The sequence below is a fragment of the Tardiphaga sp. GW822-FHT04G09 genome (genome assembly GCF_058800725.1).
Window position 1 is genome coordinate 170200 of the sequence record NZ_JBXAMO010000004.1, and the last position, 54971, is coordinate 225170.

The 54971-nt window shown below is 60.0% G+C and carries 61 protein-coding genes and 1 pseudogene (2 of these 62 only partly in view); 50 read left to right on the forward strand and 12 right to left on the reverse strand.

Annotated features, from left to right (window positions below):
• From msrA to AC1RLZ_RS09935, 3 genes are all read left to right on the forward strand, one after another.
• A protein-coding gene (msrA, locus tag AC1RLZ_RS09925; RefSeq protein ID WP_493188508.1) for a peptide-methionine (S)-S-oxide reductase MsrA crosses the window boundary here: on the forward strand, positions 1–586 show its 3' portion. It extends 86 nt beyond the left edge of the window; 586 of the gene's 672 nt are visible here — the last part of the coding sequence; its start codon lies beyond the left edge, outside the window; its stop codon occupies positions 584–586.
• Positions 587–723: 137 nt separating this feature from the next.
• Positions 724–1380, forward strand: coding sequence for a polysaccharide biosynthesis/export family protein (locus tag AC1RLZ_RS09930; RefSeq protein WP_493188509.1), 657 nt, complete (start codon positions 724–726; stop codon positions 1378–1380).
• A gap of 222 nt (positions 1381–1602) precedes the next feature.
• Positions 1603–2604, forward strand: coding sequence for a Bug family tripartite tricarboxylate transporter substrate binding protein (locus AC1RLZ_RS09935; protein ID WP_493188510.1), 1002 nt, complete (start codon positions 1603–1605; stop codon positions 2602–2604).
• Positions 2605–2732: 128 nt separating this feature from the next.
• Here AC1RLZ_RS09935 and AC1RLZ_RS09940 read toward each other — a convergent pair whose 3' ends face one another.
• Together AC1RLZ_RS09940 and AC1RLZ_RS09945 are read right to left on the reverse strand one after the other, a co-directional pair.
• The gene (locus AC1RLZ_RS09940) at positions 2733–3407 is read right to left on the reverse strand and encodes a dienelactone hydrolase family protein (RefSeq protein WP_493188511.1); all 675 of its coding nucleotides are present in this window, start codon (positions 3405–3407) and stop codon (positions 2733–2735) included.
• A gap of 75 nt (positions 3408–3482) precedes the next feature.
• Positions 3483–3824 carry a hypothetical protein gene (locus tag AC1RLZ_RS09945; protein ID WP_493188512.1) on the reverse strand — a complete coding sequence of 114 codons (342 nt, stop codon included), beginning with the start codon at positions 3822–3824 and terminating at the stop codon, positions 3483–3485.
• Between the two features lie 215 nt (positions 3825–4039).
• Between AC1RLZ_RS09945 and AC1RLZ_RS09950 the strand changes: the two genes are divergently transcribed.
• A complete protein-coding gene (locus AC1RLZ_RS09950; RefSeq protein ID WP_493188513.1) occupies positions 4040–5134 on the forward strand; it encodes an HD-GYP domain-containing protein in 1095 nt (364 codons plus the stop codon).
• 12 nt (positions 5135–5146) lie between these two features.
• On the opposite strand, the gene AC1RLZ_RS09955 is transcribed toward AC1RLZ_RS09950, so the two are convergent.
• Both AC1RLZ_RS09955 and AC1RLZ_RS09960 read right to left on the reverse strand, forming a co-directional pair.
• Complete coding sequence (locus AC1RLZ_RS09955) at positions 5147–6742, reverse strand: AMP-binding protein (RefSeq protein WP_493188514.1); 1596 nt, start codon at positions 6740–6742, stop codon at positions 5147–5149.
• A gap of 121 nt (positions 6743–6863) precedes the next feature.
• Positions 6864–7065: pseudogene (locus tag AC1RLZ_RS09960) on the reverse strand (VOC family protein).
• A gap of 155 nt (positions 7066–7220) precedes the next feature.
• Between AC1RLZ_RS09960 and AC1RLZ_RS09965 the strand changes: the two are divergent.
• Both AC1RLZ_RS09965 and AC1RLZ_RS09970 read left to right on the forward strand, forming a co-directional pair.
• Positions 7221–8210 (forward strand): Bug family tripartite tricarboxylate transporter substrate binding protein, encoded by a 990-nt coding sequence (locus AC1RLZ_RS09965; protein ID WP_493188515.1) that lies wholly within the window; start codon positions 7221–7223, stop codon positions 8208–8210.
• A 154-nt stretch (positions 8211–8364) separates the two neighbouring features.
• A complete protein-coding gene (locus AC1RLZ_RS09970; protein WP_371420336.1) occupies positions 8365–8625 on the forward strand; it encodes a DUF3551 domain-containing protein in 261 nt (86 codons plus the stop codon).
• A gap of 24 nt (positions 8626–8649) precedes the next feature.
• Here the strand turns inward: AC1RLZ_RS09970 and AC1RLZ_RS09975 are convergent, their stop codons facing one another.
• Positions 8650–9330 carry a spermidine synthase gene (locus tag AC1RLZ_RS09975; protein WP_371420335.1) on the reverse strand — a complete coding sequence of 227 codons (681 nt, stop codon included), beginning with the start codon at positions 9328–9330 and terminating at the stop codon, positions 8650–8652.
• Positions 9331–9704: 374 nt separating this feature from the next.
• Between AC1RLZ_RS09975 and AC1RLZ_RS09980 the strand changes: the two genes are divergently transcribed.
• Positions 9705–10034 carry a GCG_CRPN prefix-to-repeats domain-containing protein gene (locus AC1RLZ_RS09980; protein ID WP_493188516.1) on the forward strand — a complete coding sequence of 110 codons (330 nt, stop codon included), beginning with the start codon at positions 9705–9707 and terminating at the stop codon, positions 10032–10034.
• A 161-nt stretch (positions 10035–10195) separates the two neighbouring features.
• Positions 10196–11722 carry a histidine ammonia-lyase gene (gene hutH / locus AC1RLZ_RS09985; RefSeq protein ID WP_493188517.1) on the forward strand — a complete coding sequence of 509 codons (1527 nt, stop codon included), beginning with the start codon at positions 10196–10198 and terminating at the stop codon, positions 11720–11722.
• 15 nt (positions 11723–11737) lie between these two features.
• Here the strand turns inward: hutH and fliI are convergent, their stop codons facing one another.
• Genes fliI through AC1RLZ_RS10000 form a run of 3 tightly spaced genes read right to left on the reverse strand, consistent with a single transcriptional unit; the run spans position 11738 to position 14652 of the window.
• Complete coding sequence (fliI, locus tag AC1RLZ_RS09990; protein WP_493188518.1) at positions 11738–13069, reverse strand: flagellar protein export ATPase FliI; 1332 nt, start codon at positions 13067–13069, stop codon at positions 11738–11740.
• Between the two features lie 28 nt (positions 13070–13097).
• Complete coding sequence (flgF, locus tag AC1RLZ_RS09995) at positions 13098–13868, reverse strand: flagellar basal-body rod protein FlgF (protein WP_493188519.1); 771 nt, start codon at positions 13866–13868, stop codon at positions 13098–13100.
• Between the two features lies 1 nt (position 13869).
• Entirely contained in the window at positions 13870–14652 is a 783-nt protein-coding gene (locus tag AC1RLZ_RS10000) for a DUF1217 domain-containing protein (RefSeq protein WP_493188520.1), read from the reverse strand.
• Positions 14653–14807: 155 nt separating this feature from the next.
• Between AC1RLZ_RS10000 and motA the strand changes: the two genes are divergently transcribed.
• From motA to AC1RLZ_RS10180, 36 genes are all read left to right on the forward strand, one after another.
• Entirely contained in the window at positions 14808–15713 is a 906-nt protein-coding gene (gene motA / locus AC1RLZ_RS10005) for a flagellar motor stator protein MotA (RefSeq protein ID WP_493188685.1), read from the forward strand.
• On the forward strand, positions 15713–16648 hold the full coding sequence (locus AC1RLZ_RS10010) for a FliM/FliN family flagellar motor switch protein (RefSeq protein ID WP_371420330.1): 936 nt from the start codon (positions 15713–15715) through the stop codon (positions 16646–16648). The genes motA and AC1RLZ_RS10010 overlap by 1 nt, the downstream gene beginning before the upstream one ends.
• On the forward strand, positions 16629–16913 hold the full coding sequence (locus AC1RLZ_RS10015) for a hypothetical protein (protein ID WP_371420329.1): 285 nt from the start codon (positions 16629–16631) through the stop codon (positions 16911–16913). The genes AC1RLZ_RS10010 and AC1RLZ_RS10015 overlap by 20 nt, the downstream gene beginning before the upstream one ends.
• Before the next feature lie 33 nt (positions 16914–16946).
• Entirely contained in the window at positions 16947–17339 is a 393-nt protein-coding gene (fliN, locus tag AC1RLZ_RS10020; protein WP_493188521.1) for a flagellar motor switch protein FliN, read from the forward strand.
• A 27-nt stretch (positions 17340–17366) separates the two neighbouring features.
• Positions 17367–18404: a flagellar motor switch protein FliG gene (locus AC1RLZ_RS10025; RefSeq protein ID WP_493188522.1), complete on the forward strand. Its 1038-nt coding sequence runs from the start codon at positions 17367–17369 to the stop codon at positions 18402–18404.
• Between the two features lie 12 nt (positions 18405–18416).
• On the forward strand, positions 18417–19493 hold the full coding sequence (gene flhB / locus AC1RLZ_RS10030; RefSeq protein WP_371420326.1) for a flagellar biosynthesis protein FlhB: 1077 nt from the start codon (positions 18417–18419) through the stop codon (positions 19491–19493).
• A 91-nt stretch (positions 19494–19584) separates the two neighbouring features.
• Positions 19585–19962 carry a flagellar basal body rod protein FlgB gene (gene flgB, locus AC1RLZ_RS10035; protein WP_493188523.1) on the forward strand — a complete coding sequence of 126 codons (378 nt, stop codon included), beginning with the start codon at positions 19585–19587 and terminating at the stop codon, positions 19960–19962.
• Positions 19963–19973: 11 nt separating this feature from the next.
• The gene (flgC, locus tag AC1RLZ_RS10040; protein WP_371420324.1) at positions 19974–20390 is read left to right on the forward strand and encodes a flagellar basal body rod protein FlgC; all 417 of its coding nucleotides are present in this window, start codon (positions 19974–19976) and stop codon (positions 20388–20390) included.
• 2 nt (positions 20391–20392) lie between these two features.
• On the forward strand, positions 20393–20713 hold the full coding sequence (gene fliE / locus AC1RLZ_RS10045; RefSeq protein WP_493188524.1) for a flagellar hook-basal body complex protein FliE: 321 nt from the start codon (positions 20393–20395) through the stop codon (positions 20711–20713).
• A 9-nt stretch (positions 20714–20722) separates the two neighbouring features.
• Positions 20723–21511: a flagellar basal-body rod protein FlgG gene (gene flgG / locus AC1RLZ_RS10050; RefSeq protein WP_493188525.1), complete on the forward strand. Its 789-nt coding sequence runs from the start codon at positions 20723–20725 to the stop codon at positions 21509–21511.
• A gap of 25 nt (positions 21512–21536) precedes the next feature.
• Positions 21537–22013 carry a flagellar basal body P-ring formation chaperone FlgA gene (gene flgA / locus AC1RLZ_RS10055; RefSeq protein ID WP_493188526.1) on the forward strand — a complete coding sequence of 159 codons (477 nt, stop codon included), beginning with the start codon at positions 21537–21539 and terminating at the stop codon, positions 22011–22013.
• A complete protein-coding gene (gene flgI, locus AC1RLZ_RS10060) occupies positions 22013–23113 on the forward strand; it encodes a flagellar basal body P-ring protein FlgI (RefSeq protein ID WP_371420415.1) in 1101 nt (366 codons plus the stop codon). Before flgA ends, flgI begins: the two co-directional genes overlap by 1 nt.
• 65 nt (positions 23114–23178) lie before the next feature.
• Positions 23179–23835 carry a MotE family protein gene (locus tag AC1RLZ_RS10065; RefSeq protein WP_371420320.1) on the forward strand — a complete coding sequence of 219 codons (657 nt, stop codon included), beginning with the start codon at positions 23179–23181 and terminating at the stop codon, positions 23833–23835.
• A gap of 5 nt (positions 23836–23840) precedes the next feature.
• On the forward strand, positions 23841–24536 hold the full coding sequence (gene flgH / locus AC1RLZ_RS10070; protein ID WP_493188686.1) for a flagellar basal body L-ring protein FlgH: 696 nt from the start codon (positions 23841–23843) through the stop codon (positions 24534–24536).
• A 12-nt stretch (positions 24537–24548) separates the two neighbouring features.
• Entirely contained in the window at positions 24549–25034 is a 486-nt protein-coding gene (locus AC1RLZ_RS10075) for a flagellar basal body-associated FliL family protein (RefSeq protein WP_493188527.1), read from the forward strand.
• On the forward strand, positions 25031–25765 hold the full coding sequence (gene fliP, locus AC1RLZ_RS10080) for a flagellar type III secretion system pore protein FliP (RefSeq protein ID WP_371420317.1): 735 nt from the start codon (positions 25031–25033) through the stop codon (positions 25763–25765). The genes AC1RLZ_RS10075 and fliP overlap by 4 nt, the downstream gene beginning before the upstream one ends.
• A 221-nt stretch (positions 25766–25986) precedes the next feature.
• Positions 25987–27240: a flagellin N-terminal helical domain-containing protein gene (locus AC1RLZ_RS10085; RefSeq protein WP_493188528.1), complete on the forward strand. Its 1254-nt coding sequence runs from the start codon at positions 25987–25989 to the stop codon at positions 27238–27240.
• 128 nt (positions 27241–27368) lie between these two features.
• On the forward strand, positions 27369–29012 hold the full coding sequence (gene fliF, locus AC1RLZ_RS10090) for a flagellar basal-body MS-ring/collar protein FliF (RefSeq protein WP_493188529.1): 1644 nt from the start codon (positions 27369–27371) through the stop codon (positions 29010–29012).
• On the forward strand, positions 29009–29704 hold the full coding sequence (locus AC1RLZ_RS10095; RefSeq protein WP_493188530.1) for a FliH/SctL family protein: 696 nt from the start codon (positions 29009–29011) through the stop codon (positions 29702–29704). Before fliF ends, AC1RLZ_RS10095 begins: the two co-directional genes overlap by 4 nt.
• Before the next feature lies 1 nt (position 29705).
• Complete coding sequence (locus tag AC1RLZ_RS10100; RefSeq protein WP_493188531.1) at positions 29706–31043, forward strand: MotB family protein; 1338 nt, start codon at positions 29706–29708, stop codon at positions 31041–31043.
• Complete coding sequence (locus tag AC1RLZ_RS10105) at positions 31040–32227, forward strand: chemotaxis protein (protein ID WP_493188532.1); 1188 nt, start codon at positions 31040–31042, stop codon at positions 32225–32227. The genes AC1RLZ_RS10100 and AC1RLZ_RS10105 overlap by 4 nt, the downstream gene beginning before the upstream one ends.
• Positions 32224–33447 (forward strand): flagellar hook-length control protein FliK, encoded by a 1224-nt coding sequence (gene fliK / locus AC1RLZ_RS10110; RefSeq protein WP_493188533.1) that lies wholly within the window; start codon positions 32224–32226, stop codon positions 33445–33447. The genes AC1RLZ_RS10105 and fliK overlap by 4 nt, the downstream gene beginning before the upstream one ends.
• A 43-nt stretch (positions 33448–33490) precedes the next feature.
• Entirely contained in the window at positions 33491–33976 is a 486-nt protein-coding gene (locus tag AC1RLZ_RS10115) for a transglycosylase SLT domain-containing protein (protein ID WP_493188534.1), read from the forward strand.
• A gap of 74 nt (positions 33977–34050) precedes the next feature.
• Complete coding sequence (locus AC1RLZ_RS10120; RefSeq protein WP_371420309.1) at positions 34051–35295, forward strand: flagellar hook protein FlgE; 1245 nt, start codon at positions 34051–34053, stop codon at positions 35293–35295.
• A 32-nt stretch (positions 35296–35327) separates the two neighbouring features.
• The gene (gene flgK, locus AC1RLZ_RS10125) at positions 35328–36797 is read left to right on the forward strand and encodes a flagellar hook-associated protein FlgK (RefSeq protein ID WP_493188535.1); all 1470 of its coding nucleotides are present in this window, start codon (positions 35328–35330) and stop codon (positions 36795–36797) included.
• Between the two features lie 5 nt (positions 36798–36802).
• Positions 36803–37846: a flagellar hook-associated family protein gene (locus AC1RLZ_RS10130; RefSeq protein WP_493188536.1), complete on the forward strand. Its 1044-nt coding sequence runs from the start codon at positions 36803–36805 to the stop codon at positions 37844–37846.
• 28 nt (positions 37847–37874) lie between these two features.
• Entirely contained in the window at positions 37875–38234 is a 360-nt protein-coding gene (flaF, locus tag AC1RLZ_RS10135) for a flagellar biosynthesis regulator FlaF (RefSeq protein WP_493188537.1), read from the forward strand.
• An 8-nt stretch (positions 38235–38242) separates the two neighbouring features.
• Entirely contained in the window at positions 38243–38650 is a 408-nt protein-coding gene (gene flbT, locus AC1RLZ_RS10140; protein ID WP_371420414.1) for a flagellar biosynthesis repressor FlbT, read from the forward strand.
• Between the two features lie 16 nt (positions 38651–38666).
• Positions 38667–39080, forward strand: a complete 414-nt coding sequence (gene flgD / locus AC1RLZ_RS10145; protein WP_371420305.1) for a flagellar hook assembly protein FlgD — start codon at positions 38667–38669, stop codon at positions 39078–39080.
• 3 nt (positions 39081–39083) lie between these two features.
• Positions 39084–39350 (forward strand): flagellar biosynthesis protein FliQ, encoded by a 267-nt coding sequence (fliQ, locus tag AC1RLZ_RS10150; protein WP_068729862.1) that lies wholly within the window; start codon positions 39084–39086, stop codon positions 39348–39350.
• A gap of 75 nt (positions 39351–39425) precedes the next feature.
• A complete protein-coding gene (gene flhA / locus AC1RLZ_RS10155) occupies positions 39426–41513 on the forward strand; it encodes a flagellar biosynthesis protein FlhA (protein WP_493188538.1) in 2088 nt (695 codons plus the stop codon).
• Positions 41510–42256 carry a flagellar biosynthesis protein FliR gene (gene fliR, locus AC1RLZ_RS10160; RefSeq protein ID WP_493188539.1) on the forward strand — a complete coding sequence of 249 codons (747 nt, stop codon included), beginning with the start codon at positions 41510–41512 and terminating at the stop codon, positions 42254–42256. The genes flhA and fliR overlap by 4 nt, the downstream gene beginning before the upstream one ends.
• Positions 42257–42262: 6 nt before the next feature.
• Positions 42263–42658, forward strand: a complete 396-nt coding sequence (locus tag AC1RLZ_RS10165) for a hypothetical protein (RefSeq protein ID WP_493188540.1) — start codon at positions 42263–42265, stop codon at positions 42656–42658.
• 36 nt (positions 42659–42694) lie between these two features.
• On the forward strand, positions 42695–43159 hold the full coding sequence (locus tag AC1RLZ_RS10170; protein ID WP_493188541.1) for a rod-binding protein: 465 nt from the start codon (positions 42695–42697) through the stop codon (positions 43157–43159).
• A 33-nt stretch (positions 43160–43192) separates the two neighbouring features.
• Positions 43193–43684, forward strand: coding sequence for a hypothetical protein (locus AC1RLZ_RS10175; RefSeq protein WP_493188542.1), 492 nt, complete (start codon positions 43193–43195; stop codon positions 43682–43684).
• Entirely contained in the window at positions 43684–44133 is a 450-nt protein-coding gene (locus tag AC1RLZ_RS10180) for a hypothetical protein (RefSeq protein WP_493188543.1), read from the forward strand. The genes AC1RLZ_RS10175 and AC1RLZ_RS10180 overlap by 1 nt, the downstream gene beginning before the upstream one ends.
• Positions 44134–44302: 169 nt before the next feature.
• On the opposite strand, the gene AC1RLZ_RS10185 is transcribed toward AC1RLZ_RS10180, so the two are convergent.
• Positions 44303–45016, reverse strand: a complete 714-nt coding sequence (locus AC1RLZ_RS10185; RefSeq protein WP_493188544.1) for a response regulator transcription factor — start codon at positions 45014–45016, stop codon at positions 44303–44305.
• An 888-nt stretch (positions 45017–45904) separates the two neighbouring features.
• Positions 45905–46789, reverse strand: a complete 885-nt coding sequence (locus AC1RLZ_RS10190) for a hypothetical protein (RefSeq protein WP_493188545.1) — start codon at positions 46787–46789, stop codon at positions 45905–45907.
• A 535-nt stretch (positions 46790–47324) separates the two neighbouring features.
• Between AC1RLZ_RS10190 and AC1RLZ_RS10195 the strand changes: the two genes are divergently transcribed.
• The 3 genes from AC1RLZ_RS10195 to AC1RLZ_RS10205 all read left to right on the forward strand — a co-directional run bounded on the left by AC1RLZ_RS10195 (position 47325) and on the right by AC1RLZ_RS10205 (position 50028).
• Positions 47325–47678 carry a hypothetical protein gene (locus AC1RLZ_RS10195; protein ID WP_493188546.1) on the forward strand — a complete coding sequence of 118 codons (354 nt, stop codon included), beginning with the start codon at positions 47325–47327 and terminating at the stop codon, positions 47676–47678.
• Positions 47679–48370: 692 nt separating this feature from the next.
• Positions 48371–49276, forward strand: coding sequence for a glycosyltransferase family 1 protein (locus AC1RLZ_RS10200; protein WP_493188547.1), 906 nt, complete (start codon positions 48371–48373; stop codon positions 49274–49276).
• 467 nt (positions 49277–49743) lie between these two features.
• Positions 49744–50028 (forward strand): integrase arm-type DNA-binding domain-containing protein, encoded by a 285-nt coding sequence (locus AC1RLZ_RS10205; protein WP_493188687.1) that lies wholly within the window; start codon positions 49744–49746, stop codon positions 50026–50028.
• Positions 50029–50311: 283 nt separating this feature from the next.
• Here the strand turns inward: AC1RLZ_RS10205 and AC1RLZ_RS10210 are convergent, their stop codons facing one another.
• Together AC1RLZ_RS10210 and AC1RLZ_RS10215 are read right to left on the reverse strand one after the other, a co-directional pair.
• Positions 50312–51289, reverse strand: a complete 978-nt coding sequence (locus AC1RLZ_RS10210) for a mechanosensitive ion channel family protein (RefSeq protein ID WP_493188548.1) — start codon at positions 51287–51289, stop codon at positions 50312–50314.
• A 75-nt stretch (positions 51290–51364) separates the two neighbouring features.
• On the reverse strand, positions 51365–52282 hold the full coding sequence (locus AC1RLZ_RS10215; protein ID WP_493188549.1) for an MBL fold metallo-hydrolase: 918 nt from the start codon (positions 52280–52282) through the stop codon (positions 51365–51367).
• Positions 52283–52715: 433 nt separating this feature from the next.
• Between AC1RLZ_RS10215 and AC1RLZ_RS10220 the strand changes: the two genes are divergently transcribed.
• The 3 genes from AC1RLZ_RS10220 to AC1RLZ_RS10230 all read left to right on the forward strand — a co-directional run.
• Positions 52716–53579 carry an alpha/beta fold hydrolase gene (locus AC1RLZ_RS10220; protein ID WP_493188688.1) on the forward strand — a complete coding sequence of 288 codons (864 nt, stop codon included), beginning with the start codon at positions 52716–52718 and terminating at the stop codon, positions 53577–53579.
• Positions 53580–53614: 35 nt separating this feature from the next.
• On the forward strand, positions 53615–54820 hold the full coding sequence (locus AC1RLZ_RS10225; protein WP_493188550.1) for an NAD(P)/FAD-dependent oxidoreductase: 1206 nt from the start codon (positions 53615–53617) through the stop codon (positions 54818–54820).
• A 72-nt stretch (positions 54821–54892) separates the two neighbouring features.
• On the forward strand, positions 54893–54971 hold the 5' end (the start) of the coding sequence (locus AC1RLZ_RS10230; protein WP_493188551.1) for an SDR family NAD(P)-dependent oxidoreductase. Its footprint extends 668 nt past the window's final position; the window shows 79 of its 747 coding nt (coding positions 1–79); its start codon is at positions 54893–54895; the stop codon falls past the right edge of the window.

The window sequence follows — 54971 nt, forward strand, 5'->3', positions numbered from 1 at the left end:
TCACTTCGTCAATGGCAGCAACATCCAGCCGCCCTATCCGGAAGGCCTTGAGCGTGCAGTGTTCGGGCTTGGTTGCTTCTGGGGCGCAGAGCGCAAGTTCTGGGAGCTCGGTGACGGCATCTACACGACGGCGGTTGGTTACGCCGGCGGCTTCACCTCGAACCCGACTTATGAAGAGACCTGCTCGGGCCGCACCGGTCACACCGAAGCGGTGCTGGTGGTGTTCGATCCGAAGAAGATTTCTTACGCGCAACTCCTGAAGACGTTCTGGGAAAGCCACGACCCGACCCAAGGCATGCGCCAGGGCAATGACGTCGGCTCGCAGTATCGTTCTGCGATCTACACCTTCAACGACGCGCAGCGCGATGCCGTTGCCGCGTCGAAGGCGGCGTATCAGAAGGCGCTGTCGGCGAAGGGCCTCGGCACCATCACCACCGAGATCGCGCCGGCCGGGAAGTTCTATTTCGCCGAGGACTATCACCAGCAGTATCTGGCGAAGAATCCTGGCGGTTATTGCGGTCTTGGCGGCACCGGCGTGTCGTGCCCGATCGGGGTCGGCGTCCCGGCCGGAGCTGACCACGGCTAAGTGTAGATAAACAACGTCAAAAGCCCGCTTTCGGATGTGCCCGGAGGCGGGCTTTTTGCTGGCTGATGGAAGGTAATGACAACGGAATTTTAACCATAAGAGGCCAAAACCGAAGCTGCCTCTATGAGGGATATCCAGTGTCGCTTGCCCGCGTGTTTCGTCTGCCCATGATTGTCGCGGTTGCCGCGCTGGTTCTATCCGGTTGCATGCGGAGACCGGGTCCTGTTGCAGTGGTCGCGCCGGCTGCCGATCTCGATACGCTCGCTTACGGTCGCCCGGGCTACGGTCCGGCAGCCGTGCCGGTTGCTTACGCTCCCCCCGTCTCGACCTATGATGCGCAGTACAAGCTCGATGCCGGCGACAAGCTGCGCGTGGTGGTTTACGGCCAGGAAGGTCTCACCAATTCCTATGCCATCGATGCCGGTGGCGCGATCACCATGCCGCTGATCGGCCGCGTGCCTGCGCGCGGCATGACGCCCGCTGCGCTCGCTGCGAGTATCACCGGCCGCCTGCGCAACGGCTTCATTCGCGAGCCGTCGGTGGCTGTCGAAATCGAAGCCTACCGTCCGTTCTTCATTCTCGGTGAAGTCGCCGCTCCCGGCCAGTATCCTTACGTACCCAATATGAGTGTCGAGAGCGCGATCGCCATTGCCGGCGGCTTCTCGCCGCGCGCCCAGCGCGACGAAGTCACGCTGACCCACACCACCGTTGAGGGCTCGTACCGCGCAGTGGTCCCGCTGGGCACGCCGATCAATCCCGGCGATACGGTGCTGGTCAGCGAGCGCTGGTTCTGATCGCGCGTCGACCGCAAGTATCATCCCAAGCGCGATGTTCTCCGCTTCGTGGAATAGGCGCTTTCCCGCGGTGAAACTGGCTGCGATGTATCGGCGCATTGGCGTCGGGATACGTGTTGCCCTGTATCAGAATCGCCTCCCGCCCTGTAAGCAATGATCAAGCGAGGCCAACTCGCTGAAACGCGCCGCCATGTCGGCACACATGGATCAGGGGGAGAAGAGATGAAGACGGGTCAGTCGATCAACGCGTTGCGCGGCGTCACTCTGGCAGCCATCGTGGCGTGGGGAACGGCGCTGTCTTCGCAAGCATTTGCGCAGACCGCGCAATCCTATCCCGATCGGCGCCTCACCTTCGTCGTGCCCTATGCTCCCGGTGGTGCCACCGATGTCGCCGCGCGCCTGCTGGCGCAGAAGCTGCAAGAGTCCTGGAAGCAGACCGTCACCGTCGAGAACAAACCGGGCGCCGGCGGTGTGATCGGCAACGACTTCGCCGCCAAGGCTCCGGGCGATGGCTACACCGTGCTGGTTGCGATCACGCAGATCATCCAGGCGCCGAGCCTGATGTCGAAACTGCCTTACGACGCGTTCATGGATCTCGCGCCGGTGACGCAGGTCGCGATCTCGCCGATCGTGCTCGTCGTCCCTGAAGCGCAGCCGATGAAATCCGTGAAGGAACTGGTCGATCTCGCCAAGGCGAATCCCGGAAAATATCCGTACGGCACCTTCGGTAATGCCACCACGTCGCATCTCTATGGCGAGCTCCTGAAGAAGAATGCCGGCATCGATATGACTCATGTGCCGTATCGGGGGGCTGCCCCGTTGCTGAATGATCTGCTCGGCAATCAGGTCACTGCCGCATTCCTTGACTTGACGACCGCCGGACCACAGCTCGAGGCCGGCAAGATCCGCCCGCTCGCGGTGGGCGGCGAGAAACGCAAACCCAAGCTGCCAAATGTGCAGACCATGGCTGAACTCGGCTATCCCGGTTTCGAGGCCGAAGGCTGGGTCGGCGTGTTCGTGCCGGCGGCGACGCCGAAGGACATCGTGAACAAATTGTCCGCCGCGCTTGGCCGCATCATCAGTTCACCGGAAGGCACCGCCGGCCTGCAAGCGGTCAATCTCGTTCCCGTTGGTGACAGCCCCGAGTCGTTCGAGAAGAGCCTGCGCCGCGACTTCGATCGTTGGGCGACGGTGGCAAGGACCGCTGGTGTGAAGGGCGAGTAAGTTTCGCTTACTCGCCTGGACGAAGCCGCGGGTGGGCAAGGGCGCACTTGCGCCGTGCCCGCCACCCCGCGCCCGGTCATGACTGTGGTGGGGACGCTTCGCTTTGCCCACCCTGCAAATTGCGATGCTTATTTCACAAGATGCCTGGCGAGAAAGCCCAGGCTGCGCTCCCTGGCGAGGTCGGCGCTGGCCTTGTTGTAGCTGGCGCGCTGATCGCAGTTGAAGCCGTGTTCGGCGCCGTCATAGACGAAGATTTCGACATCCGGTCGTTTGGCGCGGATGGTCTCGACATCCGACAGCGGAATGCCATGATCCTTTTCGCCGAAATGCAGCTGCGTCGGCACGGTCGGCTTGTCGTCGGCAAAGCGCACCACGGCGCCGCCGTAATAGCCGATGGCGGCGCTGAGGCCCGTTAGTTTAGTGGCGGCGGCGAAGGCAACGCTGCCGCCAAGGCAGAAGCCGATGATGCCGACATTGCCTATGTCCTTCACGGAATCGATCGCGGCCTGGGTATCGCGCAGCATCGCGGGCCAATCCGGATTAGCAACGAACTTGCGCGCGATGGCGATTTCCTCGGGCGAATAGCCGGACTGGAAATTGGGCTCGGTGCGATCGAAGATTGACGGCGCCACCGCCACGTAGCCCTGCACGGCGAAGCGGTCGCAGACCGTGCGGATGTGGTTGTTTACGCCGAAGATTTCCTGGATCACCACCACGGCGCCCTTGGGCCGGCCCTCAGGCTGGGTGCGGTAGGCGCCGAGCTTGAAGCCGTCAGATGCAGTCAGCGTGATGTCTTGTCCCACGAGGTGTTCCATATCGTTGTTGAGGGGTGAGGTCTGTTTGGCGCGGTCGGCAGCGCCGGTCTACTCACAAAGCGGCTATTGCCACATCCAGCTCCGGCCCCAGTCACCCTTCCAACCGGTCAGGCGTCCCTTGCGAAACTGGAGATAGAGGCGGTCGCGGCGGTCGAAGAAGCCGCTGCCGCCGAAGGTGCGGATCGCCAGATAGATCTCATGCCCCGGTCGGCCGCTGATATAGGTCAGTGGCGCGCCTAGTGCGTGGGCGGCATCATCCGCCGCCATGCCGAAGGCCAGCGGCGTGGTGTTCGAAAGGGTTGCCGTAAATGGCAGATCGGGCGTCATCCCGGTGGGCTGCCCGTGCGCTGGAGCGATGACGGCGAGCGCGCTCGCAAGGGCGACGATGAATTCGGGGATCTTCATGGCGCGATTGTTTTCCGGATCGGATACCGGCGCAAGGTGGGATTGCTTAAAGTTTTCACGAAATCCCTAACCCGCGGATAGTGCTATCCGCGGGAATGAAACCCTCCGGGGGCCAATCAGGAAGCATTAACAATACCCCTTAAGCTTCGGGAACCCTGTTCCGAAGTATGTATGTCCCTGCTTGCGGCCCGTTCGCCGCAATAGATCGAGGGCATATGACCGCTTCAGTCAAACAATCGCCGGCGCGCCGCCGACTGCTTCTGGCATCGGACCGCAGCGATAGCAGCAGCGAACTCGTCGATATCCTGCAGAAGGTCGGCGAAGTCGACGTTGTCCAAACGTCAGCCATTCCGGAGACGCCGCCCAGCGAGCTGTCGGGTATCGTGGTCGATATCAATCTGCGTTCGGCAGAGGCCGTGCAGCGCGTGCGCAACAAACTGCGCCATAAATCCTATGAAGCGATACCGCGCCTGTTTGTGCTGGCCGACTCGCTGCATCATGGATCGATGCAGGCTTGGGCGCTTGGCGCCACCGATACGATCGCGCGGCCGTTCGATGCGCGTGGTGTCATGCAGCGCATCCGGGCCGCATTCCCGAACCCGCATGACGAGGACTTCTCGACCCGCGGCAAGGCGCTGAATCGCGGCGTCGAGGCGGCGCATGCGGTAATGGTCAAGATCTTCGAGAAATTGCCCGCCGGTGTGCCGCTCACTTTCAACGACGTGATGCAGGCGGAGAACCAGATTCTGAAGGCCATCAAGCGCACGTCGCTGCGCGAATGGCTGGCCGCGGTCGGCCGTCATCACAATCACAGCTATCGCCACTGCCTGTTCGTGACTGGTTTCGCCGTGGCCTTTGCGCAGCATCTCGGCATGCGCGACGAAGACCAGCGCCGTCTCACGCGCGCCGCTCTCGTCCATGACGTGGGCAAGGCGTTTATACCGGTGTCGATCCTGGACAAGCCGGGCAAGCTCACCGAGGAAGAGACGCTCGAAATCCGCAAGCATCCGCGTCTCGGTTTCGAAGCGCTGGTTGCGCAGGGCAGCTTCCCGCGCGAGATGCTCGACGTCGTGCTGCATCACCACGAATTTCTGGATGGCAGCGGCTACCCCGATGCGCTGGCCGGCGATCAGATCAGCGACATCGTTCGCCTTATGACCATCGTCGACATCCACGCGGCTCTGGTGGAGCGGCGTGCCTATCGCATGGCCTTCACGCATGCCAAGGCGTTCGAGATCATGGAGCAGATGGGCGATAAGATCGACCAGCAACTGCTACAGGTGTTCCGCCCGGTGGCGCTCGGCGCATAAGCGCCGTTCGCCTCAGGCCAGCAGCTTGCGCAGCTCGGCCTTGGCGACCTTTTCCAGCGTCGAGCGCGGCATCTCGTCCACGAAGTGGATTTCGCGCGGCACCTTGAAATCCGCCAGCCCGCTCTTGCAGGCCGCCATGACATTCTCACGCAGTGCTGGTGGTGCCTGCGCCACGCCGCCATGTGGGATGATGAAAACCACAGGTACTTCATCCAGCATCGGATGTTTCTTGCCGACGACGGCAGCTTCGCGCACGCCCGGGACGGTGATGACGACCTGTTCGATCTCCGATGCAGCGACATTCTCGCCGCCAACTTTCAGCATGTCCTTGGCGCGGTCGCCGAACTTGATGTAGCCACGTTCCAGCAATGTGACGCGATCACCGGTGATGAAGAAGCCGTGGGGGTCGAAACTGTCTGTGGTCGCGGCCTCGTTGTGGAGATATTCTTTAAAGAGCGACAGGCCGGGGATGCCCTTGATGGTCAGGTTGCCGGTCTCGCCCACCGCAGTCGGCGTGCCGTCGTCATTGCTGACCCGAATGCCGTATTCGGTTGCGGCGCGGCCGATGGCCATAGGCGTATTGGGCTGATCGACCTCGCCGATGATGCCGTGGGTGATGGTCTCGGTCATGCCCCACCAGCCGATGATCTTGACGCCGAATTTGGCGAAGGCCGGCGGTTCGCAGAACGACGCGCCCCAGAGGCGGAACGTATGCTGTTTTGGTACCTCGTGTTCGAGCAGCGCCTTCATGCAGAACGGGATGGTCGAGAGCCAGGTCGCGCGATGCTCGGCGGCAACGGACCAGAACCGGCGCGCGGAGAAGCGCGGTTGGAGCACGATGGAAGCGCCGACCCACAGCGTTGCCAGCATCGAATAGGCCAGCGCATTGGTGTGGAACAGCGGCAGATAGGTCATATGCGTGTCGAACCCATGCAGGTCCTGATGCGCGGCGTTCACCTTGCCGCCCCACAGAGCGTTGGCGTGGGTCCACAGCACCGCCTTCGGCCGCGATGTGGTGCCCGACGTATATTGCACGCTGCAATGCGCCCAGGGATCGACGGGGCGGCGCGGTCGGTCGGCACTATCGGCGAACAGTGCCTCGAAACGCTCGGCTTTGCCGGCAGCATGGCCATCGGCCGGCGCGCCGGCATTGTTTGAGGTCACCGCCATCCAGCGTAGCTTGCGGCAATTGGCGGCGACGAGTTCGGCATAGGATGGCTGCGTGATCGCGGCGACGGCGCCGCAGTGATCGGCGAAATATTCGATCTCGGCGGCCGACGAGCGGGTATTGGTGGTCACTGCGATGGCACCGAGCTCGACGCAAGCGAACCAGGCCAGCAGCATCTCGACGCAATTATCGAGATGGATCAGCACATAGTCGCCCTGGACGATGCCGCGTTTGGCAAGGCCTGCGGAAAGTGCGCCGACGCGATCATGAAATTCGCCATAGGTCCATGGCCGCGCGGGCGCGTCGAATGGCGACCAGATAATGAAGGGGTGGTCGCGCCGCGTCTCGGCACGCATGCGCAGCAGCCACGGCACATCCATGCCGTCAAACGGACCGATCGAACCGGGAATCATGGCGGGATTCGTGGTGGGCTTGGGCATGCATCCTCCGCTGAAAGCCGCTGGAGGGACCGCTTGCGCGGGGCGGCCTTCTTATTTTTGTTTTTGCGGAGAATGTTGTGCCATCGACGCCGGCGCGGCGCAAACCTCCACGCGTAACGGGTCAGTCTATTTCGTAAGGCGAAATTTCAATCAGGCTGCCATCGGGATCCCGGCAATAGACCGAGCGCAAGGTGCAGCGCGCGCTGACCGGGATCGAACGCCTTCACCTCCATGCCCAGCACGCGTTGATACCAGGTGGCAGAACGCTGGACGTCAGCGACGTTGAGGACGAGATGATCGAGGGCCGTGACCGTGAGGGCCATCGAACGGTCCAGCGCTTTGCCTTGACGTTTCTTTGGGCCGGTGCCGCAGGTGTGTCGCACTGGTCGATAGTTGAATTGTTTGGTAGATACGGCCGTTGTCAATTCAACACACGCTGACCGCGCACAAAGTCGCGGCAGCCGGAGGGAATAAAATTATGGCTTCACGTCGTGCCGCGATCGGTCTGATTGCGCTTGGCTTTTCTGCTTTTGCTGCAACCGCTGTCGTTCCTGTCAGCTCGGCGCTGGCCTTGGACTATCCGACGCGGCCGGTTCGCTTTGTCGTCGGTTATCCTGCCGGCGGTGCAACCGATATTCTGGCCCGCCTGATCGGACAGAAGCTGTCCGAGCGAACCGGCCAACAATTCGTCGTCGAGAACAAGCCGGGCGCCGGCAACAATATCGGCACTGAATCCGTCGTGAATGCGGAGCCTGATGGCTACACGATCCTGCTGGTCAATCCGGCGAACTACATCAACGCCACGCTTTATGGGAAGCTGAGCTTCAACTTCGTGCGCGACATCGCGCCTGTCGCCGCCTTCCATCGCACCGCCAATGTGATGACCGTCAACAAGGACATCACGGCTAAGACCGTCGGAGAATTCATCGCCTATGTGAAGGCCAATCCGGGCAAGGTGAACATGGCGTCGTCGGGTAACGGCACCTCGGTGCATCTGTCCGGCGAGATGTTCATGATGCTGTCGGGCGCCAAGATGCAGCATGTTCCCTATCGCGGTGCTGCGCCAGCGATTACCGACATGCTTGGCGGTCAGGTCCAGGTGATCTTCGACAACATGCCGTCAATCATCCAGCATATCCGCTCGGGCAGCCTTCGTGCGCTGGCGGTGACGACCACCGAGAAGTCATCGTTGTTGCCCGATGTGCCGACCGTTGCGGAAACCGTGCCGGGCTATGAGGCCAGCGCTTTGTTCGGCATGGGTGCGCCGAAGAAGACTCCGCCGGAGATCATCGCCAAGCTCAACGCCGACGTAAATGCGGTGCTGGCTGATCCTGCGGTCAAGGCCAAGCTGATTGATCTCGGCGGCGAGCCGCTGATCGGGCCGCCGGAAGCCTTCGGCAAGATGATCGTCGCGGAAACCGAGAAATGGGAGAAAGTGGTCAAGGCCGCTGGCCTCAAGGTTGAATGAACCCATGCGATGCTATGGTGTCTAACCCTCGTGATTGCGCCAGTATAGGTGCGTGATCACGAGACCGGGATGTACCGGAGCCTGCGGGAACGATCATCCGCAGGCTCTGTTGCTTTCTGGAGAGTCATAGGACCGCTGTCGCGGAGGAGAGAACATGATGCGTAATCTGATGCTGGCTGCGCTGGCCGTTGGCTGTGTTTCGGGCACGGCTTCGAGCCCTGCAGCCGCCGCTCCGGCCTATCCCTATTGCATCCAGTCGCAGGCCTTCGGGACCGATTGCTCCTATCCGAGCTATGAGGCGTGCCAGGCGACCGCATCGGGCCGCGGGGTCGATTGCATCGTCAATCCGCGTCTGGCCTTCAGCCCTCAGCCTTATGGCGAACCGCGCCGCAGTCGGCGTTCGGTTGCCTATTAAGACCCATCTTCATCGCGACGACGGTTATGTTTTTGGCTTCGTCGCCAGCCAGATGACATGACGGGCGCCACCGCGTGTGCCCGTGGCGCGGATCTTGATTTCCTCGGCATTGAAGCCTGCCTTGCCGAGGAGTGCCGTGAATTTGTCATATGGAAATGACGACCAGACGGCCAACACCCCGCCCGGACTGAGCGCGGCCTGGGCCGCGCGCAACCCTTTCAGGTCATAGAGGGCATCATTCGATTTTCGCGTCAGGCCTTCGGGTCCGTTATCGACGTCGAGCAGGATCGCATCATACTTGCCGCGCGCGCCGGCGATGGCTTTAACGACATCGCCTTCGACAATCTCCACACGCGGATCATTCAGGCTGTCGCCAGACAGCTCGGCCATTGGGCCACGCGCCCAGGCGACGATCGCGGGCACCAGCTCGACCACGGTAATCTTCGCCTTCGGGCCAAGCACCTTTAGCGCAGCGCGCAATGTAAAGCCCATGCCATAACCGCCGATCAAAAGCCGCGGCGCTTTCATGTCCTTGAGGCGAAAGCAGGTGAGCGTCGCCAGCGCTTCTTCGGAGCCGAACAGCCGGCTGCTCATCAATTCGTTCTGGCCGAGCTTGATCGTGAACTCGTGCCCGCGCTGCATCAGGCGCAGCGGCACGCCGCCACCGGGTACTTCGGTCGTATCGATCAGTTTCCAGGGAAGCACGGGTATCTTTCATCAAGCGATTGCACGGCGGCCGGTGGTAGCGCGAGAATCGAGCTCCACGCAACCCGGCTCTCATGCGAAGGCCTTGCGGCAATTGAAATAGGTGGCACCGCAGGGCTTTCGATAGCAGCGCGCGATCAGACGTAGAGCTCCGGTCTCCGGGGCAAGCACTCCGCCCTAGCTCCGCTTGTCGCTTTTTAACGGGCGGATAACTAACCGAACGAGTTGTGCAGCCACATCGGGAGAACGGAATTGCAACCGGTATCCCGTGCTTCTAAGCAAAATGAAGACCAGCGCAGCGTCAGGTTGCGCATCGCGCGGCAACGCGAAGGGCTTTCGTCGGGGCCAATCTTCAATTCATCCAGAGGAATAGAATGGCTAAAATTCCGCACATGATGGCGGCAGGTCTCGTTGCCATGTTCATTGTCTCGACGCAGGCAAGTGCTGCGCCGATGATGGGCCAGAGCATCGTTGTCGACGTGCACGTGATCCCGGTTGCGGGTGGCTGTGGTCCGAATGGCTGGCGTGGTCCCTATGGTGGCTGCCGTTATACACCTTACTACGGCCCGCTCCCGGGCGGCTATTATCAGGAAGCTCCCGTGATGGGTAACGGCTGCCCTCCCGGTTACTGGCGCGGTCCGTGGGGGCACTGTCGCAACATGGCTTATCTCGGCAACCAGCCGGGCGGTGGCTGGAAGCCATAAGCCAAGCGTGGCACTGCGTCGCACGTCGCAGCGCACGATCCGACTGTCGATCTGCTGAAAGGCCAGTCGCAGGGCTGGCCGTTTTGTTGCGTGCAGACGTTGAAGCGCAGCGTTGAATGTGGTGCCTTGTGCCCATCAACTGATGGCCTGGAGGCACTTTTATGACAATGCGGTTCACACCGGGTGCGGTGACACTGGCGGACTGGCGGTCGATCTATCGGGGTGCAGTACCAGTCCTTGATGAGAGCTGTATTCCCCGCATCAATGCCAGCGTTGACGCCGTTGTCCGGATCGTCGCCAAGGGCGAACCCGTCTATGGCATCAATACGGGCTTCGGAAAGCTTGCACATGTCGGCATAGAGGCCGAAAGCATCACGGCTCTCCAGAAAAATATCGTGCTGTCGCATTGCGTGGGCGTCGGCGACCCGGCGCCAGCGCCGGTGGTGCGGCTGATGATGTGCCTCAAGCTTGCGAGTCTGGCGCAGGGTTTCTCTGGCGTCCGCATGGAGACCGTCCAGTTGCTCAGCGCCATGATTGCGCATGGCATCACGCCCATCGTGCCCGCGCAGGGATCGGTCGGCGCCTCCGGCGATCTGGCCCCGCTCGCGCATATGGCGTCGGTCATGATCGGTGTCGGCGAGGCGCTGACGAATTTCGGGCGATTGCCGGCAACGGAGGCGCTCGCCAGTGCCGGTCTGCAGCCGATCGAGCTGCAGGCCAAGGAAGGACTGGCGCTGCTGAACGGCACACAGTTCTCGACGGCCTATGCACTTGCGGGATTGTTCGAGGCTGAAATCCTCTTCAAGACCGCCATCGTCAGCGGCGCCCTCTCGACCGATGCCGCGCGAGGCTCGGATACGCCGTTCGATCCACGCATCCATCAACTGCGCAAGCATGAAGGGCAGATCGTATCGGCCCAGGCATTGAAGGAACTTCTTGCCGGCAGCGCGATTCGCGAATCGCACCGTACCGGCGACGTGCGCGTTCAGGATCCTTATTGCCTCCGCTGTCAGCCTCAGGTGATGGGCGCGGCGCTGGACGTTTTGCGGCAGGCGGCCACTACGCTGCTGACCGAGGCGAATGGCGTCTCTGACAATCCTCTGGTCTTTGCCGACGACGATGTCGCGATCTCCGGTGGCAATTTTCATGCTGCACCGGTTGCGTTTGCGGCGGATATGATGGCGCTTGCGATCTGTGAGATCGGATCGATTTCAGAGCGGCGGATCGCCATGCTGGTGGACCCGGCACTCTCCGGTGTGCCGGCGTTCCTGACACCGAAGCCGGGACTCAATTCCGGCTTCATGATCGCTCAGGTCACTGCCGCAGCGCTGGTGTCGGAGAACAAGCAGCGCGCCTATCCGGCCAGCGTCGATTCGATTCCGACATCGGCCAACCAGGAAGATCATGTCTCCATGGCTGCCCATGCGGCGCGCCGGCTGCTGCCGATGATCGAGAATGCAATGGCCGTCATTGCCATCGAGCTGCTGGCGGGCGCGCAAGGCTGCGATTTTCATGCGCCGCTCAAGTCCAGCGATCGCCTCGAAGGTGTTCGCGAACGTATCCGGGCCGAAGTCGCCCATCTCGACGAGGACCGATATTTTCACGACGATATCCAGAAATCGCTTCGACTCGTGCGATCCGGCGCAATCGTCGCGGCGGCGAATCTCGAATCGATCCCGGGTGTCTAGAGCGCGGGAGGGTGGTTACCCGATCGCAGTCTTGATCACGCTCAGCAATTCCTGGAACGGCTCGGCGCAGGACGGGTCGATCGGATGCTGTTGCAGCACGTCGTAGATCTTGGGCACCAGTTGAACGGCCTGGTCCAGCTCGCTGTCACGGCCGGGCTGATAGCCGCCCATCAGGCGAAGGTCGCGGGTGTCCTCGAAACGCGCGATCATGGCACGCAGCTTCCGGACTAGATTGGCTTCCTCCGGCGACCATACGTGCTGACCGAGGCGCGAGACTGATGAGAGCACATTGACGGCGGGATACCGGCCCTGATCGGCGACGTCGCGATCCAGCATGATGTGCCCATCCAGCGTACCGCGCACTGTATCGGCCACAGGCTCGTTGTGATCGTCACCATCAACCAGTACGGCGAAGACGCCGGTAATGGAGCCCTGGCCTTCGAGGCCCGGTCCCGAACGCTCGAGGAGGCGTGGGAGTTCGCTGAACACGCTCGGCGCATAGCCGCGTGCGATCGCCGGCTCGCCGGTGGCGAGTGCGACTTCGCGCAATGCATGGGCGAAGCGGGTCACCGAATCGACAATCAGCAGCACCGACTCGCCGCGATCGCGGAAATATTCGGCGATGGTCATCGCCGTCTTCGGCGCCAGCCGCCTCATCATCGGGCTCTCGTCACTGGTTGAGACCACAGTGATGGCGCGCGATTTGTGATGGACCAGCGATTCTTCGAGAAATTCACGGACTTCGCGGCCACGCTCGCCGACGAGTGCAGTGACGACAGCGTCGAAGCCGGACCCGCGTGCCAGCATCGAGAGCAGCGTGGTTTTGCCGACGCCGGAGCCGGCAAAGACGCCGATGCGCTGGCCGATGCAAAGCGGTGTGAAGAGGTCCACCACCCGCACGCCGGTGCGAAGTGGTTTGCTGACGCGCGAGCGGCTCATCGCCGGCGGAGGATTTGCATCGGTCTGCATCTCGCGCTCGCCGACCGGCATATCGCCGGCGCCGTCCAGTGGCTCGCCGAGCGCATTGATGACGCGGCCTTTCCAGGACGGATGCGGCGACAGTGTCTTGGGAGGCATTCGGAAAGCGGGAACGCCGAGGCCTGCGGCGAAGTGCGAGTCGAACGGCTTGGCCGTTACACCGTCATTGTCGATTCGCACGACCTCACCGAGATGAACCCGCTTGTCGATCTCCAGTCCGATCAGCTCGCCGAGCTTGACGTATCGCGACAGGCCCGACACACGGAAATGCGTCGGCGTGACCTCGGACACCATGCCGCCGACACGCACGGTCGGTACGTCCCTGCGCAGGGTTGCGATGGTCGATTCGAGTTTTTCAAGCGCGTTCATCGAGCTCTCCCGCCGGTCACATCAGGCATCAGGCCTTCGGGTCGCCCAGCGTACGAATGGCGTTTTGCATTGTGCCTTCCGAATTATCGATCAATGAGCTGACGCTCTGGAACGTGCGTTGCGCGGTCATCATCTGCGTGAGTTCTGTCAGAGGGTCCACATTCGATCCCTCGACATAGCCTTGCTGAAAGCCGACCGTGACGAAATCGAGCGCAGCGGTCGCCGGCCTGTTGGGGATCACGCCCGATGTTCCGAACCGCTCCAGCTTTGCGTCCGGTGCGATGTCGAACAGGCCAAGCTGACCGACCTGGATCCGGCCCTGCGAAATGGTGCCGTCGCGCACAATCGTGAGCGGGCCCGCATCGGGATCGACGATGATCGGCGTGCCGCCCGAATCCAGCACGGGATAGCCGGTGAGGGTCTGAAGCTGCCCATTGATGTCGATCTGCATGCGGCCGTCGCGCGTATAGACCGTGCCGTTCGGGCCAGCAAATGCCATCCACGTCGTGTGGCCGGGGTCGGTGCCGCCGGGATAGGCGGCCATGCTGTTTCCGGTGACCGCGACGTCCAGCGTATTCCCGGTCTGGGTAATGGCGCCTTCCTTGCGCGAGATGAAGTTCTCGCCCGGCGAGGAAAAAGCGACCGCCTGCGTCGCTGCGCGCGACATCGCAGTCTCGAATTTCACAGCGTCAGCACGAAATGCGGCCGTTTTCATATTCGCCATATTGTTCGCGATGGTTTCGAGCCGCTTTTCGAGCGAGACCTGGGCAGAGAGGCTGACATAGAGTGCTGATTGCATTTTATCGTCCGATTTTCAGATTCTGCAGGCTGGTCAGCACATCCGTGCTGAGACCCATTTCGAGCGGCTGTGTGATGAAGATGCTTGAAGCCGGCTGCGTGGTGGACGTTCCGTTCTCCATCTCCCACATCACCGAAAAACGCTGCAGGAATTTCTGCAATTTTTCCGGGGTCTGGAAATCCGTGATGTCGATTTTCGCGCCGAGCATGTTCGCCTGTTTGTCGACATCCGCCATCGAGGTCATCGATGACACACCAAGCGCGATCTGGGCGACCTTGAGTAGCGCTGGATCTGCCAGAATCTGATAGATGCTGGTGATCTTGGGTGCCTTGGGCTCGAAATAAAGTGCCAGGCGAACGCCTTCATTCTGCGATCCAGCGTCTTCCTCAAGCTGCTGTCGAACGTATTTCTCGACGACTCCGACTTGTGCGGCGGTCGTGCTTGTCGCCTGCTCACCCAGCTTGGCGAAGTCGAATGCGGTGGCGAATTCGCGGTAGCGGGCGTCGGAAAGCTTGTTGGCGAACGTGGTCGAGCTGGCGACACCTTCCGTGAGAACCTTGCGCATGAAGGCCTTGGCATAGGTCATGTCGCTCAGCCCATAGGCCTTCATGGCATAGCTGAACAGGCGATAGTCACCGATGAATTCGTCGATCGTCTTCACATCGCGGATGTGTGACAGGTAGTATTCCGTGTCCTTCGACACGTCCGGCTTCTCCATCGTCTGCTGCAACGATTTGACGATATTCTTGGAGATCAGCTGGTAGCTTGCGATTGTCGAGACCATCGGCAGTGGGTTCCCCAGTCTGCGGGCGCATGCGGCGAGACTGGCCTCAAACTCCCCGGACAAGCTTGCGCGGGGCTGGCCGCCGCAGGCCGATGTCAGCCTCGTGCAAGCATCGTTGCCTAAGTGAGTCGCATCCTCAATCTGGAGCGGTGCGCTTGAGTATTCTCTTTGGTGTCATCATCACACTCGCCAGTCTGATCGGCGGCTTCACCGCGATGGGCGGGCATCTCAGCGTGATATGGCAGCCCTGGGAGTTCGTCATCATTATGGGGATGTCGCTGGGTACCTATGTCATCGCGAATCCCTGGAAAACCGTGGTCGACACCGGTCGCGCTACCGTGCAGGCACTGACGGTAGCGGTGCCAAAGCAGCGTCACTACCTTGATCTGTTGGGGCTTTTGCATTCGTTGATGCGTGAAGTGCGGAACAAGGGCCGTAACGAGGTGGAGGCTCATATCGACGATCCTCCGTCGTCTGAAATTTTTACCGCTTTCCCGACAGTGCTCGCCAACGAGCCGCTCACCCACTTCATTTGCGACTACTTCCGTCTGATTATCATGGGGAGCGCTCGGCCGCACGAGATCGAAGCGCTGATGGACGAAGAGATCGAGACCATCATCCGCAGCAAGATGAAGCCGTATGGCTCGCTGATGATGGTGGCCGAAGGGCTGCCGGCGCTTGGCATCGTCGCTGCTGTGCTCGGCGTCATCAAGGCGATGGGTGCACTCGATCAGTCCCCGAAACTGCTCGGTGGCTTTATCGGTGCCGCGCTGGTTGGCACGTTTGCGGGCATCTTCCTGTCTTACGGACTCGTCGCGCCGCTGGCCCACAAGATCAAGATGGTGCGTGAGCAGCGCGCCCGGATGTATGTGATCGTCAAGCAGTCGCTGCTGGCCTTCATGAATGGGGCATTGCCACAGATCGCGATCGAACATGGTCGCAAGATGATCGGCCCTGGCGAGCGCCCGTCGATCGACGTCGTCGAAAGCGAAACTATCTCAGGCGGTGCTGCAAAAGCGGCACCTGCTGAACCCTCGGCGAAAGCGGGAGCGCGGGCCTGATGTCAGACGTTAAGTCAGGCCGTGTAGATCAAGGATCGGATCAACTTCTAGGGGCCGCCGGAATTTCCGTCGAACGCATGCCGATGCTGCATGTGATTTTCGACCAGATGACAAATCTTTGCGCCGAAAGCCTGCGATCCATGTCGCCGTCGCAGTCGTATTTCTCGCTGAGCAGCGTGGGCAGCGATCGCCTCTCCGATATCCTCGATCGCTATGAGGGCGAAGCAATTGCCGCTGTGTTCTACGCGCAAGCATGGGATGCGCGCATCCTCATCGGCTTCGATCGCGATTTCGTTTACACCATGATCGAGCTCCTGTTCGGCGCCGATGGTGCGGAGCCGCCGCTGGATATGCCGCGGGTATTCTCGAATGTGGAACTGCATGTCGCGCAGGCGCTGTTCGAGCGCTTCGGCAAAGCGTTGCAAGCGTCGTTCGACCGTGCCTCCGACGTGACGTTCAACCTGGAGCGCGTCGAGACGCGCATGGATTACCTCGCGATTGGCCGCCTCAACAATATGGCTGTATGCGCCAAGATCCTGTTGCAAGGTCTCGATCGCGGCGGCGAGATGTTCATCGTCATTCCGCATGCAGCGCTCAATCCGATCCGTCAGGCGCTGTCCCAGATCGTATCCGGTGAGTCGGCGTCCACCGATCCGAACTGGAGCCGTCAGCTGCATAGCGAGATCAAACGGACCGAAGTCGTTCTGAAGGCGGTTCTTGAAGAACGGCAGTTCACCCTTGGCGAAGTCGCCAAGTTTCATGTCGGCCAGGTGCTCAAGCTCAACGCCACGCCGGACACCATGGTTCGTCTCGAATGCAATGATCAACGCCTGTTCTGGTGTCAGCTCGGCCAGATGAACGGTGTCTATTCACTGCAGGTCAAGGAATCGGCCGACCAAAAACGGGAATTTATCGATGGTATCCTCGCTCGTTGACATCATCCTTTTCGCAGCCCTGCTCTTCACGAGCATTCGCGTCACCAAGATGCATCGCGAGCTCGTGAAGTTGCGCGCGCATCAGGGCGAGTTCACCACTGTGGTCGTCAAGACCAATGAAACGGTGGACGACATGGTGCTGATGGTACGCGAATTCAGTTCGGACGGAAGGCAGATGGTCCAGGCGCTCGGTGACAAGATCGACGAGGCGCGCAAGGCGATCGCGGAGATCGATACTCGCACAGCGGCGCAAAATCCGGCTTAGGCCAATATCTGAATTTTCAAGAAGGCAGGGGATATGAAGCAATCATTCGATATCGATCCGGTAAGCGCCGCTACGGCTACCGACGCGCTGAAGACTGACGGCGCGTCGTTCGGCAAACTGGCAGATCTCGCGGGTCGCGCTGCCGAGGAGACAAGTCGGCTGGCGAATCTCGAGCCGATCCTGCGCATTCCGGTTACGGTGCAGGTATTGCTCGGTTCGGCGACTATGCCGGTCGCGGATCTGATGAAGCTCGGCCGTGGCGCGGTGATCCCGCTCGATCACCGTGTTGGCGAGCCCGTCGAAGTGGTCGTCAACGGACGCATCGTCGCGCGCGGCGCGGTCGTGGTCGTGGAAGATGAAAATTCGCGTTTCGGTGTATCGCTGACGGAAATCGTCGGAGGAGCGTCCGGGGATTCGGACGCTTAAAGAGACTTTCCCAAAGAGATACTCCTCATGGCATTCAATGCACCTGCTAAGCGCGCCGGCACCAGCGTCAAACCGCTGGGTGGCACCGAGAAAGCGGCAGCTCTTCTGCTGGCCATGGGGCGCGAGCTCTCGGGCGGCCTGCTCCGGGAGTTCGATCCCGAAGAGATCAAACTGGTCACGCGCGCTGCGGCCGAGCTCAAACCCATCTCGGGACCGGAGCTCGAGACCATCATCGAGGAATTCGCCCAGAATTTCTCGGAAGGTCCGAATATCTTCGGCACCGTCGGTGAGTTGGAGAAGCTGCTGACCGGCGTGCTGCCGCCGGAACAGATTACTGACATCATCTCCGAAGTTCTGGGCAATAAGACGAAGTCGGTGTGGGAACGCATCTCGCTTGTTTCGGAAAGTCTGCTGGCCAACTATCTCCTCAAGGAGCACCCGCAAACGGCGGCATTGATTCTCTCGCGCGTAAAACCGGCTTGTGCTGCCCGCGTGATGAGCCATCTGCCATCGGATATCCGTCACGACCTGATGCGACGCATGCTCAGCCTCAAGCCCGTTGTCGAGGATGCCATGAGCATTATCGAGAAAACGATGCACGAAGACTTCATGATCAACTTCGCCCGCAACCTGGCGTCCGATACCTATCCGCGCATGGCTGATATCATCAACAAGATGGAGCGGACGCAAATGGAAGAGTCGCTGAAGAATCTCACCGAGTCGCGGCCGAAGTCGGCCGAGATTCTGAAGGGTATGCTGTTTACCTTCGACGACATCGTCAATCTCACGGCCAAGGCGCGCATGCTGATCTTCGATCAGGTGCCAACAGACCGTGTGGTGATGGCGCTCAAGGGATCGGATACGACATTCCGCGAGCTCATTCTGTCGTCGCTTGCCTCGCGCACCCGTCGTCTGGTGGACCACGAACTGGCAAACGGTATCCCCGCGAATCAGCGCGAAATCCTGGATGCGCGGCGCGCCATTACCGACCTTGCGCTCGATATGGCCGGACGCGGCGAAATTGAACTCAATCCCGATCAAGAAGATCAGCCGGTATTCACCTGAAGATAGAGCATTGTGTCTGACGAACCCGACAAGGACAGTAAAACCGAAGAGGCGACAGAGAAGAAGGTTCGTGATTCCGTCGAGAAGGGTCAGATCCCGGTCTCGCGCGAAGCGCCGATTTTCGCCTCCATGCTCGCGCTATTGATTATTCAAAGTTTTCTGACCACCGACAATGTCAGAAAACTGACGTTCACTTTAACCCGATTGATCGACGATCCGTCGGGTATCCGCATCCGCAATGGGACGGATGCTATTGGGTTGCTCTCCGCGGTCGGTATGAGTGCGGCGGGACTGGTTATTCCGATTGTTATCGTCCTGATGCTGGCCGGGCTGGCGTCATCTTTCCTGCAGAACGCGCCGCGCATTGTGTTCGATCGCATCCAGCCGGATGCTTCGCGCATTTCGATCGCGAAGGGGTGGGGCAGGATCTTCGGCGCGCAGGGACGTGTGGAATTCGGAAAGTCGGTCTTCAAGTTCGTCGCTATCAGTCTGGTCGTGATGATCGTCTTGCGGGCTGAGGAGGCCGTGGCCGTGAATGCATTGTTTAGCGATCCGGCGGCTGTTCCGGAATTGGTGTTGACGACGGCAATGCGACTTGTCTCCGCCATCAGCATTGCGACCATTGTCCTGGTGTCGCTCGATCTTGTCTGGGCCCGCTTCCATTGGCGGCGCGAGTTGCGCATGACAAAGCAGGAGATCAAGGACGAGTTCAAGCAGGCCGAAGGCGATCCGATCGTCAAATCGCGGCTGCGTTCGCTGGCGCGCGATCGCGCGCGCAAGTCGATGCTGGCGGCCGTGCCACGTGCCACGCTGGTGATCGCGAATCCGACGCATTACGCGATTGCGTTGAAGTACAAGCAGGGCGAAGACGCTGCGCCGACGGTGCTTGCAAAGGGACAGGATCTGATCGCGCTGAAAATCAGGGAAATTGCCGAGAAGAATGGTGTCCCAGTGGTGGAAGACAAGATGCTGGCGCGCTCAATGTATGATGTCGCGTATATCGACAAGATGATTCCATCGGAGTTCTTCCGCCCTGTCGCAGAAATCATCTATTTCCTGCATTCGCGCAAACAGAAGACGAATGCGTAAGTTCCGTGCATGTCGTGATGCGCATCTCCAGCCTCGGACAAGTTTCCATTCGTAAACCATGATGAAGGAATCATGTTTGTCTGGGGGATAAGTGGGACCCGTCTATCTCTTCGATGTTGCCTCGTCGCATGAGCGCTGGCTGTCGCTGCGGCAATCCGCAATCTCGTCGAATGTCGCCAATGCGAACACGCCGGGCTATCGCGCGCAGGACATTGAGCCATTCAACAAGATCATTGGATCCAAGGTTGTTCCCGTGACGGTGACCTCACCGGCGCACATTACGACCGGTTCATCGGTGGAGGCCCAGGGCATGCGCAAGGAAAAAAGCTGGGAAACCGTGCACTCCGGAAATTCCGTCAGCCTCGAGCAGGAAATGCTGAAGGCCGGCGATATCAATCGCGACTATTCGTTGAATACGGCGATCGTCAAATCGTTTCATCGCATGTTCATGACAAGCATGAAGACCTGAGGGAGGTGACAATGATCGACCCATTGCAGGCGTCCGTTCAGATCGCGAGCTCCGGCCTCGAGGCGCAGTCGACCCGCCTGCGAGTCGTGTCGGAAAACCTTGCCAATGCCAATTCGACGGGGCGTACGCCCGGCTCGGATCCGTATCGTCGCAAGACCACGACCTTCACGGCCGAGATGGATCGTGCTGCGGGCGTGCGGATGGTCAAGGTCAAGGATATCGGAACCGATCAGGCGCCCTTCCGCGTGGATTACGAACCAGGCCACCCGGCTGCCGACTCTACCGGCTATGTGAGGCTGCCCAATGTCAATTCGCTGATCGAAATGGGCGATATGCGGGAAACCAATCGATCCTTCGAGGCTAACCTTCAAGTCATCAAACAGGTGAGATCCATGGTGTCGATGACCATCGATCTCTTGAGGAGCTAACAATGCTTGAAGCGGTATCCTCAGTCATCAGCAGTGCTGGCGAGCTCGCCAAAACCAGCCAGGTCGTCAATTCAGCGACGCCCGCAACCCAGCCTGGTGCGTCCACCGTCGGGTTCAATAACGTTCTCGAACAAGTCGCAGCCGATGCCATAGGCTCGATGAAGGCCGGCGAAGCCGCGTCGATCCAGTCCATCCACGGCAAGCTCTCGGCACAGAAGGTGGTCGAGGCGGTCATGTCTGCTGAGCGGTCATTGCAGATGGCTGTCGCCGTCCGCGACAAGGTCGTTCAGGCGTATCAAGAAGTCAGCCGAATGGCGATTTGAGGTTCAATCATGAGAGCTCTGGCCATTGCTGCCACCGGTATGGGCGCGCAGCAACTCAATGTCGAAGTGATCGCGAACAATATCGCGAACATCAATACGACTTCGTATAAGCGCTCCCGCGCGGAGTTCACCGATCTGTTCTATCAGATCGACCGTGCGCAGGGCGTGCCCAACCGAAGCGGTGAAGGTGCAGTGCCCGAAGGAGCAAAGCTCGGTCTCGGCGTGCGTTCTGCTGCCGTGAGGAAGCTGCATCTGCAAGGTGCAATGGCGCAGACCGGCAATACCTATGACCTTGCCATCAATGGCCGCGGCTGGTTCCAGATCGCCGGCCCTAATGGTGAGACGCTTTACACCCGCGCCGGTGCATTCAATGTGAATGAAAACCGCCAGCTCGTGACGCCGGACGGCTATCTCGTAACGCCAGCGATCATCGTTCCCCAGAATGCGGTGGACGTCACTGTCAACGAGTCGGGCCAGGTCTTCGCGAAGGTCGACGGAAACGTTGCGCCTGTTCAGCTCGGCCAGCTGTCGCTCGCGAACTTCTCCAATGAATCCGGTCTGGATCCGCTGGGCGGCAATCTCTATCGCGAGACGGTCTCGTCCGGCGTGCCGGTTGTCGGCTTTGCGGGGGATGTCGGCTACGGCAAGCTGCATCAGCATTATCTCGAGAGCTCGAACGTTGACCCAGTGAAGGAAATTACCGAACTGATCTCGGCGCAGCGCTCCTATGAGATGAATTCGAAGGTCATCCAGGCAGCTGACGAGATGGCTTCGACCATCTCCAAGGGCTTGCGGTAAATCCACAGAACGGGATGTCGGCCTGATGCGCGCAGTCACCATCGTCATCCGCTGGCTCGCGAGCTTCGCGCTCGCGGCCGGCATCGCCGGCGTCGCAAATGCCGCGGAAGATGCCGTCCGCTATCCCGTGCCGGCGACGGCGATCTATCCCGGTGATGTCATCAGGGATGAGATGATCATGGATCGCAACTTCGCCCCCAATATCCAGGGGGCAAGTGCGTTCATCAATGACCGAGCGTCACTCGTTGGCCGAATCGCACGTCGTACGCTGTTGGCGGGGCACCTGATTCCGATCAACGGGCTCGAGGATCTGAAGGCCGTCACCCGCGGTGCTGTGGTGAAGGTGCTCGTCGAGGATGATGGGCTCATTATCGTCACCTATGCAACGTCCCTGCAGTCAGGCAATCCTGGCATGCTGGTACAGCTTCGCAATCTAGACACCGGCGTGACCATTCGGGGCATCGTCCAGCAGGACGGATCAGTACGGATTCAGAACGGATGATGCTGCGTATCTTTTGCGGTCTCCTGCTTGCGCTTTCCATCTCGGCGGCGGATGCCGCTGTGCGCGTGAAGGACATCGCCAATCTGAAGGGGGTGCGCGAGAATCAGATCCTGGGCTATGGCCTTGTGATCGGCCTTAAGGGGACCGGTGACACGTTGCGCAACGCGCCGTTCACCGAGCAGTCGTTGCAGTCGATGCTCGACAATATGGGCATCAATATCCGGGGAACCTCGTTGCGCACGCGCAATGTTGCAGCTGTCGTTGTGACGGCTGACCTGCCGCCGTTCGTCGCGGGTGGTTCGCGGATCGACGTCGCGATTTCGTCGCTTGGCGACGCGTCATCCCTGCTTGGCGGAACGCTGGTGATGACGCAATTGCGCGGTGCCGATGGCGAAACCTATGCCGTTGCGCAAGGCGCCATCGCTGTAGGTGGCTACAACGTCGAAGGCGCGGCTCAAACGCTCAGCCAGGGTGTGGCCACGGCTGGCCGTATCCCAAATGGCGCGTTGATCGAACGTGAGGTCAAAGGGCGTTTCAGCGAGATGGAATCGCTCATTCTTGAGTTAAAGAATCCGGATTTTGTTACCGCAACGCGCATCATGGATGCGATCAACGCCCATAGTAGCGGCCGTTACCAGAAGGTCGTGGCGTTCGAGCGCGATTATCGTACCATCGTGCTGTCACGACCACGTTCGACTGCGCCGGTGCGGTTTATCGCCGAAATCGAGGAGCTGCTGGTCGAGCCGGATACACCGGCCCGCGTGGTGGTCGATGAGCGTACGGGAACGGTGGTCATCGGTCGCAATGTGCAGATTTCGACGGTCGCGGTGACCCATGGCAATTTGTCAGTGAGAATTACCGAGGCTCCGATCGTGTCGCAACCATCGCCCTTTGCACGGCGCGGCGAGACTGTGGTGGTGCCGCAGACCTTCATCGAAGCGAATGAGCCGGGCGCCAAAATCGCCATTCTGCGTGGTGCGGACTTGCAGCGCCTGGTGCGTGGTCTCAATCAGATCGGCCTCAAACCGCAGGGAATCATCGCGATCCTGCAGGCGATCAAGGCCGCCGGTGCGCTGCAGGCGGAACTCGTCATCCAGTAAGCCCGGGTCAGCGTCACGCAAGCCAAAGCGTGCAACGCTCGCTCAGCTGAATCACGAGAACACGAATGGCGCGCGTCGTAAGTCGATCAATCAAGTCTCTTCTGCTGGTCGGCATGGTGATGTCGGCGCCGGCACTCGCCGTGCCCGAGCAGAAGCTGTCGAAGCCGCTCAATCTCGGCGAATTTGCAAAGACGCCGCAAGTTGCGCGCCCCCGCCCGGCGGTCAACAAGCAAGATCCAGTTGCGCGTCCGCCTGCCGATTCGGCGCTGGTCACGGGCGCAATCGACAAGAAGGATAGCGCAGCCGCGAGTTCCCAGGAATCCGACGTCGCGCGTTTCTGCAGCAACATCGCAGACCAGGCGCTCGATGCGCGTGTGGCGTGGCAGCAGAAAGAGTTGGAAGCGACGGAATCCAAGCTGAAGCTGCGTATTGCCGAACTTGAGGCCAAGCGCGCCGAGTATGAGGAATGGCTGAAGTTGCGCGAGGAGTTCCTCAAAAAGGCGGAAGACAGCGTCGTCGAGATCTACTCGCGCATGAATCCGGAAGCCGCGGCACAGCAGATCGCCAGCATGGCTGACGACACGGCAGCGGCTGTTCTCGCCAAGCTGCGCGTTCGCGTCGCCAGCGCGATTCTCAATGAAATGGAACCGGCTCGTGGCGCGCATCTCGCCGACACGCTCGCTGGGATGCGTCGCACCGACGACGGGAAAGCCAAGAAATGATCTGGTTGAGAGTGATTCTGATTCCGGTCGCATTGTCATGCCTGACCGGCTGCGCCAGCAATCTCGCCGAGGTTGGCCAGGCGCCCTATATGTCGCCGATCGGCAATGGCATGCAGGTCGATGCGCGCGCAATTCCGATCGAGAGGCGTGCCTATCGCGGCGCGGGCCCTCAGTCGGTCTGGAGCGACCGCAAGGATCTCTATCGCGATCCGCGAGCGACGCGGGTCGGGGATCTTCTGACCGTGAATATTCTGATGAACGACAAGGCGATCCTCGACAACAAGACCGATCGGTCGCGCGACTCGCAGATCAAGGTAGAGTCCGATTACTCGGCCAATATTGCCAAGTGGATCTCGGCAGGAAATTTCGACACCAACGTCAAATCCCAGTCATCGAACAAGGGCGCGGGCAAGATCGACCGCAATGAAGAAGTGCGTTTCTCGGTGGCTGCCGTTGTTGTGGACGTACTCCCGAACGGAAATCTCCTGGTCAGCGGCTCGCAGGAGATGCGCGTTAATTACGAGATGCGCGTCGTCAATGTCGGCGGCATCGTGCGCCCGATCGATATCAGCCGTAACAACACCATCGCCTATGAAAAAATCGCCGAGGCGCGAATTTCGTACGGCGGGCGTGGCCGGTCGATGGAAGTGCAACAGCCGAACTGGGGTCAACAGGTCTATGACCAGGTCGCGCCGTTCTGATGGAAATCGACCATGGCCGATAACACAGCGAATGAAGGCCAGCGCCCCGGGATCATGCAGTGGCTTGGCGCCCTGTTGCTGGTCACTGTGCTCTCGGTGGGAGCAGGAACGCTCGCCAGCCTGCACCTGATGTCGACATTTCAGCGCATCAGCGAAAGCCAGAAGGAGGTTCCCGAGAAGCCGATTTCGTCCGCCTTCAATGCCAATGATCGGCTGCGCAAGATCACACCGGTCGTAACCAATCTGGCGGCCCCGCCGAATGCCTGGATTCGCATGGAGGCGTCGATCGTGACCGATAAATTGACCGAGGAAGAGGCGAGTATCGTCGTCGCCCGCATCGGTGAGGACGTCGCAGCCTATCTGCGCACGCTCACACCGACGCAGATCGAGGGCGCCCGCGGTCTGCAGTATCTGCGCGAAGATCTGAACGAACGTGCGCTGACGCGGTCGAGCGGAAAGGTACGCGAACTGATCATCGAGACATTGGTGGTGCAATGAAGCGTATTATTCCGATCCTGCTCCTGGTGCTTCTGCCGACGGCTGCGGTGGCGCAGGTGCCGGATCTCTCGAGTCTGCTTCCGCAGGGCGAGGGGAGTGCCAGCGGCCGGATCATCCAGATGGTCGCGCTGCTGACGGTACTGTCACTGGCGCCGGGCCTGCTCATCATGGTGACGAGCTTCACGCGATTTGTCGTCGCGCTCTCGTTCCTGCGCACCGGTCTCGGTCTGCAGACAACGCCGGCTAATATTGTGATGATCAGCCTTGCGCTGTTCCTCACGTTCTATGTGATGGCACCGACCTTCGATCGGGCGTGGGTAAACGGCCTTCAGCCATTGATGAAGAATGAGATCACTGAGCAGGAAGCCTATTCGCGGGTCACAGATCCGTTCCGGGATTTCATGTTGCAGCACGTGCGTGAAAAGGATCTGCAGACCTTCGAGAACCTCGCTGCCGAGAGTATGAAGGTCAAACTCGATGGTCAGCGCGTCGATCTGCGAATCATCATTCCGGCATTCATGGTGTCGGAGCTTCGCCGCGCATTCGAGATCGGCTTTCTTGTCGTCATGCCGTTCCTGGTGATCGACATGATTGTTGCAACACTAACGATGTCGATGGGCATGATGATGATGCCGCCGACAGTATTTGCTCTGCCGTTCAAAGTACTCTTCTTCGTGCTGATCGATGGCTGGAACTTGCTCGCTGTCGGTCTCGTAAAGTCGTTTCTCTAGATCGACGATCCGTCACGGAATAAATGACGAATCAAATGACCGCTGTTAACTATACTGGTCGCTGCTGCCTTCAGCTTTAGGTAAGGTTTGGTGGCTAGCTTGCAATTCACGACAGGTTGGGTCGATCAGATATCGACATTCCAAAGGCATGATGCCGCCCTGCCGTACCGGTGAAAGTCCGGTATGTCCCCAGCAAATCAATCAAATTAAAGGGACATACGATGTCTAGCTTGATGACCAATTCCTCCGCCATGACCGCGCTGCAGACCCTGCGCACGGTCAGCTCCAACCTCGCGACCACCCAGAATCGCATCTCCACCGGCTATCGCGTGTCGACGGCTTCGGACAATGCCGCTTACTGGTCGATCGCCACCACGATGCGTTCGGACGTTCAGGCTCTGGGCGCCGTGCAGGACGCTCTCGGCCTCGGCGCCGCGACCATCGATACCATGTATACTGGCCTGACCGGCACCGTGGACGTCGTGTCGTCGATCAAGTCGAAGCTGGTTGCTGCCCGCACGCCGGGCGTGGATCGCGCCAAGATCCAGAGCGAAATCACCGAGCTGCAGAAGCAGCTGAAGAACACCGCCGACAGCGCCGTTTTCAACGGTGAAAACTGGATCTCGGGCGATTCGACCTCTGCCAGCTACAATGCGACCAAGAGCGTCGTATCGTCGTTCTCTCGTGCCGGTGGTGCCGTCAAGATCGATACGCTCTCGATCGATCTGGGCGCGATCAAACTCTACGACGCCAATCTGGACACTGCCTATAACGCCCAGACCTTTCCGACGGCGACCACTGCTGCATACGATGCCACCACCGACGTTGGCGGCAACATCACGGTGACGGTTGGCACTGCTCCGGCGATCAACATTGCCGTCGCTGCGAACACCTCTCTGTCGGATATCGCGACGTCGATCAACAAGCTCGGCATCGAGGGCCTGTCGGTTGGCGTTGCGGCGGATGGCACCACGCTGTCGTTCAAGAGCCGCAATGACTCCGATATTGCCATTGACGCGAGCGTTTCTGGTCTCGGTGCTGCTGTCACGCTGACCGCACTCGCGACCCCGGTCGACACCAAGAAGGGCGTTCTGGACCAGACCTACGACGCCTATACCGGTACCGCTTGGGAAACGTTCAGCGTTTCGTCGATGGACATCTCGAAGCTCACCGATAACGCTGCCGACCTGGCCAAGCTCGAGACCTACATTGCGGGTGTCGAAAATGCTTTCGCCAAGATCACCGATTCGGCCACCAACCTCGGTGCCATCAAGAACCGCATCGGCCTGCAGCAGAACTTCGTCAAAACCCTGACCGACTCGCTCGATCGCGGTATCGGCCAGCTCGTCGACGCGGATATGAACGCCGAATCGACCCGCCTCCAGGCTCTGCAGGTTCAGCAGCAGCTCGGCATCCAGGCGCTGTCGATCGCGAATTCGGGCAGCCAGAGCATCCTGTCGCTGTTCCGCGGCTAATCGCTCTCGCATCGTGAATAGAAATGGCCGCGACCATCATGGTCGCGGCCATTTTGCTTTCCGGCACTCCGTAACCCTCGGACAAGCTTCACAATCGATGATCGATTCGGAAGTGGGCAGGGGTTTTTATGGTCAATCGTGAGCACGCGCAGAAGCTCTGGAATAATCTACTTGAGCTGGGCACGAAGCGTCTCATTCTGCTCGCGGTGGTCGGCTTCGCTGTGTTCGGCGGCGTTGGCGGCGGCGCGTACTATATAAGCCGGCCAGAATATAACGTTCTCTATTCCGGTCTCAGCCGCGAGGATGTGACGCGTGTCAGCTCAGTACTGCGCGACGCGAACATCGCTTTCGATCTGAATACGGCGGGAGACACCGTCTATGTTCGCCCCGGACAGACGGCGCAGGCGCGTACGCTGCTGGCGGACAAGGGCCTGCCCAGCACGACCGGCGGCGGTTATGAGCTCTTCGACAAGATTGGCTCGCTCGGCCTGACATCGTTCATGCAGGAGATCACGCGCGTGCGTGCACTCGAGGGCGAGATTGCGCGGACGATCCAGGTTCTCAAAGGGGTCAAGGCTGCGCGCGTCCATATCGTGATGCCCGCGCGCGGATCTTTCCGGCGTGAGCAGTCACCGCCGTCGGCCTCAGTCGTATTGCGAACGGACGGTCCGGCGGATGCGCGCACGGCCCGCTCGGTGCGTCATCTCGTAGCTGCGGCCGTGCCGGGAATGACCGCGGACAAGGTCACCGTGCTCGACAGTGACGGTTCGCTGCTTTCGGACGATGACGGCAGCGGCGGTGTCGGAGCAACGCCGACCACAATGGCCAATTTGCAGAAGGTCGTCAGCCGCTCGATCCAGGAGAATGTGAGCCGGGCACTGACGCCCTATCTGGGGCTCGATAACTTCGAGGTCAGCGTTGCGACCCAGCTGTCCACCGACAAGAAACAGACCAACGAGACGGTCTACGATCCAGACTCGCGGGTACAGCGCTCTGTGCGTGCTGTACGCGAGAAGGAAACGTCGCAAAGCCTGGATCGCCAGCAACCGACCACGGTCCAGCAGAATCTGCCTGATCAGCAGGTCAACGCGACCGGTGCCAAGAACCAGAATGACGAGAAGCAGCGCCGCGAAGACATCACCAATTACGAAGTGTCGTCGAAGACGGTGACCACTACGAGCGACGGTTTCGTGGTGAACAAGATGTTCCTTGCTGTTCTGGTCAATCGGCCGCGTCTCATTGCGAGCCTCGGCGACAAGGTAAGCGATGCTGCGATCGAAGCCAAAGTCGCGGAGATCTCGCAGATTGCTGCGACCGCGGCCGGCATCGATCGTCCGCGCGGCGACCAGATTCAGGTTTCGGCGGTCGAATTCATGGAAGGCGCGCGCGATCTTGCGCCGGTGCCGTCGATCACCTTCACGGAGGTGATGATGCGTCAGGCGGGCAGTCTCGTAAGTGCCATCACCATCCTGGCCGTGGCCGGCATGCTGATCTGGTTCGGTCTGCGTCCGGCCATCAATACGATCCTGGCGAGCGCGAAGACCGACGAGACGACGCAGTTCCAGGCGGAGACGAATGCGCTGCTCAGTGGCAGCAGCACGATGGCGACCGCGGCTCTGTCAGGAGGCGAGGCTCCGCCCAATCTTATCCAGGATGTCTCGAGCAGTATGCAGAATACGCCGCAAAGACGGCTGGAACAGATCATCCAGCTCGATGAGAAGCAGGCGGCAGCGATTCTGAAACAATGGATCAGACAAGAGGAAGCGGTATGAGCGCAGAGCAAGTCGCACGTCTGATCGCCGATTTCGATCGACCGGAGCCGCCAAAAACGCGCAGCCGGGTCGTACCTTTCGACCATCTGCATCACTCCAGCGTGCAGCCGCAACATCAGCCGCTTCTGCAGAAGGCAAAGCAGCAACCGTCGTTTCAGCCGCAGGCGCAGATGCAGCCAAAGCCCCCTGTTGTGCAGGAGGATGATGGCTATGAGCGCGGTCGCGCCGAAGGCTATGCGAGTGCACTCGCCGAGTTCGAACGACGCATGGAGCAGGAAAAGCAGACGCTTGCGGCGCAGGCCGCCGAAGAACGGCAGCAACTGGTCAACGAGACTGCGGCCAAGCTCGCCGGCGATATCGCCGAAATGGGCGACCAGTTGCAGGGAAGAATCGCCGGCGTAGCCGCCCGACTTCTTGAGCCGCTTATCAGTAACGCTGTGCAGAAGCAGGCCGTCACGTCATTCATCGAGCATCTGTCGTCGATTACCACCGACAGCCGCCGCCCGGTCCTGCGCATCACCGGCCCATCGGAGCTGCTTGAACTGATCCGCAGCAAGCTCGGCGTCCGCGCCATTGCATCGGAATTGCGTGCAGGCCCCGAAGCGGAAGCGTCGATCATCGTTGATCAGATCGTGCTTGAGACTCAGCTCAAGGTCTGGACCGAGCGATTGAAGATGGCGGTCCAGAGCTGAGATGGCCGATCCGCTTCCAACTGAACTGGTCATCATTCGCCGCCGCAGTTCTCTCGAAAGCGGCGAGACGAAGAACAGTGTCTGGAAGATCGCCTATGCCGACTTCATGACGGCGATGATGGCGTTCTTCCTGGTGATGTGGTTGATCAATGCTACCAATCAGGAAACGCGTGAGAGCGTTGCCAACTATTTCAATCCGATCAAGCTGACGGATTCGACGCCGGATCGCAAAGGCATCAACGACGCCCGGCGGGTTGACCCCGGCAAGGCCGTGGAAGGCGAGAGCAAGTGGCCGCATCCGGAGCCGGGCCAGCCGACGGATGCGCTCGCGCGTCCGCAGCCTCCGCAGCCGCGCTATGGCGAGGCGACGTTGTTTCGCGATCCTTATGCGGTGCTATCGGAGATCGCCGGCGGTCCCCCGCGGCCTGGGCAGACCAGTGCGTCGCTGGATCCGAATCGCAAGGAAGGTTTGAAGGGCGGAGAGGCCTATCGAGACCCCTTCGATCCCATCAACTGGCCGATGGCGTCGATCTCGTCGCTCGAGAAGAAGCTGTCGGGACGCAAGGACGCCGGCAGCCTTCCATTCGGTGAGGATGTTGCTGCTGCAGCGAGCGAGGGCCAGGAGCCGCGCCCGCTCGATGCCAAGCCTGATGCCACGGGCACCCCGGGGCAGGAGATGTCCGGCTCGAATTCAACTCCCGCGAAATCCGACAAGCAGGAGGCGCCGAAGCCCGCCGGGTTGTTCGCTGACGATGGCGACAAGTCCAATCCGGCGGCGGGTCGCCCGCAATCGGCGCAGGCAGACAAGACAGCGGCGCTAGCTGACAAATCTCAGGCGCAGTCCGACAAGGCGCCCGCCCAGGCAGAAAAAGCCCAACCGATGGATGCCGCCAAACTCCAGGCCGCAATCTCGGCGGCACTGGCCGCCATTGGACCAGCGCGTCCGGTGGCGGAAGTAAGGGAAACCCCGGAAGGACTCCTGATCAATCTGACGGATGACGTGAATTACGGAATGTTTGCCAACGGCTCGGCCGAGCCTACGCCCGGTCTCGTTCGCGTGCTCGACAAGATCACGCCGATGATTGCGCAGAACCGCGGCCAGGTCATCGTGCGCGGTCACACTGACAGCCGCGTCTATCGCACGTCGGAATATGACAACTGGCGGCTGTCGACCGCACGTGCGCATATGGCCTATCACATGCTGGTGCGCGGCGGCCTCGACGCAGGGCGGGTCGAGCGCATCGAGGGTTATGCGGACCGCCGGCCGAAAATTCAGAATGATCCGCTCGCCGCGCAGAACCGGCGGATCGAGCTTCTGATCCGCGCTCCCGTGCTATGACGAGCGTCAGGATCATTGCAGCAACGCTTCTAGTCGGTCTTGGCGGCGCACATGCGCAGCCGGCCGACGACCAGATACGCGAGCCGTATCAGATGGTTCGTTCACTGCAGATGCTGCAGGATCAGATCGCACGCGGCGATCTCGATGCCCACAATTCCCAACCCGCCTTGTTGAAGCGCCTGGGTGAGAGCTTCCTGAAAGCCGATGCTGCCGTCTGGAAGGAGCCGCGTAATTCTCGCGCAGCTGTCACCTTCCTCTTGAGTGGCGGGTCTCCGCAAGTGGTCGCGAGCCTTCGCTCTCGCAATGTGCTGAATATCGACGAGTCGATTGTCGACGGCGCCATCGCCTATGTGGAAGGGCGCACAGACGAAGCGAAGTCGAAGCTCGCGAGTATCAAGCCACGCAGTCTGCCCGCGGCGCTCGGTGCCGAGATTGCGCTGGTGCAGTCGGCACTGGTTGCCCAGGACGACCTGAAGGCCGCGATCGCGTTGCTCGACGAGGTGCGGCTGATGATGCCGGGCACGCTGGTCGAGGAGGCGGCGCTGCGTCGGGAGATTTTCATCGTCGGGCAGGACGACGACTTCGACAAGTTCGAAGCTCTTGCGATACGTTATTTTCGCCGATATCGGCATTCCATCTATGCAGGCAATTTCCGCCAGCGCTTTGCGCTCTCTGTCGCGCGCTTCAGCTTCGTACAGCGTCCCGATCGTTTTCCGCGTCTTGTTGCCGTACTCGATCATCTCGATCGGGCGAGCCAGCGCGCGCTCTATCTCCTTATTGCAAGAACGGCATTGGTGCGGGGCAAGACTGAAATGACGGTGCTCGCCGCCGACCGTGTATTCGCATTGTCCGATGACGACAGCGCCGAGCGTGCGCGAGCGCGGCTGTATCGTGCCGCGGCGCGGGTCGCGACATCCGCGCACAGTACGGCAATCGCCGAGCTTGAGCAGATTGACAAGGCAAAACTATCCGAACGTGACGTCGAACTGCAAACCGCCGCGCTTGCCATTGGACTGAATGTTCGAAAGGCGCTCCCGGAGGCAAAAGCCAAGAGCGACGGAAGCAGCGAACCGAAGACGGCCATGCGGCCGCGCATTGATTTCAGCCGCTCTCTCGCAGCCGTCGATCGGGCGCAAAAGCTGCTCGATGCGTCGCAGGAGCAATTAAAGGAGAAAACCCGATGAACAATGCCGATCTCCTGACGGCAGCGCTTCGCCAGACGGCGGCCGGAAAGGCCGGGGCGAAAGGCGGATTGAACGGCAGCGCCCATAGCAAGGACGGCAAGGAAAAAGCCGATCACTTTCGCGAGCAGCTCCGCCTGGTCTCAAAGGAGCCCAAAATGGCTATGCCACATGCCGCCAGGACAGCTGATGACGCGAAGATCGTTGAAGCAAAGCCGGCGCTCGACGCGGCATCCGTTCTTGCGGAATTGACGGGGGACGTCGCGCAAAAGCCGAACGTCAGGGACGATCAAACCGATGATGACGATTCGAAGGCGACGAGGGGCGAGGAGGGAGCGACAAAACCTACCCCCTGGCACGGTCCGGATCCCGCGCTCAGTGCGGCGATGGCCAAATTCGATCACGCTCATTCGCCTCTGGCTGGTGATGACAAAGCAGCGCCTCGCACCTCGGCAACGGACGTGAAGGCAGATGCTGCTGTGCTCGATCCTGCGAAGCTCATTCACGTTGCAACGGGCGACGTGTCCGACGCCGATGCAGCCGCTACGCAGCGGTTCACGCTGACGGTCGAGACGACGGATACCAAGGCGCTTCCGGTCGCGAAAGCGGTCGTTCGCGAACAAGAAACGCATTTTGAACCCGTGCAACAGATCACGACGCTACAGAAGATCGTCGATCGGATGGCGACTGATCTGGCGGCCGTCGCATCACCTGAGGGGGCCCGCGCGGCCGACGCGCCGGGGCTCGAAACGAACAAGGCTGCGGATAGCCGGCCGGTGCGCATGATGACGCTCGAACTCGATCCGCCCAATCTCGGCTCCGTCACGGTCAAGATGCGGCTTGCCGGCGATTCCGTGGAGATTCACCTCACCGCGGATCGCTACGAGACCACGCAGATGCTGCGGCAGGAGCGCGGTGCGCTCACCGACGCCATGCAGTCGGCTGGTTACACGTTCGACATCGCGGCGATAGATCATACCCGCGCCCCCGATTCAAATCTGAACAATGGCCAACAGCAACAGCAGGGGCAGTCCGATCAGCGTTCCTCGCTGCCGTCGTCAGGCGGATCGCAGGCGGATGGTGGCTCTTCGGGGCGATCGTCCGGTGATGCGCAGAGCGGTGCACGGCATAACAGGCATGACCATGAACAATCGCCAAGGCCGGCGGAACGGCAGCAGGATCAAAACAGCAATCGGGTTCGCAGCAGCACTGTTTATATCTAGCGCCGCGACCGAAGCTCAGGCTGAGGGCTCGTGCGAACGGGAGATGGCACGCGCGGCCCGCCGTCACAATGTGCCGCTCGGCGTGCTGTATGCGGTCGGGCTCAGCGAGACCGGACGCAAGGGCATGCTGAATCCCTATGCACTCAATGTCGATGGCAGAACAGTGTTGGCCGCCGATCTGCGCAATGCCGTTGCGCGCTTTACGGAAGAAAAGGCCAAGGGCGCGAAGCTGGTCGACCTCGGCTGTATGCAGATCAATCATCGCTATCACGGCGGGAAATTTCCCAGCGTGGAAGCAATGTTCGATCCCGCGCGCAATGTCGATTACGCCGCGCGATTCCTGAAAGACCTGCGCGAGCGCGAGGGAAACTGGACGATGGCCGTCGCGCGCTACAATGCCGGGCCGACCAATGTCATCGGCCAGAAGCGCTATATCTGCAGTGTTATCGGCAGCCTTGTCGCAAGCGGGTTCGGCTCGTGGACAAGCAAGGCGCGCGACTTTTGCGCCGAACGCACTGCGTCACGATGACCCTGTGGATAACCGCCAGCCTCACGCAAGCAACTTCACTTCTAATACTTCACACGTGAAACGGAGGATAATCGATGAGTCTGTATGGGGTGATGCGCACAGGCGGCTCCGGCATGAACGCGCAGTCGAACAAGCTGGCAACGGTCGCTGACAATATCGCCAACGTGAACACGACAGGCTACAAGCGCGCCTCGACAGAATTCTCTTCTCTCATTCTTCGCAGCGGCACCGGAAACTACAATTCCGGCAGCGTCGAGACGCAGGTTCGTTACGCCATCTCCGATCCCGGAACGTTGAACTACACGACGTCGGCCACCGACCTGGCGATCCAGGGTAACGGCTTCTTCATCGTCAGCGATTCCGGCGGAACGCCCTATCTTACGCGTGCCGGATCCTTTGTGCCTGACGGTCAGGGTAATCTCTACAATACCGCTGGCTATTATCTGATGGGCTACAACATCAAGAACGGCGCGGCGCCGGATGTGGTCGCGAACGGTCTCGGAAATCTGGAGGTCGTCAACATCGCCCAGCAGACGCTGCTCGGAAATCCGACCACGACAGCGAAGCTCGATGGCGCCAACCTCGATTCCAATGCGGCGATCACCGCGGGCCCGCCAGCCTATACGTCGAAAACCTCACTGATCACCTACGACAATATTGGCAATCCGGTGAAGCTGGACATGTATATGTTCAAGACGGCCGCCAATACGTGGGATGTGGAGATTTACAACAACGCAGACGCGGCCGCCGGCGGCGGCTTCCCCTATGGTGGTCCGGCATTGTCGACCCAAACCTTCACTTTCGACGTCAGCGCGACCGGCAAAGGCAGGCTCGATGCGGCGAGCCCGACATCGATGGCTTTCACAATCCCGGGCGGTTCGCCATTCACGCTCGATATGTCGAACATGACACAGGTCGCAGCCGACTTTCAGTTCAAGGCAACCACCAATGGCAATGCACCGAGCGCGCTTGATCGCGTGGAAGTGAGTTCCGACGGCACGATGTATTCGATCTTCGACGACGGTACGCGCCTTGCGACCTACAAGATCCCGCTGGCAACGGTGCCGAGTCCCGACAATCTGTCGCCTGAGGTCGGGAATGTCTATTCGATCAGCATCAATTCCGGAAATATCCAGGTCGATTTCGCGGGCAATAGCGGTCTCGGCACGATCAAGCCGGAAGCTCTCGAAGCATCCAACGTCGATCTCGCCAACGAGCTCACGGCAATGATTGAGTCGCAGCGTAGCTACACCGCGAATTCCAAGGTGTTCCAGACCGGCGCTGATTTGCTCGACGTGCTCGTCAACCTGAAGCGCTAGCGCATAGCGTCGATCAATGACGGGAGTCTCCAATGTCACTTACGGTCGCACTTAGTTCGGCCCGCTCGTCGCTCATGGCGTCGGGCGTGCAGTCTTCCGTCATCTCGCGCAATGTGGCCGGCCTGCACCAGGACGGTTACTCGCGCAAGAATGCCCTGATCGTTTCCCAGCCGGGCAGCGGCGTCTATGTCAGCGGCATTCAGCGGGCCGCCAGCGCCGGCTTGTTCAACAATGTGGTCAAGGCCGTCTCAACCTCGGCGCAGCAGGATGCTCTCTACAACGGCCTGCAAAAAGTTGCGGCGGTCACGATCGACGATCCCGAGCTTGATCAATCGGCCGCGGCACAGCTCGCCAAGCTGAAAAGCGCCCTGCAGCAGTATGCCTCGGCGCCGAACAATGTCACCTTTGCACAGACTGCTGTGACCGCGGCAAAGGGCGTCGCCACAGCGCTGAACGATGCGACCAATACTGTACAAACAACTCGGGCCGATGCCGATGCTGAGATGGCGACTTCGGTTAACAATATCAATCAGCTGCTAGCCCAGTTCGAGACAGTCAATACGGCGATCATCAAGGGAACGATCTCCGGCTCCGACGTCACCGACTACCTTGATACACGCGACAATATTCTGTCGAAGCTGTCCCAGGAGGTCGGCATCACGTTTGCCACCCGCGCGAACAATGACATGGTTGTCTATACGGATTCCGGGGTCACGTTGTTCGAACGTACCGCTCGCTCCGTAACCTTCGATCCGACACATTCCTACACGGCCGGCACAACGGGGAACGCTGTTGTTATCGACGGCGTGCCCGTCACCGGCGCTAATGCGATCATGCCGATCAGCTCGGGCAAGCTCGCTGGCCTGGCAACGCTTCGCGACGACAAGATGGTGACATACCAGAACCAGCTTGACGAAATCGCGCGCGGCGTGATCGAGGTCTTTGCCGAAAAGGATCAGGCCGGTGCCGGCGGGCCGGATCAAACCGGCCTCTTCACTTATGCCGGTGGACCCGGGATGCCGACCACGGGCGCGATCAATGTCGGTCTCGCCGGCACGATCAAGGTGACCGATCTGGTCGATCAGGCGTTGGGAGGTAATCCGAGCCTGATTCGCGACGGCGGCATGAACGGCGCCAACTACGTCTACAATGCCGGAGGCGAAGCAGGTTTCTTCGCCCGCATTCAGGGTCTCGTTGATGGCATGGCAGCATCCAGAACCTACGATCCGGCTGCTCTCGGCAAACCCAGCGGCAGCCTGGTCGACTTTGCCGGCTCCTCGGTGAGTTGGCTGGAATCGCAGCGTAAGAGCGTGGGCGACGAAGCCACCTATAGCCAGACACTTCTGGAGCGCAGCGCCGACGCGCTGTCGAACGTCAATGGCGTCAATATGGATGATGAAATGTCCTTCATGTTGCAGGTCGAGCGTACCTTCTCAGCATCGTCGAAGCTAATTTCGACGATCGACGACATGCTGAAACAACTTCTGATGGCGGTGGGGTAATCGATATGGCAACAAACTTCATCTCGTCGAACTCGATCTCAACCACCCTGCGCATCTCCGCTTCGAAGAGCCAGGTGGCAATGTCGAAAGCGATCAAGGAAGCGACGACCGGCAGGCTGGCCGATGTCGGGGAGGGCCTTGGGGCACTCGCCGGCCGCGACGTCACGCTGCGGGCAGAGCTCCTCGATATGGGGAAACTCGTCGATACCAATGCGCTCGTGGGCGCCCGCCTCGACGTCGCACAGGAGCGCATCTCCCAGCTGATCGACACTGCGCAATCCTTCCAGAAGGATCTTCTGGCGGCGCGCAATTCGGCAAATGGCGGCGGCATCATTGCTCAGCCCGCGGCATCGAATCTCCAATCACTCCTCACGACGCTCAATGTCGCAATGGACGGGCAGTATCTCTTCGGCGGCATCAATACCGGGCAGGAGCCAATGACGTCATACGAGGCCGGCTCGCCCAGCAAGACGGCGATCGATGCAGCATTCACCGCCACTTTTGGTTTCGCGCCGGGAGCGGTGGGCTCCGAGAGCATCACACCCGCCGCCATGGAGAGCTTCCTCAACAATGCGTTTGCGACCGAATTCGACGATCCGGCCTGGGGAACAAACTGGTCTTCAGCATCCGATCAGGTCATGCGCAGTCGTATTTCCACGACACAAACCGTGGATTCATCGGTCAGTGCCAATGACAAGGCGTTCCGAAAACTGGCGATGGCTTACACGATGCTCAGTGGGCTCGATCTTCAGAGCCTCAACCAGGGTACTTTTCAGGCGGTCACCGATAAAGCGCTGCTGATGGTCGCTGACTCGATCTCTGACCTGGCCAGCGTCGGTGCGCGTCTGGGTACCGCACAGGAGCAGACGACAAATGCAACCAGCCGTCTCAAGGTCCAGGTCGATATCGTCAACAGGCAGGTCAATGCGATGGAAATTGTGGACCCCGAGGAAGCATCGGTGCGGGTCACGAGCCTGAAGAACCAGCTGGAGATGTCGCATGCGTTAACGGCGCAAATCCAGCGGCTCAGCATCCTCAATTATCTCTGATTGGCGGGCTGATCCATGAAGCAACAGATTGTCGATTGAAATGACGCTGGCAGGTTACGACACGGAAATCGAGGATAGCGGCCGCGAGGCGCGATCCAGGGAACAACAAGCACTCAACCACGGCATTGCACTCCTTCAGAAGATCCAGAGCGGTGCGCTTGCTTCAACCGAAGAAGCAGACGCTCTCCTCTATATTCGCAACCTCTGGACGTTCTTCATAGAAGATCTGTCGAGTCCGCGAAACGGTCTACCGGAACAGTTGCGAGCGCAGCTGATCTCGATTGGCCTCTGGGTCGTCAAGGAAGCCGAGCGCCTCCGGGAGGAGCAGCTGTCGGACGTGAGCGATCTCGTCGCCATCAATATCGTCATCCGGGATTCGCTGGCATGAAGAAGCCGATGTGCATATCGCTGCGATCAGGCGAGAAAATTTATATTAACGGCGCAGTTTTGCGGGTCGACCGCAAGGTGACGCTGGAGCTGATCAACGACGTGACATTCCTGCTGGAAAGTCAGGTCATGCAGGTCGCCGACGCGACAACACCGCTCCGGCAGCTCTATTTCGTTGTGCAGCTGATGTTGATGAGTCCGGGCGATATCGAACAGGCGCGTGCGGTCTTCGGGCATCAGCGTTGCGCGATTTACGCGGCCGCCGACAACAAGGAATTGCTGCAAGGTCTCGATGCGATCGACGAGCTGGTCGAGGCAAAGCGTTATTATGAGGCGTTACGGAAAATCCGGGTCCTGTTCGAGATCGAACAGGCGATCCTGGGCAGCGCCGACATGCTGCTGCCGGTTGTGGCCTGAATTCAAGGAGAGCGAGATGATCGTCAACGGCGTAGATACCGCGAAATCCGCGACCAACGGGACGTCGGGCACGTCGTCGCAGTCGGCCAACATGATCGACTACAACGGGTTCCTCCAGCTTCTGATCGCGCAGATGCGCAATCAGGATCCCACCAATCCGACCGATTCGACCCAGTATATGAGCCAGCTTGCACAGCTGTCGTCAGTCGAGCAGGCGGTTCAGACCAATGCAAAACTCGATACGCTGTTGTCGACCAGCGCGATGTCCCAGGCGGAAGGGCTGATCGGCCGTACTGCGTCATTCACGGACGAATCCGGCACGAGCACGACCGGCAAGATCAAGGAAGTCTATATCATCAAGGGTGGCGCGGTCGCGACGCTCGAGAACGGAGTCAAGGTTTCCCTTGGACCCGGCATCACGATCAGCTGAACCATGAACGAGCGCGACGCCCTCGATATCGCCCAACAAGCGATCTGGACCATCATCGTTGCCGCCGGCCCGGCAGTCGGCGCCGCGATGTTCGTCGGCATTGTCATTGCCCTCCTGCAGGCGCTGACCCAGGTGCAGGAAATGACGCTGACCTTCATCCCCAAGATCGTGGTGATGTTGATTGTGGTCGCTGTCACCGGCTCCTTCATGGGAGCCCACATCTTTGCCTTCACCGAAGTGCTTTACGGCCGGATCGAGCGCGGCTTCTAGCCGCCGTCGCATGCACCATCTTCACGCAAGGTCGGCGCTGCAAGGTGCGGATATGATATTCGCGCGAGAACTGCCATGGCCGACGTAACGATTTCAGCCCTGCCGGCCGAACGGCGGGCCGGCACAGACGTCGCCTTCGCATTCGGCATCGTCACCATTCTGGTGATGCTGGTGCTGCCGGTTCCGACGATCCTGATCGACCTCGGCCTGGCCTTCTCCATCGCGTTGTCCGCGCTGATCCTGATGGTGTCGCTGTGGATCCAGCGGCCGCTGGATTTCTCGGCATTTCCCACCGTGCTGCTGATCGCGACCATTCTGCGCCTGGCGCTCAACGTAGCGACCACACGTGTGATCCTGTCGCATGGCGGTGAGGGAGAACATGCCGCCGGCTATGTCGTCGCCGGCTTCGCCAAATTCGTGATGGGCGGCGATTTCGTCATCGGCCTGATCATCTTTGCAATTCTCGTTACCGTGAATTTCGTTGTGATCACCAAGGGTGCAACACGTATCGCCGAAGTCGGTGCTCGCTTTTCGCTCGACGCCATTCCCGGCAAGCAGATGGCGATCGACGCCGACCTGTCAGCGGGTCTGATCGACGACAAGGAAGCGCAGCGTCGGCGCCACGAGCTGGAGGAGGAGAGTTCGTTCTTCGGCGCCATGGACGGCGCCTCGAAATTCGTGCGCGGCGACGCTATTGCTGGCCTGATCATCACCGCCATCAATATCTTTGGCGGCATCATCATCGGTGTCACTCATCATGGCATGGAGCTGTCACGAGCCGCTGACGTCTTCACCAAGCTGTCGGTCGGCGACGGTCTGGTGTCGCAGATCCCGGCGCTGATCGTGTCTCTCTCGGCCGGCCTGCTCGTCTCCAAGGGCGGTACCCGCGGCTCTGCCGAGCAGATGGTGCTGAAGCAGCTCGGAAAATATCCGCGTGCCCAGTCGGTGGCTGCAATGATGATGTTTGCACTCGGCTTGCTCCCCGGCCTGCCGTTTCTGCCGTTTGCGCTGTTGGGTAGTGCGATGGCCTTCATGAGCTTCTCGCTGCCACGTCAGCAGGCGGCACGCGCCAAGTTGGAACAGGCACGTATCGCGCAGGTTCAGGAAAAAGCGCAGATCGAGAACAAGGATTCCGTCAAGGAATTGCTCAAGACCTCCGATGTCGAGCTCTGCGTCGGCAGTCAGCTTGCGATCCAGATGCTCAATGCCCATGGCGAACTTGCGCATCGTGTTGCCAAGGTTCGGCGGCGTTTCGCCGCCCAATACGGCTTTGTCGTTCCCGAAATCAAGCTGACCGACGATCTGTCGATCGGCCCGAAATCATATCGCATCAAGATCTACGGCACGGTCGTGGCTCATCACGAATTGCGCATCGGGGAAGCCCTGGTGCTGTTTGACGGCGATCGGAAGCCGGATGTGCCCGGCGACGAGACAATCGAACCCGCTTTCGGCATGAAGGCGATGTGGGTTCCCGAGACATTTATCGATGAGGTCAAGCAGGATGGCTTCAAGATCGCTGACAATATCTCCGTGCTGCTCACGCATCTCAGCGAGGTCGTCCGCAACAATCTGGCCCAGCTCCTCACCTATAAGGATACCCGCGCGCTGCTGGATCGGCTCGATCCCGAATACAAGCGGCTCATCGAGGATATGGTCCCGTCGCAGATCTCCTATTCCGGCCTGCAGGCGGTGTTCAAGCTGCTGCTCGCCGAACGCATCTCCATCCGCAATCTGCACCTCATTCTGGAAGCGATTGCCGAGATTGCGCCCCATGTCCGTCGCTCCGAACATGTGGCCGAGCATGTGCGGATGCGCATTGCGCAGCAGATTTGCGGTGATTTTGCAGATAACGGCGTGCTTAAGGTGCTTCGTCTCGGCAATCGCTGGGATCTTGTCTTCCATCAGAGCATTAAGCGCGACGCCAAGGGCGAGATCGTGGAATTTGATGCCGATCCCCGGCTGGTCGAGCAATTCGCGGACGACGTGTCTGTGGCGGTCCGCAAGGCAGCCGCAAATGGCGATACCGCGGTGCTGGTCGCACCACCTGATGTCCGCCCCTATGTGCGGATGATCACCGAACGCATGTTCCCCGCGCTCCCGGTGCTGTCGCATGTGGAGATTGCGCGCGGCGCCGAGGTGATGTCGCTCGGAGCTGTGTCTTGATCGCGAGCAGCTCGGTCTCCGTCCTGGCGACGTTCCTGATTTTCTGTCGCATCGGGATCTGCATGATGGTGGCACCCGGCTATTCCCGCGTGAATATCCCGATGCAGGTGCGGCTGTTTCTCGCCATCAGCGTCACCTTGATGCTGGCACCCTTGCTCGAGGCCATGGTCCGGCCGGCGGTGGAAGCGGCGACTGCGTCGGACCTCATCCGCCTGATCATGTCCGAGCTCATGGTCGGCCTCGTGATCGGGCTCACCGCTCGCGTGTTCTTCGCTGCTCTGGAGACAATGGCTACATTCGTCGCTTCGGGGATCGGTCTGACCCTCCCCGGTGTTGCCGACGATGGTGAGCATGTGCCGGCGCTGGTTCCGCTGATCACATTGACCGCCACCGTTGTTTTCTTTCTGACCGATCAGCATTGGGAACTGTTGCGTGGCCTGGTCGGATCCTACCAGATCTGGCTGCCGGCAACCGGGATCAGCGCTGAGGGTGGACTGACGCAACTTGTCGATCACCTCTCCCAGGCCTTCACGCTGGCGCTCCGGGTGGCCAGTCCCTTCGTCATCTATGCGGTCATTGTCAACTTCGCGGTCGGTCTTGCGAATAAACTGACGCCTAGCATTCCCGTCTACTTTATCTCGATTCCCTTTGTACTCACTGGCGGCCTGCTGCTGCTCTATCTCACGGGCCGCGAAATGGTGCTGCAATTCAGCATCGCCTTTGCGTCCTGGCTGTCCGGGTGACCAGCAATGCAGAAGCGCGACCGCAAGATCCGCCGTATCGCCGCCGTGCAGGCCAGGTTGCACAGGATTGCCGAGTGGCAGCTGATGGAATGCCAGGCGCGTGAAAATCAGCTCGAAGAGAAACAGCGCCTCATTCTCGAAGGGTTCAACGATGAGAGCAAGCTTCCGGACCTGGCTGTGCAGACGGCTAGCCAGAGTCTGCGCGCCGCGAGCATCGAACAGGGCGTCGTGGCCAAGACCAAGGAACGGCTTGCAGCGCATGCGCGCGATGAAGGCCGCAAGCTGAAACATGCGCTGAAGATGGTGAAGTCGGCGGTCGGACGCACGGTTCGGGCCGATGAAAAGCGGGTTCTGGAAGATGAAGTCGACAAAGCCGTGCGGCGCTCGATCGAGGGAGGATAGGCCGATGGAAGCTCTCACAACTACGCAGGGCGTAACATGACTGTCGCCGCGGTATCGAACGATCTGATCGCGGACGTCATGAAAGCGGCCGATCCGGCCGCCCAGCGCGTGGCGGCAACCAGGCTGGAGCGCATGGCGCCTGCAGGCAACGCGAATTTCGCATCAGCGATCGCGGACGAGTTCGCCGCGGGGCAGACGGCCCAGGGCGCGACGCCGGCCCCCATCAGCGGCGGGGAGGTCGCAGCGACGCCGATCATCCGGAAAGCGGAAGGAAGCAATCCGGTCTACCGCAAGTTTGAAGCCTTCGTGCTGCAGATGTTCGTGGAAACGATGCTGCCGAAGGATGCCGAGGATGTGTTCGGCAAGGGTACCGCCGGCAATGTCTGGCGCTCGATGCTGGCCGAGCAGATCGGAAATGAAATGGCCAAGGGCAATGGCGTCGGCATCGCCAAGCAACTGGCCAAATCGCGCCCGACATCGGGACCCGCTTCAGAAAGCTAACGGCCGATTTCGGCCATGACAGTAGAGATCGACATGGAACAGATCGAACAGCAGACCTCCGTTATCCCCGTCGAAGCGCAGGCTCTGACCTTGCCTGAAACCGACTTTCCTGAATCGCCTGCGCAGACGGCTCTCGCCTTTGACGAGGGGGACGAGGTGCACGGCCAATGGCTCGGTACCCAAAGCAGCACGCTGACCGCGATCGATCGGTTGAAGGCGACCATTGACGAAGAGACGGAGAAGCTCGAAGCCCGCGTCATGGTGGAATTCGACGCCTTCAGCCAGCGCAAGAATCGGGGTTTGCTTGAATTGACCCGCGCGATGCGGCTGATGCAGGACGTCAAGAGCGATCCGCGGATCACGCCGCAACTCACACAGTTGCGCGCCAGCCTGGTCCGCAATCAGGCCGCGCTGCAGATCCATCTGGATGCGGTGCGTGAAGTGTCGGCAATTATCGCACGGTCGATCCAGGAGGTTGAATCGGACGGTACCTACTCGTTGATGATCGCAGGCAGGCGCAAATGATGAAACTGCTCATCACAGGTATTTGGGCCTGTCTCGTCACTGTGGGCACCAGCTTCGGGATCTCCTACTGGAAGGAGACCGCCGCAGCATTGCCCGCCAAGCAGGATCAGCCCGAAGGGCTGGTTTATGAAAAAACCAAGGTGCTCAATGTGCCGATGATCGCTGACGGGAGCGTCCAGGGCTATATCGTCACCCAGATCGTCTTCACCGCCGATGCCCAGGTCCTGCGCCGGCTTCCGGTGCCGCCGGAGCCCTTCGTCGTCGATGAAGCCTTCCGCACGATCTATGGCGACCAGAAGCTCGATTTCAAGAATCTCGGCCGTTACGACCTCACGCAATTCGCACAGACGGTGCGTGCGCAGGTCAACAAGCGTCTGCAGACGGACGCGCTGCAGGAGGTCCTGGTGCAGGATTTCAACTATGTGTCGAAGGATCAGATCCGCCGCTGAGACTACAGCGAGTGGTCATCGATGTGGTACGGTGATACTCGATGATCTGGCGTGGTGGATGTGTGGTACTTCGTGTTACGCGAGAAGTTCTGTGTCTTGCACAGCGCTTCGAGGAGGCGGTGGACGCCAACGCCGTGATCGGCGTCCTCTTTCGCGTAAGGCGCGAGCCTTAGTTCGCCTTTGAAACAGGCGCCTCGTTAGCGGGGCGGGACTTCAGATCGTCCAGCCGGTAGCCCATGTAACGCTTCGATTCGACAGGATCGAAGCCAAGATGGTCGCGTAGCTTCTTGCGCAGCTTGCTTACGTGGCTTTCGATGACATTCTCATCGAAGCTAGCATCGAATAGACCATAGATGGCATTGAAGAGTTGCGTCTTCGTCAGCCACTTGCCCTGATGCTCGACCAGGTGTTCGAGAATGCGCAGTTCGCGCCGCGGCAAAATTAATGTCCGGCCGGCGACTTCGGGGTCGCGACCATCGAGAAATACGCGGATCACGCTTGTCTGCGCGGGCTCATGCTGATCGATGGTGCGGCGGCGAATGACGGCCGTTCGTGCCATGATCTCACGGACATGAACGGGAGCATGGACGACGTCATCGACACCGGCTTCGAACAATTCAATGGTCTGCTTGAGATGCTTCAGGCTGTTGAGCGCAATGATAGGCGCCCGTGACCTGTTGCGGATACTGGACGGGATGCTCGTCCGGTCTGGACAATCGCCGAGCAGAAATGCCCGAATGGCAGTCAAATCGTTACCAACGGCACATTCCAGCCAATCGCGAAAGTCTGTGGAAGTGAAGCCAATCGATACAACCCCTTCGCGATCAAACCCGGCCGCATAGCCTTGTGTGACGCCCTCTCGGTCATCGATTACAACAAACATTTTAATCCCCTGCGTGTTCGCCTTGATATCGTTATGGGGTCGAATTAGGCGCACTCGCCCCATTTTGGTCTTGAAGACGCAACACAACAGTTACTGAAGCGGATGGATGGGCTTTCGCGCGATGCGCTGACTTGCAATGGGGGCCCGGTCGCTTTTGCGGGATACCCAGTGCTGTGATGCGGTCAGCTCACGTTCTCTGGCTTGCATTCATCCGTAGTTCCAGAGAGCTCCCTCTCGCGATGTGAACACAACATGACATCTCATGGTCGTGCACGGCCGGTGGCAGAACCGAGGCTGCGTGAATGTCAAAATCGGGAAGTGGCTGATCGCGTGCCGTGTCGTCGATACTTGGCGCTTTGATCGGTTGAACTTGCCCGAATTGTCACACACACGAATCGGCGTACTGATCATCAAGATGATACCGCAACATCAAGTAATCGAGCTGCACAAATTTGCAAAGAGTCGTGCTTGCAAACCATGCAGTTGAAGCGAACTAACAAGTGGATAATTCATGCGAGGCGACGCGATCATCGGATCTTTCTCGCGTCGCACTATCCTGCGGCCTGCCATCGCAAACGTCGTTCCGACGTCGCCATACGGAACCAGTGAAGTACCACACGGTGAAACGCATCGATTATTGTGCGCAGATGTATGAAGAGAGAGTTGGTTCGTCATGAGCTGGGTAGCAACATGCGATGACGCGGGCGAGATGTCTGCTCGGATCGATCAATGCAGGCGCCCACTCTCAGGAGTGCGCCGTATGGGGCAATCGGATTGCGCGATGCGAATCCAAAGCTGCCGATCTTGTCGGCGTCGTCCTCAATAGTTATCCAGCGTGTCACGAGCGTCCTGCCTGTGCGTGGCCGTTAGCATCAGTCTGTCGAGGGTTCAGCGACCTGAGAGAATGACGCCTCTACTGGTCAGAACCTGCCAGCGGTTGTTTTCGTTCTTGATTTCCTGGATCCGCCCGAGGGCAGGGACATCCTGCCCCGGCACGACCTCAATCACGCCGGCTTTTCCTTCAAGCACGGCGACCCCGTCATAGGCGCGGCGCAGGTGCCAGCCGGGAATAACTTCACGTGACGTACTTGCCGGCCGTTGCGTCTGGGACTGCACGGTGCCGGTGATATCGGGATTATTCGCAAGCGTTGTGGCGGCCTGTATCGCTTGTGTTTTCTCGTCGGCAATGCGTGCAAATTTTGCAGCCAGAGCCGCCTGTTCGCGTTCAGAGCGATCCTGCGCGCGACTTGCCTGTTCGGCAGCCTGGGTACGCGCAGCTTCAGCAGCAGCGCGGCTGCTAGCCACATCACCGGTCACGTCTGCAACTTGCCGTCGCAGTTGCGCGACGGAATCGCGAAGGCTGCGAATATCCGCGTCAGATACGGTTGAGGAGGTGATCGGCCGCAGCAACAGATAGGCAATCGCGCCGGCAGAAACGAGTGTCGATATGCCGACGACTATGGCCAGAGAGAAAAAGGGAGCTCGCCATGCAGGTGATTGTAATGGCCTCGCGACAATGCGGGCTGGTGGCACGGTGATGCGAGCCTTCGCTTTGACTGGTTCTTCGCGCGTCGATGCCCGGGCGCGCTGCAGGTTTGCCCGCGCCTCGCTGGCCAGGAGCTCGTCGATTGCAGCAGCTGCTGCGACATGAGGTCCCGCTGTGCGATGTGAGTTTGGCAGTTGTTCGCGAAAGAGGCCGCGGTTTTCCACAGCGTTTGACCGTGAATCCGGCGTTGTCTTGGACATCGTCATGCTGATCTTTGCATTGGTCATGACTGTCTGCAGTGGCAATCAAATCGTGGGAGTGGCGTAGCAGGCGAAGCTTGCGCGAGGCCGTCGCTGCGCCTGTGTGGACTGCCGAGCAGTTGAAGCTCGAGCACATGTTGCACGAGGAGCGATCGTTTGACCGATTATGGTAGTTGGTCGACTGCCGAGGCGGCATGTCACCAACGTCGCATGCAGTGCACAAGCGCGCATGAGCGTCGTGTAGTTATTTGTGTGGTATTCGTGTGGTCTTTGACTTGTCTCGTATCGCTCGCGGCGGCACCGCAAAGGCGACTGACGAAAGTATCGCAAACCACGCCTGCATAATTGAGACAATGCGAGGCAATCAAATCAAAGCTGAGCCAAACGATACTGAATTTGATTCGTAAAAATGTAGATGAGTCGGGCTGTCTCGCTCCAAAGTCTATCAGATCGAATCGGTAAACCTGCGCATTGAGTTAAATGCCGTAAGTCTTGATAATAGATCGATAGGGGCTATTCATCAGTTGATGAAGTGGCGTTTTAAGAAACCGACACTATTGCCATGGCCATGGATATCGATCTCAAAAGCCTGCGCGATTACGTGAAATTGTTGAAAGCCGAGCGGCAGGATTCGCCGATCGGCAAGATCAAATCCGGCGCGACCGAAATTATTAGAAAGAACCTTCGGGAACTGGAGCGGATGCACCGTGAAGACGGCGCGACGTGGACCGAAATTGCTGCGGGTCTTGCTGCGCAGGGCGTTACCCAGGGGGGTGGTCAGCCCATCACGGGCCGTCGCCTGACAGCTCTGATGCACAATATTAGGGTACAGGAAGAGCGAAGTCTTGCCCGGGAGAAGGCGCTCGTTGATGCTCCTGATGAGGAGCCGCCCGAGCCACAAGGCGCTGGCGACTGAGGCGTCGCTGCGAATTATCAACCAGATCCGTTCAAATTGACACGTCTTGTCGACGGCGTTCTGTCAAGAATGCAGTTGAGGTGGATGGAGTTGACGGCGGCGCGCACCCCGCCTTTGGCACCCGCTCGACGTTAACTGGCTTGTGCACCGCCCCCGTGATTCCCGGGGATTCTTTCGGACGTGTTCGGCACGCGCATTGCGATACGGTGCGGCACCTGTCGCCAACTCCGGCTGTGCGGACTGTCATCTTGCGCACCGATGCGCCGAAGCCCGGCGCAGCAAGCGGATGAATGGCGATCCGATCGCAGGCGCGTTTTTGGGGGAGGCAAAGGTGCCTTGAGGTCAGTTCGTCAAAACGCTTGCAAGCGGAGTATGTTGCGCCTTCTTCGCTCTCGTCAGACGCGGTTTTTTGTTGCATTCATGTCGTGTCGCGCATCAATCGTTGATGGCGGTTACGGCTCTATTGCAACTCCTGTGAACTGGCCTCGTCTGAAGGAATCCCATTGGTGAGCGCGGCTGCTGAAAACCCAAATAGGACGAGACCGAGAATTCTCGAACTGGGCTCCTGGCACTACTGCAAGGACGTCTATCCTGAAGGGACCGATGTGCTTTGGACGGGGGAACGTCCGATCCCTCGCGGGCGAGCGGCCAGAGGCTTCGCCGACTGTACGCCCTGGCGATTCATCAAGGCGATGCATGAGGCACGACGCGGGAAATACGACCTGATCATCGTCTATATGCCGCTACGCCCGGCGTGGCATCCGCGCTATTGGCTGCGCGCCTTCTTTCGGCAACCGCTCCGCCCGCTCTCCGCGATGACAAGAGTGTTCGGCGTCTCCTGGTTAAGATTCGTGAAGCTTTCCGTGCCGATCGCCGTTCTGGATATGAACGACGCTTTCATCGTCGGCTCGCATAACTTCTTTCTGCTCGACAAGGCCACCGCGGCCTTTAAGCGCGAACTCCCCGTCGATCGGTGGCACATCCTCTGCCACTCGGCCCATCCGGCACTGCCGACGCGGCGCATACGGCGCAACCGGCGCTGGAACGAACGTCTGGCGAAGATCCGCCCCATTTCGCTTCCTGCGGCGAGGATCGATACCGAGGGCGAACATCCGGAAAAGACGTCTGATGTTTTTTTCGTCGGCGAAGTCGCCGAAAATTCGTGGGTGCGCCGTGTCGGCCTCTCAGAACTCGAGGCGTTGAGAAACAAGGGGCTCAAGATCGATATTCCGTCTGAGAGGCTACCGCATGACGAATTCCTGCGGCGGCTTTCGAGCGCGTGGCTGGCGTGGTCACCGTCGGGCTATAGCTGGGAGTGCTATCGGACCGCCGAGGCGGCGCAATGTCTGACCGTGCCGGTTCTCAACTATCCGACGGTCGAACGTCACGCGCCCGTTCGAGAACACGAGCATGTCCTGCTGTACGACGTAACCCCCGGCAGTCTGTCATCCGCAATCGAGCGCGGACTAAGCGACAAGCCGCGTCTGCGCCAGATGGCACTGGATCTGCGTGACCATGTTCGCAAATATCATCTGCAGGAGGCGATGGTCGACTATGTGATCGATGAGACGTTGCGCGCTGCAGACCGAAGGTCTTGACGCGTCAAGATTCGGTGCCGCCAGCGGCGGGGACACTCGAAGCAAAAGGGAGCGCGCTCAGAGCATCAAAGATCTGTTCGATTTGTATATCGAAGATGCAGAAGCCGGCCGACTTCTGATCCGGCGCAAGAACCCAGGAAGGCAAGTACGATCGTAACGGATCGCAGCCCGCATCGAACGACATATAAAGTAAAGCCTCTCCCTGAGGCGCGCGCGGTTACAAGTGGCGTTCCGAAAATGTCCGCCTCTAACGCATGCCCGAACGATCCTCCGATCAGCCGGCCGGAGGTCGCTGAAAGCTGATATGGTGCTCGGGCTGATGCTTCATCCCATGCAGGGATTTCGCGGAATACGCACAACCATAATGACGACTAGTGCTCCCGCTAGCCATTTGCTGGCTAGGCGAGGGTATCATGGCGGCGAATTGGCGTCAGGGAAATTGAGGGACTCGATCCGGAAAGCGTAATCTGGGATCGCGAAGTCTCAGGCTTCGGCGCACGGCGGCAGAAGTGATGGCTATCAGTTACGTTGTCATTTATCGCGCGACCGAAAATCGACAGCGATTCCACACGATAGGCAGACATGGCGCACCCTGGACGCCAGAGACAGCAAGAAAAGAGGCGAGGCGAATACTTGGCAGCGTTGTCGCCGGATATGATCCGGCCGCAGATAAAAAGCAAAAAAGACACGCCCAGACCGTCAAGGATTTCTGCGACTTGTACATCAAAGATGCCGAGGCCGGACGTCGCTAATCGCCGCCGCTGACATTGTAGCGAATTTCAAGGCAGGCCTGATGGATCGCTGCTCGCGCGCGAACGTAAGACCATTGCGGAAGGCCTGACAGCGGTGCACCGACCGTCGATGGCGTCGGCTATTTTGCGCAAAGCGTACATTAGGCGGTGGCTGACGCTATCGATACGGACGCGCTGATCAACCAGAAGCGGGCCGGCATGACCATAAACCTTACGGCAAGGGGCGGCGGGGTGCCAATGTGGTCGACCTCATAACCGCGTCGCTCTTTGTGGTAGGGATAAGTCATCTAACATCTGCCTGAGGAAGGATTATTCCGGGCGGCATTGCCAGCGAAAGACCGTTCAGTCTGCATTGACAGTAGATCAGGTCGACAATCTCGTTCTTTGCTGCCATTCCAATGCTCAAACTGTCGACGCGGAACAACAGCTCTGCCTCGATCGCGATAGCGTCGATGTTCTTCAGGGCGACGACCGGTGGAGATGTTCTGACGATGCGTGTGCTCGCTTCGAGTACGGATCGCAGGACGCCCTCGACAACTCCCGGACTTTGCGTTGCTGCGACGCGGACGCTTAGCGTGATCAGGTGAGTTTCGTCGGGACGGCTGAGATTTGTCACGCCCTGCCGCGCGAGAATACTGTTCGGCAACACGACAATATTGTTGGCGCCGGTCAGGAGATTCGTGGAGCGCCAGTTAGTCTCGGTGACACGGCCTTCCGTGCCGTCGCTCAATCGAATCCAGTCGCCGAGCATATAGGCTCTGCCGAGTGTCAGCGCGATGCCGGAGAAGACGTCTCCGAGCGTGCTCTGCAACGCGAGGCCGAAAATGACCGCGACGACGCCCGAGGTCGTTACCAAGGTGCCGAGCGGCATTCCGAACACAAAGCGTATGATCGAGAGCGTTGCGCCGAGATAGATTACCGCAACGGCCATGTCCTGGATCAGATGGGCTTCGCGCGGTTTGTGGTTCAGCCTCACATAGATGTGGATGAAGCCGATCACTGTCCAAGCAAGGTGGGTCCACCATAGAATTCCCGCTTGCTTTGCGAGCAGTACGGTAAAGCCCTGACTATGGATATCATCGGCCCGGTTCGGAGGAATTCCTGCCATGAAGAGCACAAGACTCATGCTGGCGAAGAACAGGATCTGCATGATCAGGCGGCTTGTTGGCCGGTCACGACCCTGTAGATGCCAGACGCAGATGCCGACAATGCCGAGGGAGTTGAGCAAGATGAGCGTCGATAGATGATCATCGCCAAGCATGGCAGGACCTAGGCCTTGTTCGGGCCGGCCTTGTTCAGGCCGGCCGCCGTCGTGCGGATGTCGGTTATCCAGCCGTCAGAAGTCCCAGTACACCGGGACCCATCGAAAGACATTCCCGTCGATCGCCACGCGTCCGACAGACGGAAATGGCATGTGCGTGGCCACCAGCAATTCCTCGGTGGCTGCTATTTCTTTTAGCAAGCGCGTGCGAACGCGGGCTGCCTCTTCGGGATCGTGTTCGAAGCCATTGAACCAGTCGGGGTGATCGAATCCGACTGTAAACACGGCGTCGCCGGCGAAGGTGAGAGCGTCTTTGCCAGAAGCCACGCGGACGATGCTGTGTCCCGGCGTATGGCCGCCGGTACGGCGGACGATCACACCCGGAGCAACCTCGTGTTCCTCGTCAAATTGCCGTAGCTGGTTGTGATACTCCTTAGCGAACCGCTTCGCAGTTGCCCGCAGTGCATCCGGGAAGCCCGGCGGCATGGCCGTGCGGGAGAAATCCGGGGCATCCCAGAATTTGACCTCGGCTGCGGCCACGTGGATCTGTACGTTGGGGGGAAGTCGATCCTTGATGCCAGGGACGAGCAGGCCACCAATGTGATCCATATGCATGTGCGTCAGCACAATGTCGGTGACCGACGCGAGATCGATGCCGGCGCTCTCCACTCGTTTGATCAGCTGTCCGGCCCGCGGCAGGTTCAAATCAGGGTCTGATCCCAAGCCTGCGTCGATGAGGATGGTCTTGCCGCCGCTGCGCACTACGACTGCATTGAGCGCCCAATCGAAGGCGTCAGGCGGCAGGAACATGTGGTGCATCCAGGCAGCACGGTCTTTAGGGTCGGCATTGTGGCCTAACATGGTGGTGGGGAGCGGTAGTACTCCATCGCTGATCACCAGCACCTCAATCTCGCCGATCTTTACTGCGTAGCGCGACGGGACCAGCTCTTCCGGCTCCGATCGAGCCGGGCGCGAGGCAACATCTGGGCTCATGTCTATCTCCTGTTGATCGCCGCGCAGCTCGCGGCGCTAGCGACGCTATGCCGGGTCGCATCCATGATCGATTGGGCCGGCGAATAGGATCGGCAATACCTCGGCATAGGTTGCGTCCTTGAGATAGCGAAGGGTTTAGGGCCCGGCATGGCGCTGCCGAACCTATCCCGAAGAACAGGTCAAACTATTCGTAGCGCCAGCCGCGCTGATCCACAGAACGATACCGCCGCGCTGCAGACCGCATCATGTTCGGGGCATTCATGCACTGCGTGCTTCTGCCTGCTCTCACTCAAACGGAGACGAACGAATGACCTGGAAGAGCTCGATCAGCCGTCTTGCAAGATTTTCGCGGCGGAAGCTGCTCGCCACCACGCTGCTCTATGCGACATCGATGACCGTCCGCTCCTCCGCGGCGGCAGGAAAGGAAAACGGCATGCTTTCTCACACGACGGACACGGCGGATCTGACGTCTTCGATCATGACAGATGATGGCGCGCAGATCTTCTATCGGGACTGGGGCGCAAAAACCGCACAACCAATCGTGTTTCATCATGGCTGGCCGCTGTCGTCCGACGACTGGGAGACCCAGATGCTCTTTTTTCTGAGCAAGGGTTATCGCGTGATCGCCCACGATCGTCGCGGCCATGGCCGTTCCAGTCAGGCTATCGACGGTCAGGACATGGATCACTACGCGGCCGACGTCGCGGCGCTCGCTTCCCATCTCGACCTTCGCAATGCCATTCATATCGGCCATTCAACTGGCGGCGGTGAGGCGACGCGCTATGTCGCGCGGTTCGGCCACGGTCGTGTTGCCAGGCTGGTGCTGATCGGTGCGGTGCCGCCATTGATGGCAAAGACAAAAGCCAACCCCGGCGGTCTGCCGATCGAGGTGTTCGATGGTTTGCGGCAACAGCTCGCGGCAAGTCGATCCCAGTTCTATTTGGAATTCGCAAGCGGCCCTTTCTATGGCTACAACCGACCGGGCGCCAAGCCGTTGCAGGCGGTGATCTGGAACTGGTGGCGTCAAGGCATGATGGGCAGCGCCAAAGCCCATTACGAATGCATCAAGGCATTCTCCGAGACCGATTTCAGCGACGACCTGAAGAACATCACGGTTCCCACTCTGGTTCTGCACGGAAGCGATGATCAGATCGTGCCTGTCGCGGATTCTGCGCCGCTCTCGGCCAAGCTCCTCAAGCACAGTGTGCTGAAGATCTATGACGGTCTGCCGCACGGGCTCTGCACGACGCATGCCGACATCGTCAATGCTGACATCTTGAAGTTCATCACCGCCTAGCCGCCGCGCCTGTAGCTCAAATCAAGGATTTTATCATGCGAATCGTGATTGTCGGAGCCGGCTTTGCCGGTATGTATGCCGCGCTCTCAGCCGCGCGCCTGCGCGACATCCAGGGCGTCGCGCCCGAGATGCTTGAAATCGTGCTCGTCTCTCCAGAGCCCACGCTTGTCGTACGTCCCCGTCTCTACGAAGCAAATCCGGAAACGCTGACGGCGCCGCTGCTGGATGTGCTGAAGGCGATCGATGTCGTCTATCTGCAGGGCAGTGTGGAGACGGTCGATACCAAGGTGCGCGCCGTCAAGATCACGACGGCCGGACGCGCGGAACAGATCATCGCTTATGATCGGCTCATCCTTGCCACCGGCAGCCGGCTGTTCCGTCCCGATATCCCGGGGTTGGCGCAATATGGTTTCAGCGTGGATCAGCTCGGTGACGCGATCGCGCTCGACCGGCATCTGCACGATCTGGCGAAACAGCGGTCGTCAAAAATGCGCGACACGGTTGTGGTCGCCGGCGGCGGCTTCACCGGCATCGAAGCTGCGACCGAGATGCCGGCACGTTTGCGGGCGACTTTTGGTAGAGATGCGAATCCGCGCGTTATCGTTGTCGAACGGAATGGCGCGATCGCCCCCGACATGGGAGCAGGGGCTCGTCCGATCATCGAGGATGCACTGCATGAGCTTGGCGTGGAGATGCGCCTCGGTGTCGGTGTGACTTCGCTCGACAAGTCCGGTGTCACGCTCTCCAACGGCGAACATATCGAAAGCGCGACCGTCATCTGGGCTGCAGGTATGCGCGCCGCTCCGCTGACCGCGCAGATTTCGGCTGAGCGTGATAATTCCGGCCGCTTGCTGGTCGACCGCGAGCTGCGCGTTCCGTCGGTGGAGGGGGTGTTCGCAACCGGCGATGCGGCGAAAGCACTCTGCGATGATGCGGGCACCTATGCGCTGATGTCGTGCCAGCACGCGACGCGGATGGGAGCTTTCGCCGGCAACAATGCTGCGGCCGAGCTGCTGGGCGTTGCGCCGAAACCGTATCACCAGAAGGCCTATGTCACCTGCCTCGATCTTGGGGCGGCAGGCGCGCTGTTCACGCGCGGTTGGGAGCGCAAGGTCGAGATGGTTGGCGACGTAGCCAAGAAGACCAAGCGTGAGATCAACACGGTATGGATCTATCCGCCCCGCGCCGAGCGCGCTGTGGCGTTGGCTTCCGCCGATCCGGAGCGAGTGACCGATCTCTGATCGGGGCTTGACGAGGGGCCGCTCCGTATGAAGCGGCCCCAGACAGTGCGTTGGCATTTCAGGAAAGACGACATGAAGAACGGCAGAACGATCATCCTGACGGGTGGCGCGTCCGGGATCGGGCGGGCGGCGGCCCTCCGTTTCGCCGCGC

What these genes read in the sequence shown, in the direction of transcription:
- AC1RLZ_RS09955 (WP_493188514.1), bottom strand. Translation starts at nt 6,742, where the DNA reads ATGCCCAAGCCCACCACGAATCCCGCCATGATTCCCGGTTCGATCGGT.
- AC1RLZ_RS10095 (WP_493188530.1), top strand. Translation starts at nt 29,009, where the DNA reads ATGAGCGCAGAGCAAGTCGCACGTCTGATCGCCGATTTCGATCGACCG.
- AC1RLZ_RS10170 (WP_493188541.1), top strand. Translation starts at nt 42,695, where the DNA reads ATGACTGTCGCCGCGGTATCGAACGATCTGATCGCGGACGTCATGAAA.
- AC1RLZ_RS10185 (WP_493188544.1), bottom strand. Translation starts at nt 45,016, where the DNA reads ATGTTTGTTGTAATCGATGACCGAGAGGGCGTCACACAAGGCTATGCG.
- AC1RLZ_RS09980 (WP_493188516.1), top strand. Translation starts at nt 9,705, where the DNA reads ATGGCTAAAATTCCGCACATGATGGCGGCAGGTCTCGTTGCCATGTTC.
- AC1RLZ_RS10105 (WP_493188532.1), top strand. Translation starts at nt 31,040, where the DNA reads ATGACGAGCGTCAGGATCATTGCAGCAACGCTTCTAGTCGGTCTTGGC.
- AC1RLZ_RS10010 (WP_371420330.1), top strand. Translation starts at nt 15,713, where the DNA reads ATGTCAGACGTTAAGTCAGGCCGTGTAGATCAAGGATCGGATCAACTT.
- AC1RLZ_RS10000 (WP_493188520.1), bottom strand. Translation starts at nt 14,652, where the DNA reads ATGGTCTCGACAATCGCAAGCTACCAGCTGATCTCCAAGAATATCGTC.
- AC1RLZ_RS10120 (WP_371420309.1), top strand. Translation starts at nt 34,051, where the DNA reads ATGAGTCTGTATGGGGTGATGCGCACAGGCGGCTCCGGCATGAACGCG.
- hutH (WP_493188517.1), top strand. Translation starts at nt 10,196, where the DNA reads ATGACAATGCGGTTCACACCGGGTGCGGTGACACTGGCGGACTGGCGG.
- AC1RLZ_RS10025 (WP_493188522.1), top strand. Translation starts at nt 17,367, where the DNA reads ATGGCATTCAATGCACCTGCTAAGCGCGCCGGCACCAGCGTCAAACCG.
- AC1RLZ_RS10225 (WP_493188550.1), top strand. Translation starts at nt 53,615, where the DNA reads ATGCGAATCGTGATTGTCGGAGCCGGCTTTGCCGGTATGTATGCCGCG.
- AC1RLZ_RS10175 (WP_493188542.1), top strand. Translation starts at nt 43,193, where the DNA reads ATGGAACAGATCGAACAGCAGACCTCCGTTATCCCCGTCGAAGCGCAG.
- fliN (WP_493188521.1), top strand. Translation starts at nt 16,947, where the DNA reads ATGAAGCAATCATTCGATATCGATCCGGTAAGCGCCGCTACGGCTACC.
- AC1RLZ_RS09945 (WP_493188512.1), bottom strand. Translation starts at nt 3,824, where the DNA reads ATGAAGATCCCCGAATTCATCGTCGCCCTTGCGAGCGCGCTCGCCGTC.
- flgF (WP_493188519.1), bottom strand. Translation starts at nt 13,868, where the DNA reads ATGCAATCAGCACTCTATGTCAGCCTCTCTGCCCAGGTCTCGCTCGAA.
- flbT (WP_371420414.1), top strand. Translation starts at nt 38,243, where the DNA reads ATGTGCATATCGCTGCGATCAGGCGAGAAAATTTATATTAACGGCGCA.
- AC1RLZ_RS10130 (WP_493188536.1), top strand. Translation starts at nt 36,803, where the DNA reads ATGGCAACAAACTTCATCTCGTCGAACTCGATCTCAACCACCCTGCGC.
- AC1RLZ_RS10190 (WP_493188545.1), bottom strand. Translation starts at nt 46,789, where the DNA reads ATGACCAATGCAAAGATCAGCATGACGATGTCCAAGACAACGCCGGAT.
- fliQ (WP_068729862.1), top strand. Translation starts at nt 39,084, where the DNA reads ATGAACGAGCGCGACGCCCTCGATATCGCCCAACAAGCGATCTGGACC.
- AC1RLZ_RS10165 (WP_493188540.1), top strand. Translation starts at nt 42,263, where the DNA reads ATGCAGAAGCGCGACCGCAAGATCCGCCGTATCGCCGCCGTGCAGGCC.
- AC1RLZ_RS09935 (WP_493188510.1), top strand. Translation starts at nt 1,603, where the DNA reads ATGAAGACGGGTCAGTCGATCAACGCGTTGCGCGGCGTCACTCTGGCA.
- AC1RLZ_RS10215 (WP_493188549.1), bottom strand. Translation starts at nt 52,282, where the DNA reads ATGAGCCCAGATGTTGCCTCGCGCCCGGCTCGATCGGAGCCGGAAGAG.
- flgG (WP_493188525.1), top strand. Translation starts at nt 20,723, where the DNA reads ATGAGAGCTCTGGCCATTGCTGCCACCGGTATGGGCGCGCAGCAACTC.
- fliE (WP_493188524.1), top strand. Translation starts at nt 20,393, where the DNA reads ATGCTTGAAGCGGTATCCTCAGTCATCAGCAGTGCTGGCGAGCTCGCC.
- fliK (WP_493188533.1), top strand. Translation starts at nt 32,224, where the DNA reads ATGAACAATGCCGATCTCCTGACGGCAGCGCTTCGCCAGACGGCGGCC.
- AC1RLZ_RS10065 (WP_371420320.1), top strand. Translation starts at nt 23,179, where the DNA reads ATGGCGCGCGTCGTAAGTCGATCAATCAAGTCTCTTCTGCTGGTCGGC.
- AC1RLZ_RS10085 (WP_493188528.1), top strand. Translation starts at nt 25,987, where the DNA reads ATGTCTAGCTTGATGACCAATTCCTCCGCCATGACCGCGCTGCAGACC.
- AC1RLZ_RS09950 (WP_493188513.1), top strand. Translation starts at nt 4,040, where the DNA reads ATGACCGCTTCAGTCAAACAATCGCCGGCGCGCCGCCGACTGCTTCTG.
- flhA (WP_493188538.1), top strand. Translation starts at nt 39,426, where the DNA reads ATGGCCGACGTAACGATTTCAGCCCTGCCGGCCGAACGGCGGGCCGGC.
- AC1RLZ_RS10075 (WP_493188527.1), top strand. Translation starts at nt 24,549, where the DNA reads ATGGCCGATAACACAGCGAATGAAGGCCAGCGCCCCGGGATCATGCAG.
- AC1RLZ_RS10195 (WP_493188546.1), top strand. Translation starts at nt 47,325, where the DNA reads ATGGCCATGGATATCGATCTCAAAAGCCTGCGCGATTACGTGAAATTG.
- AC1RLZ_RS10180 (WP_493188543.1), top strand. Translation starts at nt 43,684, where the DNA reads ATGAAACTGCTCATCACAGGTATTTGGGCCTGTCTCGTCACTGTGGGC.
- AC1RLZ_RS10100 (WP_493188531.1), top strand. Translation starts at nt 29,706, where the DNA reads ATGGCCGATCCGCTTCCAACTGAACTGGTCATCATTCGCCGCCGCAGT.
- flgC (WP_371420324.1), top strand. Translation starts at nt 19,974, where the DNA reads ATGATCGACCCATTGCAGGCGTCCGTTCAGATCGCGAGCTCCGGCCTC.
- AC1RLZ_RS10015 (WP_371420329.1), top strand. Translation starts at nt 16,629, where the DNA reads ATGGTATCCTCGCTCGTTGACATCATCCTTTTCGCAGCCCTGCTCTTC.
- AC1RLZ_RS10115 (WP_493188534.1), top strand. Translation starts at nt 33,491, where the DNA reads ATGGCACGCGCGGCCCGCCGTCACAATGTGCCGCTCGGCGTGCTGTAT.
- flgI (WP_371420415.1), top strand. Translation starts at nt 22,013, where the DNA reads ATGCTGCGTATCTTTTGCGGTCTCCTGCTTGCGCTTTCCATCTCGGCG.
- AC1RLZ_RS10200 (WP_493188547.1), top strand. Translation starts at nt 48,371, where the DNA reads ATGCATGAGGCACGACGCGGGAAATACGACCTGATCATCGTCTATATG.
- fliF (WP_493188529.1), top strand. Translation starts at nt 27,369, where the DNA reads ATGGTCAATCGTGAGCACGCGCAGAAGCTCTGGAATAATCTACTTGAG.
- fliI (WP_493188518.1), bottom strand. Translation starts at nt 13,069, where the DNA reads ATGAACGCGCTTGAAAAACTCGAATCGACCATCGCAACCCTGCGCAGG.
- flgD (WP_371420305.1), top strand. Translation starts at nt 38,667, where the DNA reads ATGATCGTCAACGGCGTAGATACCGCGAAATCCGCGACCAACGGGACG.
- flgK (WP_493188535.1), top strand. Translation starts at nt 35,328, where the DNA reads ATGTCACTTACGGTCGCACTTAGTTCGGCCCGCTCGTCGCTCATGGCG.
- AC1RLZ_RS09965 (WP_493188515.1), top strand. Translation starts at nt 7,221, where the DNA reads ATGGCTTCACGTCGTGCCGCGATCGGTCTGATTGCGCTTGGCTTTTCT.
- AC1RLZ_RS09970 (WP_371420336.1), top strand. Translation starts at nt 8,365, where the DNA reads ATGATGCGTAATCTGATGCTGGCTGCGCTGGCCGTTGGCTGTGTTTCG.
- flgA (WP_493188526.1), top strand. Translation starts at nt 21,537, where the DNA reads ATGCGCGCAGTCACCATCGTCATCCGCTGGCTCGCGAGCTTCGCGCTC.
- fliP (WP_371420317.1), top strand. Translation starts at nt 25,031, where the DNA reads ATGAAGCGTATTATTCCGATCCTGCTCCTGGTGCTTCTGCCGACGGCT.
- AC1RLZ_RS10210 (WP_493188548.1), bottom strand. Translation starts at nt 51,289, where the DNA reads ATGCTTGGCGATGATCATCTATCGACGCTCATCTTGCTCAACTCCCTC.
- AC1RLZ_RS10220 (WP_493188688.1), top strand. Translation starts at nt 52,716, where the DNA reads ATGCTTTCTCACACGACGGACACGGCGGATCTGACGTCTTCGATCATG.